49 protein-coding genes and 3 pseudogenes (1 of these 52 only partly in view) are annotated in these 56,469 nt (G+C 62.8%); 27 read left to right on the top strand and 25 right to left on the bottom strand.

Annotation, left to right across the window (positions count from 1 at the left end; translation table 11 throughout):
• Positions 1-179: 179 nt before the first annotated feature.
• The 4 genes from ACK4SV_RS08755 to ACK4SV_RS08770 form a co-directional block, all read right to left on the bottom strand.
• The gene (locus ACK4SV_RS08755) at positions 180-2,483 is read right to left on the bottom strand and encodes a protein kinase domain-containing protein (protein ID WP_409917442.1); all 2,304 of its coding nucleotides are present in this window, start codon (positions 2,481-2,483) and stop codon (positions 180-182) included.
• 98 nt (positions 2,484-2,581) lie between these two features.
• Entirely contained in the window at positions 2,582-3,898 is a 1,317-nt protein-coding gene (locus ACK4SV_RS08760) for a DUF1302 family protein (RefSeq protein ID WP_409917443.1), read from the bottom strand.
• A gap of 5 nt (positions 3,899-3,903) precedes the next feature.
• Entirely contained in the window at positions 3,904-4,695 is a 792-nt protein-coding gene (locus ACK4SV_RS08765) for an outer membrane lipoprotein-sorting protein (protein ID WP_409917444.1), read from the bottom strand.
• Entirely contained in the window at positions 4,688-7,036 is a 2,349-nt protein-coding gene (locus tag ACK4SV_RS08770; protein ID WP_409917445.1) for an efflux RND transporter permease subunit, read from the bottom strand. The genes ACK4SV_RS08765 and ACK4SV_RS08770 overlap by 8 nt, the downstream gene beginning before the upstream one ends.
• Positions 7,037-7,240: 204 nt before the next feature.
• Between ACK4SV_RS08770 and ACK4SV_RS08775 the strand changes: the two genes are divergently transcribed.
• From ACK4SV_RS08775 to ACK4SV_RS08790, 4 genes are all read left to right on the top strand, one after another.
• Complete coding sequence (locus ACK4SV_RS08775; protein WP_409917446.1) at positions 7,241-7,801, top strand: ECF-type sigma factor; 561 nt, start codon at positions 7,241-7,243, stop codon at positions 7,799-7,801.
• Positions 7,802-8,011: 210 nt separating this feature from the next.
• Complete coding sequence (locus ACK4SV_RS08780; protein ID WP_409917511.1) at positions 8,012-8,788, top strand: DUF3883 domain-containing protein; 777 nt, start codon at positions 8,012-8,014, stop codon at positions 8,786-8,788.
• A gap of 155 nt (positions 8,789-8,943) precedes the next feature.
• Positions 8,944-9,636 carry a hypothetical protein gene (locus ACK4SV_RS08785; protein ID WP_409917447.1) on the top strand — a complete coding sequence of 231 codons (693 nt, stop codon included), beginning with the start codon at positions 8,944-8,946 and terminating at the stop codon, positions 9,634-9,636.
• An 84-nt stretch (positions 9,637-9,720) separates the two neighbouring features.
• Positions 9,721-10,638, top strand: coding sequence for a hypothetical protein (locus ACK4SV_RS08790; RefSeq protein ID WP_409917448.1), 918 nt, complete (start codon positions 9,721-9,723; stop codon positions 10,636-10,638).
• On the opposite strand, the gene ACK4SV_RS08795 is transcribed toward ACK4SV_RS08790, so the two are convergent.
• Complete coding sequence (locus ACK4SV_RS08795; protein ID WP_409917449.1) at positions 10,635-12,053, bottom strand: S8 family serine peptidase; 1,419 nt, start codon at positions 12,051-12,053, stop codon at positions 10,635-10,637. The genes ACK4SV_RS08790 and ACK4SV_RS08795 overlap by 4 nt on opposite strands.
• Before the next feature lie 122 nt (positions 12,054-12,175).
• Here ACK4SV_RS08795 and ACK4SV_RS08800 point away from each other — a divergent pair, with 122 nt between their 5' ends.
• The 3 genes from ACK4SV_RS08800 to ACK4SV_RS08810 are packed head-to-tail and all read left to right on the top strand — an operon-like array spanning position 12,176 to position 13,974.
• Positions 12,176-12,673, top strand: a complete 498-nt coding sequence (locus tag ACK4SV_RS08800) for an RNA polymerase sigma factor (protein ID WP_409917450.1) — start codon at positions 12,176-12,178, stop codon at positions 12,671-12,673.
• Positions 12,674-12,683: 10 nt separating this feature from the next.
• On the top strand, positions 12,684-13,430 hold the full coding sequence (locus tag ACK4SV_RS08805) for a hypothetical protein (RefSeq protein WP_409917451.1): 747 nt from the start codon (positions 12,684-12,686) through the stop codon (positions 13,428-13,430).
• A gap of 34 nt (positions 13,431-13,464) precedes the next feature.
• A complete protein-coding gene (locus tag ACK4SV_RS08810; RefSeq protein ID WP_409917452.1) occupies positions 13,465-13,974 on the top strand; it encodes a CC0125/CC1285 family lipoprotein in 510 nt (169 codons plus the stop codon).
• Positions 13,975-14,109: 135 nt separating this feature from the next.
• Here ACK4SV_RS08810 and ACK4SV_RS08815 read toward each other — a convergent pair whose 3' ends face one another.
• Both ACK4SV_RS08815 and ACK4SV_RS08820 read right to left on the bottom strand, forming a co-directional pair.
• Positions 14,110-15,009, bottom strand: a complete 900-nt coding sequence (locus tag ACK4SV_RS08815) for an ROK family protein (RefSeq protein WP_409917453.1) — start codon at positions 15,007-15,009, stop codon at positions 14,110-14,112.
• Positions 15,010-15,130: 121 nt separating this feature from the next.
• Positions 15,131-16,213 (bottom strand): alpha/beta hydrolase, encoded by a 1,083-nt coding sequence (locus tag ACK4SV_RS08820; protein ID WP_409917454.1) that lies wholly within the window; start codon positions 16,211-16,213, stop codon positions 15,131-15,133.
• 458 nt (positions 16,214-16,671) lie between these two features.
• Between ACK4SV_RS08820 and ACK4SV_RS08825 the strand changes: the two genes are divergently transcribed.
• A complete protein-coding gene (locus tag ACK4SV_RS08825; RefSeq protein WP_409917455.1) occupies positions 16,672-17,676 on the top strand; it encodes a substrate-binding domain-containing protein in 1,005 nt (334 codons plus the stop codon).
• Positions 17,677-17,682: 6 nt separating this feature from the next.
• Here ACK4SV_RS08825 and ACK4SV_RS08830 read toward each other — a convergent pair whose 3' ends face one another.
• The 3 genes and pseudogenes from ACK4SV_RS08830 to ACK4SV_RS08840 all read right to left on the bottom strand — a co-directional run bounded on the left by ACK4SV_RS08830 (position 17,683) and on the right by ACK4SV_RS08840 (position 19,572).
• The gene (locus ACK4SV_RS08830; RefSeq protein WP_409917456.1) at positions 17,683-18,807 is read right to left on the bottom strand and encodes a hypothetical protein; all 1,125 of its coding nucleotides are present in this window, start codon (positions 18,805-18,807) and stop codon (positions 17,683-17,685) included.
• A gap of 10 nt (positions 18,808-18,817) precedes the next feature.
• Positions 18,818-19,096, bottom strand: a pseudogene (locus ACK4SV_RS08835) (MFS transporter); the annotation flags it as partial.
• Positions 19,093-19,572: an efflux RND transporter periplasmic adaptor subunit gene (locus ACK4SV_RS08840; RefSeq protein ID WP_409917457.1), complete on the bottom strand. Its 480-nt coding sequence runs from the start codon at positions 19,570-19,572 to the stop codon at positions 19,093-19,095. The gene ACK4SV_RS08840 and the pseudogene ACK4SV_RS08835, both read right to left, overlap by 4 nt.
• Before the next feature lie 134 nt (positions 19,573-19,706).
• Here ACK4SV_RS08840 and ACK4SV_RS08845 point away from each other — a divergent pair, with 134 nt between their 5' ends.
• Together ACK4SV_RS08845 and ACK4SV_RS08850 are read left to right on the top strand one after the other, a co-directional pair.
• Positions 19,707-20,285, top strand: coding sequence for a TetR family transcriptional regulator (locus tag ACK4SV_RS08845; protein WP_409917458.1), 579 nt, complete (start codon positions 19,707-19,709; stop codon positions 20,283-20,285).
• 169 nt (positions 20,286-20,454) lie between these two features.
• Positions 20,455-22,089 (top strand): tetratricopeptide repeat protein, encoded by a 1,635-nt coding sequence (locus ACK4SV_RS08850; protein ID WP_409917459.1) that lies wholly within the window; start codon positions 20,455-20,457, stop codon positions 22,087-22,089.
• Positions 22,090-22,095: 6 nt separating this feature from the next.
• On the opposite strand, the gene ACK4SV_RS08855 is transcribed toward ACK4SV_RS08850, so the two are convergent.
• The 9 genes and pseudogenes from ACK4SV_RS08855 to ACK4SV_RS08895 all read right to left on the bottom strand — a co-directional run bounded on the left by ACK4SV_RS08855 (position 22,096) and on the right by ACK4SV_RS08895 (position 29,443).
• Positions 22,096-23,178 carry a DUF3419 family protein gene (locus ACK4SV_RS08855; protein ID WP_409917460.1) on the bottom strand — a complete coding sequence of 361 codons (1,083 nt, stop codon included), beginning with the start codon at positions 23,176-23,178 and terminating at the stop codon, positions 22,096-22,098.
• A 4-nt stretch (positions 23,179-23,182) separates the two neighbouring features.
• Positions 23,183-23,815, bottom strand: a complete 633-nt coding sequence (locus ACK4SV_RS08860; RefSeq protein ID WP_409917461.1) for a hypothetical protein — start codon at positions 23,813-23,815, stop codon at positions 23,183-23,185.
• 218 nt (positions 23,816-24,033) lie between these two features.
• Positions 24,034-25,296, bottom strand: coding sequence for a F390 synthetase-related protein (locus ACK4SV_RS08865; RefSeq protein WP_409917462.1), 1,263 nt, complete (start codon positions 25,294-25,296; stop codon positions 24,034-24,036).
• The gene (locus tag ACK4SV_RS08870) at positions 25,296-26,072 is read right to left on the bottom strand and encodes an MBL fold metallo-hydrolase (RefSeq protein ID WP_409917463.1); all 777 of its coding nucleotides are present in this window, start codon (positions 26,070-26,072) and stop codon (positions 25,296-25,298) included. The genes ACK4SV_RS08865 and ACK4SV_RS08870 overlap by 1 nt, the downstream gene beginning before the upstream one ends.
• Positions 26,072-27,037 (bottom strand): NAD-dependent epimerase/dehydratase family protein, encoded by a 966-nt coding sequence (locus ACK4SV_RS08875; RefSeq protein ID WP_409917464.1) that lies wholly within the window; start codon positions 27,035-27,037, stop codon positions 26,072-26,074. The genes ACK4SV_RS08870 and ACK4SV_RS08875 overlap by 1 nt, the downstream gene beginning before the upstream one ends.
• Positions 27,038-27,041: 4 nt before the next feature.
• The gene (locus ACK4SV_RS08880; protein WP_409917465.1) at positions 27,042-28,112 is read right to left on the bottom strand and encodes a 3-oxoacyl-ACP synthase III family protein; all 1,071 of its coding nucleotides are present in this window, start codon (positions 28,110-28,112) and stop codon (positions 27,042-27,044) included.
• 109 nt (positions 28,113-28,221) lie between these two features.
• Positions 28,222-28,734: pseudogene (locus tag ACK4SV_RS08885) on the bottom strand (altronate dehydratase); the annotation flags it as partial.
• Positions 28,649-28,951, bottom strand: a complete 303-nt coding sequence (locus tag ACK4SV_RS08890; RefSeq protein WP_409917466.1) for a hypothetical protein — start codon at positions 28,949-28,951, stop codon at positions 28,649-28,651. The pseudogene ACK4SV_RS08885 and the gene ACK4SV_RS08890, both read right to left, overlap by 86 nt.
• 51 nt (positions 28,952-29,002) lie before the next feature.
• Positions 29,003-29,443: a hypothetical protein gene (locus tag ACK4SV_RS08895; RefSeq protein ID WP_409917467.1), complete on the bottom strand. Its 441-nt coding sequence runs from the start codon at positions 29,441-29,443 to the stop codon at positions 29,003-29,005.
• A gap of 24 nt (positions 29,444-29,467) precedes the next feature.
• Between ACK4SV_RS08895 and ACK4SV_RS08900 the strand changes: the two are divergent.
• Positions 29,468-29,956: pseudogene (locus ACK4SV_RS08900) on the top strand (enolase C-terminal domain-like protein); the annotation flags it as partial.
• Between the two features lie 118 nt (positions 29,957-30,074).
• On the opposite strand, the gene ACK4SV_RS08905 reads toward ACK4SV_RS08900, so the two are convergent.
• From ACK4SV_RS08905 to ACK4SV_RS08915, 3 genes are all read right to left on the bottom strand, one after another.
• On the bottom strand, positions 30,075-33,449 hold the full coding sequence (locus tag ACK4SV_RS08905) for a TonB-dependent receptor domain-containing protein (RefSeq protein WP_409917468.1): 3,375 nt from the start codon (positions 33,447-33,449) through the stop codon (positions 30,075-30,077).
• Between the two features lie 126 nt (positions 33,450-33,575).
• Positions 33,576-34,598, bottom strand: coding sequence for a FecR family protein (locus ACK4SV_RS08910; RefSeq protein ID WP_409917469.1), 1,023 nt, complete (start codon positions 34,596-34,598; stop codon positions 33,576-33,578).
• Positions 34,599-34,614: 16 nt separating this feature from the next.
• Positions 34,615-35,160 (bottom strand): RNA polymerase sigma factor, encoded by a 546-nt coding sequence (locus ACK4SV_RS08915; protein ID WP_409917470.1) that lies wholly within the window; start codon positions 35,158-35,160, stop codon positions 34,615-34,617.
• A gap of 162 nt (positions 35,161-35,322) precedes the next feature.
• Between ACK4SV_RS08915 and ACK4SV_RS08920 the strand changes: the two genes are divergently transcribed.
• Positions 35,323-37,107 carry an amidohydrolase family protein gene (locus tag ACK4SV_RS08920; protein ID WP_409917471.1) on the top strand — a complete coding sequence of 595 codons (1,785 nt, stop codon included), beginning with the start codon at positions 35,323-35,325 and terminating at the stop codon, positions 37,105-37,107.
• A gap of 98 nt (positions 37,108-37,205) precedes the next feature.
• On the opposite strand, the gene ACK4SV_RS08925 is transcribed toward ACK4SV_RS08920, so the two are convergent.
• A complete protein-coding gene (locus ACK4SV_RS08925) occupies positions 37,206-40,073 on the bottom strand; it encodes a M16 family metallopeptidase (RefSeq protein ID WP_409917472.1) in 2,868 nt (955 codons plus the stop codon).
• A gap of 149 nt (positions 40,074-40,222) precedes the next feature.
• Positions 40,223-41,404 (bottom strand): acyl-CoA dehydrogenase family protein, encoded by a 1,182-nt coding sequence (locus ACK4SV_RS08930; RefSeq protein WP_409917473.1) that lies wholly within the window; start codon positions 41,402-41,404, stop codon positions 40,223-40,225.
• A 269-nt stretch (positions 41,405-41,673) separates the two neighbouring features.
• Between ACK4SV_RS08930 and ACK4SV_RS08935 the strand changes: the two genes are divergently transcribed.
• The 5 genes from ACK4SV_RS08935 to ACK4SV_RS08955 all read left to right on the top strand — a co-directional run bounded on the left by ACK4SV_RS08935 (position 41,674) and on the right by ACK4SV_RS08955 (position 47,154).
• The gene (locus ACK4SV_RS08935) at positions 41,674-42,753 is read left to right on the top strand and encodes a hypothetical protein (protein WP_409917474.1); all 1,080 of its coding nucleotides are present in this window, start codon (positions 41,674-41,676) and stop codon (positions 42,751-42,753) included.
• A 16-nt stretch (positions 42,754-42,769) separates the two neighbouring features.
• Positions 42,770-43,300, top strand: a complete 531-nt coding sequence (gene rfbC, locus ACK4SV_RS08940) for a dTDP-4-dehydrorhamnose 3,5-epimerase (RefSeq protein ID WP_409917475.1) — start codon at positions 42,770-42,772, stop codon at positions 43,298-43,300.
• Positions 43,301-43,386: 86 nt separating this feature from the next.
• Positions 43,387-44,709, top strand: a complete 1,323-nt coding sequence (locus ACK4SV_RS08945) for an NAD(P)H-dependent oxidoreductase (RefSeq protein WP_409917476.1) — start codon at positions 43,387-43,389, stop codon at positions 44,707-44,709.
• Positions 44,706-45,815, top strand: coding sequence for an NAD-dependent epimerase/dehydratase family protein (locus tag ACK4SV_RS08950; RefSeq protein ID WP_409917477.1), 1,110 nt, complete (start codon positions 44,706-44,708; stop codon positions 45,813-45,815). Before ACK4SV_RS08945 ends, ACK4SV_RS08950 begins: the two co-directional genes overlap by 4 nt.
• Before the next feature lies 1 nt (position 45,816).
• A complete protein-coding gene (locus ACK4SV_RS08955) occupies positions 45,817-47,154 on the top strand; it encodes a UDP-glucose dehydrogenase family protein (protein ID WP_409917478.1) in 1,338 nt (445 codons plus the stop codon).
• Positions 47,155-47,187: 33 nt separating this feature from the next.
• On the opposite strand, the gene rfbF is transcribed toward ACK4SV_RS08955, so the two are convergent.
• Positions 47,188-47,961, bottom strand: coding sequence for a glucose-1-phosphate cytidylyltransferase (rfbF, locus tag ACK4SV_RS08960; RefSeq protein WP_409917479.1), 774 nt, complete (start codon positions 47,959-47,961; stop codon positions 47,188-47,190).
• 169 nt (positions 47,962-48,130) lie between these two features.
• On the opposite strand from rfbF, the gene ACK4SV_RS08965 reads away from it, so the two are divergent.
• From ACK4SV_RS08965 to ACK4SV_RS09010, 10 genes are all read left to right on the top strand, one after another.
• Positions 48,131-48,955, top strand: a complete 825-nt coding sequence (locus tag ACK4SV_RS08965; protein WP_409917480.1) for an FkbM family methyltransferase — start codon at positions 48,131-48,133, stop codon at positions 48,953-48,955.
• Between the two features lie 58 nt (positions 48,956-49,013).
• Positions 49,014-49,643 carry a phosphoribosylanthranilate isomerase gene (locus ACK4SV_RS08970; RefSeq protein ID WP_409917481.1) on the top strand — a complete coding sequence of 210 codons (630 nt, stop codon included), beginning with the start codon at positions 49,014-49,016 and terminating at the stop codon, positions 49,641-49,643.
• Positions 49,644-49,648: 5 nt separating this feature from the next.
• A complete protein-coding gene (trpB, locus tag ACK4SV_RS08975; RefSeq protein WP_409917482.1) occupies positions 49,649-50,860 on the top strand; it encodes a tryptophan synthase subunit beta in 1,212 nt (403 codons plus the stop codon).
• The gene (gene cutA / locus ACK4SV_RS08980; protein ID WP_409917483.1) at positions 50,857-51,177 is read left to right on the top strand and encodes a divalent-cation tolerance protein CutA; all 321 of its coding nucleotides are present in this window, start codon (positions 50,857-50,859) and stop codon (positions 51,175-51,177) included. The genes trpB and cutA overlap by 4 nt, the downstream gene beginning before the upstream one ends.
• A gap of 2 nt (positions 51,178-51,179) precedes the next feature.
• Positions 51,180-52,007: a tryptophan synthase subunit alpha gene (gene trpA / locus ACK4SV_RS08985; protein ID WP_409917484.1), complete on the top strand. Its 828-nt coding sequence runs from the start codon at positions 51,180-51,182 to the stop codon at positions 52,005-52,007.
• A gap of 30 nt (positions 52,008-52,037) precedes the next feature.
• A complete protein-coding gene (locus tag ACK4SV_RS08990) occupies positions 52,038-53,018 on the top strand; it encodes an acetyl-CoA carboxylase carboxyltransferase subunit beta (RefSeq protein WP_409917485.1) in 981 nt (326 codons plus the stop codon).
• Complete coding sequence (locus tag ACK4SV_RS08995; RefSeq protein WP_409917486.1) at positions 53,015-54,268, top strand: bifunctional folylpolyglutamate synthase/dihydrofolate synthase; 1,254 nt, start codon at positions 53,015-53,017, stop codon at positions 54,266-54,268. Before ACK4SV_RS08990 ends, ACK4SV_RS08995 begins: the two co-directional genes overlap by 4 nt.
• A gap of 150 nt (positions 54,269-54,418) precedes the next feature.
• On the top strand, positions 54,419-55,165 hold the full coding sequence (locus tag ACK4SV_RS09000) for an electron transfer flavoprotein subunit beta/FixA family protein (RefSeq protein ID WP_409917487.1): 747 nt from the start codon (positions 54,419-54,421) through the stop codon (positions 55,163-55,165).
• Complete coding sequence (locus ACK4SV_RS09005) at positions 55,165-56,094, top strand: electron transfer flavoprotein subunit alpha/FixB family protein (protein WP_409917488.1); 930 nt, start codon at positions 55,165-55,167, stop codon at positions 56,092-56,094. Before ACK4SV_RS09000 ends, ACK4SV_RS09005 begins: the two co-directional genes overlap by 1 nt.
• A 128-nt stretch (positions 56,095-56,222) precedes the next feature.
• A protein-coding gene (locus ACK4SV_RS09010) for a TMEM175 family protein (protein WP_409917489.1) crosses the window boundary here: on the top strand, positions 56,223-56,469 show its start. It continues 476 nt past the right edge of the window; only the first 247 of its 723 coding nucleotides appear in the window; it begins with the start codon at positions 56,223-56,225; its stop codon lies off the right edge, out of view.

Genomic DNA, 56,469 nt, shown 5'->3' on the forward strand with positions numbered 1-56,469 from the left:
CTTGGCGGCCTTGCTCCGGCTGTGTTCGCCGATAACACCAGGCGAGCCCGGCCCGCTTCGCCTGAGCTACGCAAGAGCTCCGCTCAGCGGGCCTTGACCACCCACCCCCAACCAGAAAGAAGGGCGAACAGAGTCCCCAGTCAAACGGCCCGGATCAGGGGGCTGAGTCAACACCACCCTTAGTCCGGTGGGAGCGCGCCAACATTTCGGAACCATGCAAGATAATGGCGCAGAACGGTTGAACGACTGGCCCTGTCCATGTCGAACCCATCTTCCGCGAAGATATATGAGGCGGATTCAGGACCTTCCAGTTTGAAGGCCTGGTAGGCCCTAGCAATGGTGAGCATCGGAGAAGGTGGTTCAATAGCGAGATCATCCAGCAGCCTCTTGCCCTCTTCATGGCGGCCAAGGTCCGTTAGGGTCATCGCAAGCCCTGCGAGGGTTCGCAGACGCTGCGCCGATTGCGGGCCGCCGAAGCGAAGGTGGAGGTCGGCGGCCTCACGCAGCAGGGCCTCAGCCGTTTCCAACTCACCTTGACGGCGCGCAATCAGGCCTTCGAGTTCGAGCGCCCTTGCGGTCTCTCGGCTCTCGCCTTTCTGCTCCGCCTGATACTGGCGTGTGATGCGGATCTGCTGCAGGGCAGCGTCAGCGTTTCCGCGGAAATAGAATTCAGATTCGGCGAGGTTCAGGCGGTTGGTGTCCTGCCCCTGCATCAGGAGTGTCGGGTTCTCGTCAATGATCCGCACAACGCGGCGAATGGTTTCGTTCGCACCCGGATCATCGCCATATGTATCAAGAAGCTGGTACATCTGATTGAGTGCGCTGATCTGGCGGGAAGGGGCGGGTTCGGTCTCGACGATCCGGTTCAGGGCCGCAATTGCCCGTTCGTGATCATCAGGGTCCAGAGAATACTTCGCGATCTGTGCGAGCACGGAAGCTGCCCCGGGTCTTTCCCGGCCATAGGTATCAGTCAGGGAGTAAGATGTCCGGAAGGCTGTTTCGGCGAGCCCCGGATCGCCTGTATTTGCGTAGGCGTGTCCGAGCAGGGACCAGCCGAACCTGCGCAGCCGCTCGCTGCCATATGCTTCGGTGAGCCACGGTTCGAGGATGGTGCGGGCTCGTAGATAGTCGTTGCGCGACAGGAAGTGGCGGCCGATCGAGAATGAGGCAAGGGCTGCCGCTTCCGGATCGTCCGTGCGCTTGAGCCTCAGCTCATCCAGAAACTCTTCCAGCAGCGTGCTGACATATTCGACATCCATTCCGCGTCCGCTAAGCCGAAGCAGGGCATCGGAATAGACGGCATTAATGCTGTTGATCGTTTCAAGTTCGGCCTGGTTCCACTGGGCGCGGTCGAGCGCTTCCAGAGCGCGTTGGGTCTCGGCCCGGGCATCGGCGGCAAATCTCAGGCTGAACCCAAGACCGGCAGCAAGGGCGAGGATCGCAATAGCTGCAAGGCTGTTTGCGACGGGGTAGCGCTTCAGGAATTTTCCGAGACGGTAGGCCGGGCCGCCTGCCCGCGCGTTGACGGCCTGTCCGGCGAGATATCGCCGCAGATCTGCACCAAGTGAGTCTGCTGACAGGTACCGTTGAGTTGGATCTGATCTTGTTGCGCGCAGGAGAATGGCGGTCAGGTCTTCCGAATTTGCGGTCCGCGGCGCGACCATCGGGGCTGCATCCGCAAGACGCTGTGCAGCCCGGCCTGTGAGCACTGTGTGCATGACCAGGCCCAGGGCGAAGACGTCGGTGGCGACAGACAGGGGGGCGCCGTTCAATTGTTCCGGCGCTGCGTAGGCGAGTGTTAGCGGTCCGCCGGATTCGCCTTCCTCGAGTGACGAGGCAATGCCGAAATCGATCAGACGCACCTGGCCGCGCTGGTCGACCAGGATGTTTGCAGGCTTCAGGTCGCGGTGCAGTATGAGCTGGGTGTGAGCGTGGTGAACTGCGTCGCAAACCTCAGCAAGAAGTCGTATCTTTTCCCGCACCGGCAGCGCGGATGTGTACTGATCAAAGGGTTGGCCATCGACGAAGTCCATGGCGATGTAAGCAAGGCCATCCTCTGTGAGACCGCCATCCAGAATCCGGGCAATGCCGGGATGGTCCATGCGGGCCAGGCGGCGGCGTTCATTGTCAAACCGGGCGGCGCGATCAGAGCCCCCAGGCTGCATGAGTTTCACGGCTGCGTTCTGTTCATAGAGGCCATCATCGCGCTTTGCGCGCCAGACTTCACCCATGCCGCCGCGCCCCAGCAATTCCGAGAGGCGCCAGGGGCCAATCAGCAAGCCGGGCCATCCGACAAGTTCTGCGGGGCCGGCTTCTTCATCCGCCGATGTCGCGAGGAAACTGTTGTCCAGACGGGTGAGGAGGCGGCGGACTTCGCCGGCATGATCGGTGGTAGTTTCGAGTGTCGACAGGAATGCGGCGCATGCCTCGGGAGACAGCTCCCGGGCGTGTTTCACGTCGTTCAGGATCCGGTCCCACTGCATGTTCTACGCGCCCCTCCCAAAGCCTGAAGAAAGCGAAACGCAGACATCCGCCTGCGTCAAGATTTGTTGGGGGTCAGAGAGGGGTGAATTGCCGGGCATCAGAAGGTTGACGATATCCGGGTCCAGATGCGGGACTGGTCCCGGTATTGGCCGAAGAGGCCTTCCCGGGTTCCCCAGACGAGGTCAGCGCCGGCAGACAGGGTGAGATGGTCCGACTGGCGCCATTCGACCCAGGGCCGGAACGTTCCATCGCCCTCGCTGAGGGTTCCGAGGATTTCCGATTTCAGCCAGAGGCGCTCATTCCGGAAACCGCGTTGAAGGCGGATGGTTGCGATGAGGTCGGTCTCTGGACGGTAGAGTTCGGCGCCGCCTGCGTTCACATGGTCAAGGCCGAGCTGGAGATTGAGGAATACGTCTCGCGGCAAGTTCCAGTCCAGTCCGAGGCCGGCGAGGATTCGGCGGCGCTCGACAATGCCAGGGGTTGGCCCGGTCGCGGCATTGACCGGCTGGTCCGGGATGTAGGCCGCCTCCAGCCGCCAGATGCGCGCGCCATCTGCGCGGTCGAGCGTTGCGCCGATCAGGGTGCGGCGCGGGTACTGCAGCTCGACCTCGGGACCTGCCGGCGATGGCTCGAACTGGAAGAGCGGATCAGGCTCTGGGCCGGAGATCAGGACCAGATTAGCCTCTGTGCCGGTGAAGCTGCGCGAGAGCCGAAGGCCCAAACTCGCATCGCGGACTTGGTTCGAGCGGCTGGAAACGCGGAGGGGAGGGGTTGCGCCGCCTGCCGGAATGCCGGCGCGGAGCCGGGGCGCAGCGGGGGAGAATGCATCGCTGGTCTGCGGGAGCTGATTGACCGTCGCATCCAGGGCCGCAGCCGCATCGACGTTGAGGCCGGCGGCTTTGCCCTGCCATCGTACACCCCAACGTGCGATCCTCCGGGGACGGAGCTCTCCGAAGACAGCCTCAGTCCGGTCGACGGGATCAAACCTGTCCGTCACCTGAAGACCATCGAGGATTCCCCAGGCAAGGGTCTGCTTGCCAATTGTCAGGTCGTGGTCCCCGGCGCTGAAGGTGACGTAGGCGCGGTCAAGCTCCAGCCTTGCATCCTCGCCAAGCTCAAGCGGACGAGACAGGCTGGAGAAGGTCGAAACGGTTCCGAGACCGGTTTCATCTGCGGCTGCGATGATGCGGCCGGATACTTCCCCGCGCCAGCCTCTGTCGCTGCGCAGGAGGAGGCGTGGCTCGACCGTAACCCGGGCGAGAGATGCGTCTGCGTCCTCCATCCGGATGGCAGCCTCGGCATTGATCCGGGTGCGCGGGGATATGGAGAGGTCGTCGGCGATAGCCATAGGTGCGGCCGAATGGGCGGCAATCACGCCGCACACGAGGCTCGCAATAGTCCTGGTGCTGTGCATCTTTGTCATCGGATAGTTGGTACGCCGCGCGCAAGCTGGGTCGAGGTCAGGAAGCGGTCATCGAGCGCGGGGATGTGGCGCATGTTTTCGAAATGCACTTTTGTCGTGTGCCCTGTCTGAAGATTGCGGACATGGAAGCGCATTGCCGTCCACGCCCCGCCAACCTGCTGCTGCTCAAGGATTTCCACTTCTTTCAGAGGAGCGCCCGCTGTATCCGCATAAAGGACTTTCACCGGAAAAAGCGTTTTTGGGTCGATCAGGGCAGAGAAGCGGCTGTAACCGAGCTCCTTGCCGATATCGGGTGTTCGGACTGTGCCGGAAAGCTGGAGGAGGCCAGTCGCGGTATCTGCTGCTCCGCCGGAAAAGTCCCAGTCGTCCAGGCTGAAGCGAAAATTGTCCTTGATGTCTCCATAGGTCAGGTCCGTGCCCATGAAGTAGCTGCCCCGTTCGGAAGAGGGCAGGCGGCGCACACGGTCTGTCGCCGGCAGGTACAGCCAGTTCTCGCCCGCGCTGCCGGACGGCTCGTGGCTCAGGAATGCGGTATCGGCGATGGCGGCGGGCGCCTTGAAGAAGATGCCGATCCGGGTGAGATCGTTCGTGTCCGAATGAATCATCAGGGCCCGGCGATTTCTGACGGCACCGTTTGAAGTGGTCAGCTCAAAGACCATATCGCCGACCCTGCCTTCATTGGCTGGACGCTCCGCGATGGCGCGGGCCAAGCTGAAAGCGGCATCCTGAGCCTGTGCGATGGGTGCGGACAGCATGAGCGCGATGGACAGAGCGAGGGGCTTAAGCATTTTGCAGTCTCCTTACAAACCGGAAGCGCGTCAGGGCAAAAGCGCTGGGGATAATCAGCAGGGCGCCAGCCAGCGAACCGACGGCGCCGAGCGCCACGAGGCAGCCGAACCAGCGCAGCGGCGGGGCGGAACTTAGGCAGATGACGGCGAGGGCTGCCGATAGTGCGACTGCGGAGTAAAAGCAGGCGCGCCCGACGAGGCGGTAGTCAATCTGAAGGGCCTCCTTCAGGCTGTACCCTGCGGCGAGCTTGCTGCGCAGGTGCGTGATCAGGTGGATCCCGAAATCAATGCCCAGGCCGGTCGAGATCGCCGCTGTCATGGATGTGGCGGGGGCAATGTCGATCCCCAGTAAACCCATTGCAGCGTATACGGACAGGACGCCGACCGCGACAGGCAGCATCGCAAGCAGGGCGAAGACGATGCTGCGCAACATTACAACCGCGCACAGGAGAATGAGGCCGAGGGCGAGGCCGAGCCCGCGGAAATGGTTGTCAGCCAGCTGGCTCATCCAGCCGTCATTGACGGCCACCCGGCCGCTCACGACGGCCTGAAGGCCGTTCTTCTCTGACCATTCCGCGAGCCGGGCCTCGAGGCTTTCCACGACCGGCTTTGTCAGCTGGTAGCTGTCTGTCGAGAGGCGGGCGCGGACGAGCGCGTGAGTATGCAGGTAATTCAGGGTTTCGCGGAAGTCGTCCGGAGGCGCAGTAGATTCATAGAGGAACATGTACTGGGCGGGCGCAGTCTCGCGGACCGGCAGATTGCCAGGCTCGCTGCCTGTCAGGGCCGTGTGCATCACAGAGATGTATTCATCGATGCCTGTAACGCTTGCAACAAAGGGCAGCCCGGCCATGTCGTTTCGGAGCGCCCTTATGGCGCCGAGCGCTGCAGGCGTCATCAGCCCGCCTTCTGCTTCGGTCGAAACGACCACGTCGAGGAAGTTGATTCCGCCAAGGCGCTCATTCAGCAGGGTGTCAGCTTTGACAATCGCATCGCCCGGCGCGAAGTAGCGCTTGCGCTCATAGTCGAACTCGGCCCTCAGGGCAAAAGTCACAAGGCCTGCCACAAGCAGGACGGTCAGGCTCAACGAGGTCAGCGGGTGCCGCAGGGCGCGCTGCGAAATCGCCCCGATCATGCGCTCGACTTTGTCCGTACTGCGATGGTCGGCGGCCAGGAAGCCAGCCTGGCGACCGGGCCGGAGGTTCGACAGGACGAGGATGGAGGGCAGGCCAGTCAAGCTAAGCAGCCAGGCGGCGAGTACACCGACGGCGCCGAAGAGTCCGAACTCACTTATGGGCTGCATGGCTGCGCCAAATGACAGACCGACAAAGCCGGCGACGGTCGTCAGGCTTGTCAGAGTGACCGGGACCCATGTCCGCTGCAGGGCCATGGCGGTGGCCGTCCGGGCGTCCAGATGGGGCAGAAGCTGTCGGAGCCGGAGATAGATCGTTGACACATGAAGGCTGTCGGCAACCGCAATGGCCATGATTATGACGGGCAGGGCCGTGGTGATCAGATAATACTTGGCGCCAACCCAGCCGAGGAGCCCGATCGCGATGCCTGCGGAACCGGCGATCACGAGCAGCGGGCCAGCAAGGGCTGTGATGCGTCTCAGCGTCAGAAAGACAATCAAAAGGACGACAACCACTGCAGCCGGAATGAAGATCCGCGTGTCGCTATCGACGGTATCGGCCAGGCGCGCATTCATGGCCGCCACGCCCGCGACATGTATTTCGATGCCGGGATTGGCGCCGGCCTCCGCCGCGATCAGGGCCTTCACCTCGACAAGCACCGGGTAGGCATTGTTGGGGTCCTCGACAGGCACAATGATCGTTGCGAGACTAGCATCCCCGGATATCAAACTGCCCGTGAGCATGGGCATGTATTGGGCGCGCTGACGGGCGATCCCGGCGGATTGCGGCGTGAGCGCGTATTCCGGCAGGATCCAGTCTACCGCGAGGTCGTAATCTTCGCCCCAGATGGCTCTGATGGAGGCAAGGCTGCGCACTTCGTTTCTCAAAACGCCAGGTATTTCCCGGACGGCTTCGTCCAGACGCCGCAGAGTGGTGAGTGCGTCCGGATTGAAGAGGTCGCCGCCAGCTGTTGAGGCGATGCCGATGATGATCGGATCTTCCAGCCCAAAGATTTGCTTGGCTTCGTCGCGGGCGATGGCAAATCTGTGATCCTCAGGCACAAACGCATCGACCGAGGGATCCTTGACTACGCCGGGCAGACCTGCGGTAAAGCTGAGGATTACGGCCAGGCAAAGCGCCAGGATCAGCCGGGGCCGCCTGAGCAGCACCAGCCAAGGATCAAGGCCACGGTTTTCGGATGCGTCCTGCATCGGTTTTCCCCTCTGTTTCAGACACCAGGCCCCCACCCAGCGCTGCGGTTTCAGAGGGGAGTACGCAAGATGCGGCCGGAACCGGACACGACCGGGAAAAAAACTTGCAGGCGCTCGGGCACGGCTTCATCTCTCCGGGCGGCCGCCAGCAGCAGTCGAAAAGACTTTTGAAAGAAAAATTCAGAGGTATGGATAAAGCAGGGTATGGAAGACTACGCGAATAATGGTGCCGGTGAAAAATATGCCCTGATTGATCAGAGGCTGGCAGACCTTTATTTTGCTGAATGCTATGAGGCGCTGCTGCAGATCGCCCGCCAGAGGCGCCGGCGCTCACGAATGCACGACACTTTTGGCACGGTAGACATCCTTCACGAAACTTACCTTCGAATGACCGGAAAGCCGGCCTGGCAATCCAGGCAGCACTTCCTCAGCACCGCCGCGCTCGCGATGCGGCAGGTCATCATCGACCACGCCCGGCGGAAGGCTGCTGCGAAGCGGTCCTCGGGCCTGCCGGACCTCTCGCTCGACAACGACCAGCGGGTCTTTCCAGAGTTCAATGAGACGCCTGAGCAGATCGTCGTCATCGGCGACATTCTGGAACAGCTCGGCGAGGCAAATCCGAGGTGGCTCAGGATTCTCGACTGCCGTTACTTCGCGGGCATGACGGAGGCGGAAACGGCAGAGACACTCGGGGTTTCAGAGCGCACGGTCCGGCGTGACTGGGTGATGGTTCGTGGCTGGCTGGCCGACCGGATGGCACCCTGAGGAGGCCGCAGGATAGTGGGGGTCAGCCAAGTCAGGAGACCAGTTCGAGTTCGTCTGACAACACCGCCAGCCATTCTGCGCGTTTGTCCGGCAGGTATTTGCGATTTGAAACTGCGTGACTTGGGGCCGGGTGGCCGGTAGCTTGGTTGGGTGTCGAGTGATCCTTGGTCTGATGCTGAGAATGACCTGATCGTCGCGGATTACTTCGCGATGCTGGCGCATGATTTCGCCGGACGGAGATACAACAAGGCTGCGCATCGGCGGGCCCTGTTGGCCAAGCTTGCGGGGCGCTCGGAAGGGGCGGTGGAGTTCAAGCATCAGAACATCAGTGCCGTCCTGAAGGCGCTCGGCGAAGATTGGATTCCCGGATACAAGCCTGCCTTCAATTTCCAGATGTCGCTGGCTGATGCGGTTGCGCGCTGGCTTGCCCTGAATGAAGCTTGGATGACGCGAAGTTCCAAGCAGTGGCTTTCTGAAGGCGTCCATGAGCCGGCGCCAATCTGGATCGGCCCGGCGCCGACCCTCTCGAACCAGCCGCCCCCGGACGAACTCGAACAGATGCTGGGCGTTGCCCGCAAGTTTGATGTTGCGGGGCGCGATGAGCGCAACCGGGCCCTCGGGCGGGCAGGGGAGGAACTCGCGGTTGAGCATGAACGCTCGTCCCTGCGGTCTGCCGGGCGTGGCGATCTGGCAGACCGGGTGCGCTGGGTGTCGGATGAGGACGGGGATGGCGCGGGATATGATATTGCGAGTTTTACGCCGGATGGGGCGCCGCGCCTGATCGAGGTGAAGACGACAAATGGCTGGGAGCGGACGCCCTTCCATATTACGCGGAACGAGCTCGCGGTAGCCGAGGCGCGCAGGGCGGAATGGTGCCTTCTGAGGCTCTGGAACTTCTCCCGCCAGCCCAGAGCCTTTGAGCTCTACCCGCCCCTGGACGCGCACGTCTCACTGACAGCTATGACGTTTCAGGCGAGCTTTCATTGAGGGGGAAGGGGCGGGTCTCTTGCTGCGCCGCAGCTCCTTGCCTGCCAATTCCGGCGACCTGTTCGTTTTTGTCTGACGGGGCGCATGCAGCGTTCCGGGAATAAAATCTTCCCCCATCCGTCTCTCCTGCACAACGTCAAGCAAAGGAGAGACGTATGTTCGATCAGACAGGTAAAGTTTCGGTCGCTGCTCTTGTTGCAGCGATGATGCTGGCAGTACCTGCGGTGGCGCAGGCGCGTATCGGCCTCGAAGTCAGTGCGGAGGCTTCTGCGGACGCCTCGGCAAACTCGCAGGCCGCCGAGGAAACCGGCGCGAACGCCCGGGCCAATGCAGGCGTGAATGCGTCGGCCAGAGCGTCTGCCGACACCGAAACCGGCGGCGATGAAGACGGGATTCCCGATGCCGGTCCCCGCGAGGTCTCCGGCGCTGCGGAAGGCGGGATCGAGACCGCTCTGGATGCGATCTCCACTGCCGGCGATACGGCCAGTTCGGCAGCCGGGACGGGCCTTGCCACTGCTGCTGACGCGGCAGCAGAGGGACGCGCGACGGCTGTCTCCGCCGTGTCGACTGCCCGCGGGGCTGCGGATCTGGCAGCGGAAGCGGGCGCGGATGCTGCAGACCTTGGCGCATCGGTTGCCGGCTCGGCAGTGGGTGAGGCTATGGCCACAGGCCGCGGCGCTGTCGGCCAGGAGGTCTCCGCAGCGGTGACCGAAACCATTCGCGGCGACATCTCCAAGGAGATCAATGCCGCCGTTGCCGGTGAGGTCGCCGCGAACGTTGCGGGCGAGATCCGGAACACGGTTCGCAACGATATCGCCAAGGACATCCGCGGCAGACTGTTCAACTGAGCCGCAGCGGGCCTGGCCGATCCCCCCTCCCGGTCAGGCCCGCATCCTTCCGTATACAGTCAATTCCATTCTCAGGACGATTCCATGGCCTCCCAATCACATTCCTGCAAAACCCTCGCAACGCTGACCGGCCTGCTTCTGGTGGGCGCAGGCGCGCAGGCGCAGGACGCGAAGTTTTCCGCGGAGCTCTCCGCCGGGGTTATCGCCGACTCCGAAGTCGGCCTTGCCGATCTCGACCAGGCCACCAGCGAAGGCGACATTGCGAGCCTTCTGGGGCTCAAGCTCGACGCGGAAGTGACGCCGGTTTCGCGGTTGACGCTTCGGGCCGGATATGAGCTCAGCGATACGCGCTATCAGGACTTCGACGCATTCAATCTTCAGATACACCGGGTGTCGGCCGAAGCTGAATATGAGTTTGGCGCGACGCGCGCCGGGCTTCTCTACAACCATGTCGATGCGCGTCTTGCCGGTGATGGCTACCTGACGTTCCAGCAGGCCTCGCCCTATGTGATGCACATGTTCGGCGACCAGTTCTTGCTGCGAGGCGCGTATGCCCGCAGTGAGCGGGACTTTGACACGGAGCCCGGCCGAAACAGCTCGAGCAACGAATTTCTTGTTGACGGCTTTTTCCTGCTGGACGGGTCGCAGCGGTATCTGGTGCTCGGCGGGAAGGCTGGCGAGACGCAAGCCGAGAACGATGCCTTCAGCTATGATAATGCCGGAATAAAGGCGCGCTATGTCCACCGGGCGAATGCGCTTGGGCGGGAAATGCAGTTCCGTCTGGGGACGGAGTTCGAGCGCCGGAGTTTCTCCGGAATCACGCCTGAAATCGATTCGCGCCGTGAGGACGATATCTTCGGGGCGAGTGGCGGCGTGATGATCCCGATTGCCGGACCGCTGAGCGTTGATGCGGGCTATGAGTATCGCGGCCGGAGTTCAAACCTTCCGGCTGCGGATTACCAGGCGCATATCGCGACAGTGCAGCTGAAACTGAACTTCTAGCGAGGCGTTGCCGGGACAAGGATGCCATATCCATGGATCCGGTCCCGGCCATTCGTGCTTGCGGGCCTTGCAGACGCGCGGATCAGGTTGAGGGGCTCATCCGGCCCACCTGCTGCGATCTGCCGGGCGATCCAGGCGCTGACGACCGGGGCAGCAAAGGACGTGCCCGAATCGCGGATTAGTGTCCCGCCTGGGCGGGCAACCTCGACATTGACGCCAAGCGCTGCGACGGCAACCTGGTCGCCGCGATTGGCCCAGCGATAGATGCGGCCGTCGCTGTCGACCGCGGTGACGCCAATCACACCGGGATAGGCCGCCGGATAGAGCGGACGGGCCGCCGGGCCATCATTGCCAACAGCCGAAACGATTACGATGCCGGCGGCGAGACTGCGCTCGATCATCACTTCGAGCGCCCGATTGGGGGGGCCTGCCAGGCTGAAATTGATGACGGAAACATTCTCCGTGATCATCCAGTCGATGGCGCGAACGAGACTGGCGGAGGTTGCGCCGGTCGTGCCGTCTTCGGCGAGAAAGAAGACCGAGGCCGCGCGCAGGGCAGGCGAGTTCGGGGCGGCCTGCAACTCGCGGGCAAGGATGGAGGCAACTGCGGTGCCGTGCCCCTGCGGGCGCAAGGCGCCCATCGTCACAAAATCCTCCTCGGCAAGCGGAAGCCGGGACAGGGCTGGGTGGGTCTCGTCAATATCGGTATCGATAAGGCCAAGCCGCGCAAAACCGATGGCGAAGACCGTTGGGTCCGACTGCGGCGGCTGGCGGGGCGGAGACGCTGTTCCAGGTGGCGCTGCGGAGGCATACACATGGTTACGGTCTGCAATCTCGGCGCCGAGTTCGCGCAGCAGCGCCTCAATGCGCCGCGCGCCGGGATCATCGGAGCTGAGTGAAACCACCAGCAGCCGCTCGTCACTGGAAGCCAGGGGGGAGTTTTCGAGGATGCGGACACCGGCCGCTTCCAATCGCGCTGCATCGCCCGGGCCTGCAATCAGGATCCACTCATCCCGCACGACAGGCCAAGCGCCGGAGGTATCAATGTCGATACTGCGCCCCGGGATGGCCCGCACGATGCCGGGCGCGAGGGCGCCGGGCACCGGCAGCGCTCCGAGGGCAGTATCGACCGCGCCAATGGCTGCGGAGGGCAGATTGGCGAGCGGGTTTGCAAGGCGCGACGGCAGGTCCGGCAGGGGCGGAAGCTCAGGGGCGCGCAGTGCGTCGACCCTTCGCCCGACATTGTCTTCAACCCGGCGTTCCACCCCGTCGATGATCCGGTTGTCGAGCGCCCGGTCCACACGCCGGCCTATGTCGGCGGGAAGACCCTGCGGGAATGCGGATATTCCGCCCATTCCGGCCAGGAGGATTGCGGCGGCAATTTTCCGGTGGGTAGAAAAATTTCGCTGCGTCATCAGGCATCCCAATACAGTGACAATCACTTCAATAACGCTTCAGGCCGAAGAATATTTCCAAATCCCGGGAATAAAACCCGGACCAAGCCGTTCATGCTGCAAAAGGACAGGAACCGCACTGCATGGCCAGGAACCGAGACGAAATCAGCCTTGCGATCATTGCCGCTGCGCCGCATGCGCGCCGGTTTGCCTATTCGCTCTGCCGGAACGCGGCAGAAGCGGACGACCTGGTCCAGTCAGCGATCGAAAGGGTCCTTTCACGCGGCGTGCCGGACGGAACGGACATGAAGCGCTGGATGTTCAAGATTTGCCGCAACCTCTGGATCGACGGCCTGCGCGCGAAATCGGTCCGGACGGACGCTGCGCCAGAAATCGGTCTTGCGGCGCCGGAACCGGTATCTGCGGAGACCGAGGCCGCCGACCGGATCATGCTGCAACGCACGGAGGCGGCGATCGACGCCCTGCCGCCAGCCTATCGGGAAGTGCTGGCGCTCGTCGCAGTGGGTGGCAGCTCCTACAAGGAAGCGTCCGAAACGCTTGAGGTTCCGGTTGGCACGGTGATGAGCCGCCTTGCCCGCGCCCGCGCCATGCTCGCCGATGCAACCGGATATGCCGCATAAGGATCATGCCATGACCACGATGGACGAAAAGCTGAGCGCGTATCTGGACGATATGCTGGACGAGGATGAACGGACGGGCCTCGAGGCCTTGCTGGCGGCCGACCCGGCACTGGCCGACCGGCTGGAAGCGCTTGCGCTTGCCAACTCCGCCTTTGTGGCGCGCGCCGCGGACATCCGGCATATCGAGATGAGCGATGGGCTGAAGCGTCAGCTGGCATCGCTTGAAGCAGCCGCTTCAGCCGGCGATGACCGCGAGGTGCCATTCCGTGGACGGCGCAGCATGGCCGGCGTCTTGGCAGACAATCGTGCGGTGGCCGCCTGCGCCGCGCTCGCGGTTGGCCTCCTGGCCTGGCAAGCCCTTCAGCCCGCCGCTGCACCCGGCAGCAGTTTCGGGGCAGGGGGCATGGTGTTTGCCGGTTCCGGGCTTGACCGCATGCTGGAAACCTCTGCTAGCGGCGCTGCGGAAAGCGGCGTGCGATTTTCCTTTGCCGCCGCCGATGGCAGCTATTGCCGCGTTGCCGATCTCAGCGAGGGTGGAGCCGCCTCGCGGCTGGTCGCCTGCCGGGAAGATGATGGCTGGCGGGTCGTAGTGGCCGCCTATACCGGCGTTCCGGAAAGTGCGCAGGCGGATGTTTATCGCACTGCCAGTAGCGAGGCTGCGAGGAGCGTCGAGGTGGTGCTTGATACACTCATGGCGGATGCGCCGCTGGACCTTGACGAAGAAGCAGACCTGATCCGGCGCCGCTGGCAGAAGTAGTCAATTTCAAAACAGTCCGTAAAAGGAGGATGTCATGAAGTATGCAAGCCTGATCCTGAGCGCTGCTTTGCTCACTGCGACCGCGTGTGCCAGCTCGGGCCCCTACAGAGCGGCGCAGAGCTCCGCCAGCTTCGGCTATTCCCACCAGGTGATCGAGCCGGACCGGTACCGCGTCCAGTTCCGAGCCTCGGGACGGGATGTCGCACAGGCGCAGGACTATGCCCTGCTGCGTGCAGCGGAGCTGACATTGGAGAAGGGTTATTCGACTTTCGAGGTCGTCTCACGCTCGGCCGATTCGCTGCGCGAAAAGTCTGAAGCGGCCGATTACTCGCCGGGTCCGGACTATGTCGTTACCCGCAGCTGCGGCCTCCTCGGCTGCACATCGAGGGCGCAGCCCGTCGGACCGGTGCGGCCGAGGGAGCCGCTACCGGCGCAGCGGAACGAGACGATGGTGACGCTGGAAGTGCAGATGTCGAACAAGGACACGGCTGTCAACCCATCGCTTTACAGCGCCTCGCAGGTCGTCGCAAACCTCAGAGAATGATACGCCCTCGCTACCCAAAATGCCAGGCGTCCGCGAAATCCGGAGGCGCGTTCGAGTCTGTCGGGCGCCGCCGCCTCGAGCCCCTGCGGCCGGGGTTGTCAGAGAGGCGGTGGCAGGGCAGTCCGGGGGCAGGCTTCAGCCGCCGAGGGCGCGCAGGGCGAGGGCGACGGCGCCGAGCGGGCCGGCCTTGTCGCCGAGGGCGGCGGGGCGAATGATCTCGCCGGCTGTGGCCGGGCTGATGAAGGGCAGGTAGCTTTCAAGCTGGCGGACCACCTCCTGGCGGACCACGGCCAGCAACAGGGCGCCGCGCGCATTGCTGACGCTGCCGCCGAAAAGGATGCGCTGCGGGGCGGTCGTCAGCAGCAGGGTACACACAAGCTGTGCCAGGTCGCTCGCCACATAGGCCCAGTGGGGGTGATCATCCGAAACAGTTTCGGCTGGCGCGCCGAAACGGGCGGCAAGCGCCGGGCCGGCAACGAGCCCCTCGATACAGTCGCCATGGAACGGGCAGCCGCCGGCAAAGCTGTCGCCCGGCGCGCGCCGCAGCCGCAGATGGCCGATCTCCGGATGCATCGCTCCGTGTACGGGCTGTCCGTTGATCAGCAATCCGCCGCCGAGGCCGGTGCCGATGGTGATGTAGCAGACGCTGCTGCAGCCAGCTCCGGCGCCCCAGAGATATTCGGCAAGCGCCGCGCCATTGACGTCCGTGTCGATCTGATGCGGGCAGGAGAAGGGTGCGGTGAGCTGTTTCAGTATCTCCGCACCCGACCAGCCGGCCTTGGGCGTGCGCAGCATCCTGCCATAGTCTTCGGCATCTTCGCGCAGTTGCAACGGGCCGAATGAGGCAATGCCGAGCGCCGCGAAAGGGGTTTCTGCATTCCAGGCCTTCAGCTGCTCTGCGAGGCGCCCGAGGGTTTCCTCCGGCGATCTGGTTGGAACACTGACTTGCCTGAGAATCTGGTTTCCATCCGCCAGGAGGGTAATGGATTTGGTGCCTCCAAGCTCAACTCCGGCGACAAGATTGGTCGATGTCATCGCGGTCAGGGCTCCTGTTCTGGGCGGTATGATGTTAGGTGAAACCAGGGTCAGAAAGAAGGCGCGGCGAACGATCGCCGCGCCTCAAGTTCAAGGACAGGCCAGTGGTATCCCGGGCGGTCTATCGCCCGAGATGCGTCTCGAAAAAATCCACCATAACATTGTAGGCTTCCCGAGATTCAGGGACGTCCGGATTGGAATAGAAACCGTGGAACATTCCTTCCCAGACATGCAGGTCTGCTTTAACGCCCAGCCGCACGAGGCGGCTATGGGTGAGCACGGCAGAGCTGAGTTCAAAGCTGCGCGTGCCCGTGATGAATTGTGTCGGCGGGAATTTCGCCAACACCTCATCGGACTCGGCCGGGGCAACCAGCGGATCATAAGGGTCCACTTCAGACAGGTAGGGCATACCCGAGCGCGCCGGCGCGTCTGAGACAGGCGCCGCGCGCGGCGGCGCGATGAAGCGCCCTTCGCCAATGGCCGTCGCGGTGTAATTTGCGTCGCCGCCGAAGCCGCGGACAGGCGCAGCCGAGCCGGCGCAATAAATGCCTGCGGCGCCGGGCGCCGGCAGCCCATGTTTCTGGAACCAGGCGAGCGACATGCCGGTGAGCATTCCGCCTGCGGAGCAGCCGAAGATTCCGATATTGTCCGGCGGGTATGTTTTCAGGAGTTCTTCATAGACCTTCGCGACATCTTCGCTGGCAGCCGGGAACTTGTATTCAGGTGCCTGCCGATAGTTCACAGCGACCACGCGGAAACCGCCCAGGGCTGCGACGGGAATCGATTCCACTTCCGCGCAGGCCGGCCAGCAGGTCATGAAGCCGCCGCCATGCAGATTGATCAGCACACGGTTGGTATTTGCCTCCGGAACGCCGCCGGCCGGGGTGTAGTCATACACCTCCACACCGCCGATGACGGTATCGGTGCGCGCGACCGGGAAGAGTTCCTTCTGGCGTTCGATACGCGATTTCAGGAACATCGGGCCGCCAAGGCCTTCAACTTCGCGCAGCAGCTCAGGCGTCTGCATCGTGCGCAGGTGTTCGGCGAGATAGGCCGGGCCCTCCGGGCTCAGGAATTCCGAAACAGGCACAGCCATAGCCGGGACATGGACGGTCCCGTCTGCATCGACGCGAATCGTGTTGGTTGCCTGAGGGGGAGGGGCGCTCGCGCAGGCGGCGAGGGCGATCAGTGCTGCGGCGAGCATCCCGCGCGCGCGTGAAAGATGAGGCGTTCGCCCTCGCATCCGAGATGATCGCGCATTGCCCTCCCGTGCGGCGAAAATGGATAATCAGACATCGGTCCTGCAGATAAGGCGCGAGATTCGGCCTGCTTTTCTGGTGCCTGTCCGAACGATTTGTTTCATTCGAAGCCGAATGTGCCGACCGCGTTCAGCAGGCCGCCACCGCAGCTTTCTACACCTTGCCGCCGAGAAAAGCAAACGATTTCATCGCAGAGGGGATTGATGGAATTCAGGCTTTTGACTCAGTTGCCGGGGTATAATCGGCCGGATCGAGCTTGGCGGGATCAGCAATCCTGCCTAAATTCTTCGACAACAGGGCCTTACACCACGGACACATGGCCCCAGCGCGACCTAGCCTGCGACCAGAGCGCAGGCGATGTCACCCGGGCGTCCCGGGCTGGAAGTCCTGATGGGAACGTTCGATGACGAAAAAAGTAACCATGCTGGAACTGGCAAAGATCGCGCGGGTCGATATCTCGACCGTCTCACGCGCGCTCAATGACAGTCCTGTGGTGAAAGAGAGCACGCGCCGGCGGATCCAGCGGATCGCCAGCGAGATCGGCTATGTCGTCAACGCCCCGGCCAGCAGCCTTCGCCGAAAATCCGCACGCGCCATCGGCATGGTCATTCCGCTGAACCCGGATGCAGACCAGACGATGTCGGACCCGTTCTATCTGGAAATGGTCGGGGCGGTGTCCCAGGCTGCAGCGGAGATCGACTACGACCTCGTCGTCACAGTGCCGCGGGAAACAAGCCAGTTGGCCGAACGTCGGCTGCTCAATACCGGCCGCGCAGACGGCATCATCGTCATCGGCCAGGCCGACCGTGCCGCGCAGTTGAACGAGCTGAGCACGCTGCATTCGAATTTCGTCGTCTGGGGCGCGCGCATGAAGGGCGCCAAATACACGACCGTGGGCAGTGACAATGCCAAGGGCGGATACCTGGCCGCATCACACCTGCTGGCGCGGGGCGCACGCCGCATCCTGTTCCTCGGCGACCCCGGCCTGCCGGAAGTAAAGCTGCGCCATGAAGGCTTCCTAAAGGCACACAGAGAAGCAGGCGTTTCGCACGATGCTTCCTACCTCCTGCGGATGAATTTTGGCGGCCACACGACCTATGATCAGGTCATCGATTTCCTCCGGGCCGGGAGCAAGATCGACGGCATTTTTGCCAGCTCTGACCTTCTGGCCAACTCCGCGATGCACGCGCTGGTCGCCGAAGGGCTCAGTGTTCCGGGCGATGTGCGGGTTGTCGGCTATGACAATATCGGCCAGTCCGCGATGATGACGCCGCCGCTGACAACGGTAACGCAGAACATTGCCGAAGGCGGCCGGCTGCTGGTGAAGCTGTTGCTGGCCAAGCTGGACGGCGAGAAAGTCTCGTCCAGATTTACCGAGACAGAGCTGATCGTGCGCAACTCGGCCTGACGCGGCTCAGGCCGGGCGGTTTCTCAGTCCGGCCAACGGCTCGGCGCCTTCCCGCGGAAGGTCAATCACGTGCCTCGGCGCGAAGGTCAGCTGCTTGTCTGCCGGCGCGTATTCCGTATACGGCCCGATGAGGGTGAACTGCCCTGCGCTGAAATTGGCCGAGAGAATGCTGGCGCCAAAGAGAAAACCCGTCCCGGGGATTCGGGAAGCGCCGCCAGCGAAGGCTCCGGTCCATGGGCCGCGCATCGAGGACGATTTGTAGAGACGCAGCTCCTTGGTGACTTCATCTGCAGGCTGTTCTTCGCTCAGCCGGTCGCAGGCGGAAATCAGGAGATACCATGTCTTCTGCGCCGCATCGAAATAGAGCTTGGGCACTTCGGCCTGGGTGAATGCGGTATCATCGGGCAGCGTCATCGGCGGATGCAGCGTCTCCACGACATAGTCCTCGCCGTCACGCACCACCGTGGCATGAGCCACGGCGCTGCGTGCCGGCGCCATCTTGGCAGACCAGAACACTTCCAGCGTTCCGGCCGAACCGGCTACAATGAACGGGTCGCGCCAGGCGAGGATCGGCCCGCCCTCTTCGCCTTCAGCCGCGCCGAGCGTGTCAGCCGCAGGCAGGTAATAGCCCGCTTCCCGGATCGCGTCATAGTCGCGGATGGGGCAGGAGAGGGCCGCAGCCGGGAGCGTGTCGAGCCTGAATCCATCATGGGACTGGCCAAGGCAGATCGTTTGCAGGAACGGCCGTTCCGGCGTCAGGGCGCGCAGGCCGGTGAAGCCGCACAGCCACTCACCCTCCGTGCGCGCGAGCATGCACCCGCTCCACACATTGCGCTCAAATGCTCCGTCTCCGGAGGTCTGCGGCGTCAGGAAGGCCCCTTCATCCTGCCAGCTTGTTCCGCCATCACGCGATGTGAAATGGCGGATGTGGAAGGGGTAGTTGTTCCGTTCTGCCTGCGAGATAGACTGGCCGTCTGCGTCTGTGCGGCTCAGCGCGAGGCAGTAGAGATGCATGCGCCCGTCGAGGACCGCAGTCCAGGAATCCCAGAGCCACAGCTCTGGGTGCGCGATGCCGTTTTCAAAACGCAGGCGCGAAGGGGCTGGAACCGGAACCGGCTTTTGTGCGGACATTATAAGGCTTTCAGTATTCGCTGGAGTCGGCTTGCGCGAGCGCTGCCCCGGCGGGGTCTGCCAGCAGGTTGTAAATGGCGAAGACGAAGAGCAGGCCGGCAAACACTGTCGCCAGCGCGAAGCCGATGGCCATGTCGCCGCCGCCGAACGCATCGCTGACATAGCCCATGAGCAGCGGCGCAAACGCAGCCGAGACCGCCGTGAAGAACAGGATGAGGCCGGCTGCTGCGCCATGCTGGGCTTTGGGAAGGCAGCTTATGCCCTTCGAATTGAAGGTCGGGTAGATCACTCTGTGGCGGCAACAATGGCTTCGGCGCTTGCCGCGCGGGTGCGATTCTGTTCCAGTTCCTCCAGTGAGACAGCGCCGGATGCGCGCAGCGTCTCGGACCGTTCAAGATCAGAGCGTGCCTGCACGAGTTCCGCTTTGGCCTGGGAAAGCTGCGCTTCATTCCGTGCGAGCGCGGCCCGGAACGGGCGGTCATCAAGGGAGAAGAGTAGCTCGCCTGACTTCACCCGTGCGCCGTCTTCAAAATGAACCGCTTTGACATAGCCGCTGACCCGTGCCCGGACATCCACCCGTTCGACAGACTCAAATCGCCCGGAATAGCCGTTCCAGTCAGTTAGGTTCGCCGAGATCGGCACCGCAATTTCGACTTCCGGAAGCGGCGACCCCCGGGGGGCTTCCTGCGCCTGAGGCGCGCCGCAGGCCGCGAGAATGAGGGCTGCGCTGAAAATAGGAACCGAAGCAGAAGTGCGCGCGCGCATGCATTAATCCTTTGTTTACAGGGCGATGTGACGCAGACTGGCCATAAGTCATCAGCCGTTGACAGCATATGACGCCGGGAGAAGCGTTAGTCAACACTTGATGACAAATAAATTTCTGCGAGGTATGTACCTGCATGAAACAGTCACAAACGATCCGCCGGCGTGATGCCGCAGCAACACGCGCCGCCATTCTCAATTCGGCGCGGCGCCTGTTCGCGACCGACAGTTATGAGAATGTCGGTATACGGGAGATCGCCTCTCAGGCCGGCGCGGATGCTGCGCTTGTCTCGCGCTACTTTGGCAGCAAGGAGGAGTTGTTCACCGAGGTGCTGAGCAGCGGGAAGCGCGGGCTCGACTTTATCGGTGGAGAGTTGACAGGATTGCCCGAGCGGGTCGCCGACCTGCTGCTCGATCCGCCCGAGAAGAATGAAGAAAACCCCATGGAGGAAATCCTGATCCTCCTTCACTCGGCAACTTCGCCAGTTGCAGCGCCGCTTGTGCAGGCCTCTATCCATGAGCGTTTTAACGGTCCGTTTGCGGACATTATTGGCGGTGAGAATGCGATGATCCGGTCACAGCTGTTCGGTGCGCTGCTGATGGGCATCTCCATCACCCGCCGTATCAGCGGCAATAACGTGATGTCACCAGGGGAGCGTGCGTGCATGCATCGCCGCATCAGTGAACTCATTGCGACGGCCATCCGGCCCTTCTGAGGGCGCTGTCGGCGCAGTCGGATGAACAGTCTTTGAAGCTGAAGGACCACCCGAAAGACTTGGCCGCCCAGCCAAGCCGCAGCGCAAGACACGCAAAGATGCTTCCGAGGCAGCGATAGGTTCTTTCGATTCCCTTTCGGACCGTGGAGTCAACCGGCGTTGCAGGCAGATGGCAGCCTCACCGCTCAAAATTCAGGCGGAACCGCCGGCCTCCGAGCTTGAGAAAATTTGGAAGATCTCGCCTCGTTGCGCGGGGGCAATAAACAGATTATCCAGCCGTCTTGGCTTGGGGAAAGAGATGATGTCCGATACTCTGCAAACGTCTCAGAATGAGGGAACAGGGGAGCCGGCCTTGCGCCGAGAGGTGCTTCGACTGCTGAAGGAACAGCAGCATGAGCCCGCCCTGGAGGTCATCAATACGGCCCCGCCGGAGTTCGTTGAGACCCCGGCCTGGAGAGTGATGCAGGCCCGCGCGCTGCTGATAGCAAACAATATCGCAGGCACGAGGCAAGCACTTGCTGGAATCACCGGCGAGGACGCGGATGCTCCAAATGTCCTGCAGCTGCGGCTCGCCGTTGCGAAAGCGCGGGGCGACCACAACGAGGCCATTTCCTGCCTGCGCCAGCTGCACGAGGCGAAACCGGACGAACTCTGGTTCCTGATCAGCCTCGCTCAAAACCTGCTTCGTCACGAGGACGCGGCAGAAGCCGAGATGTTTGCCCGCAAAGCGATTGATCTTGACCCGGCAAGTGCCAAAGCCCACCGGATTCTCTACTTTGCCCTCTGCAAGACGGCTCGTGCAGAGAGTGTTGCTGATGCGATCCGCGCCGCGATCGCGTCTCCGGCAGCATACCCTCACTATACCGGCCTCAGGATGTCGCTCCTCGCACTTGAGCCATCTGAGGCTGAGAAGCTGATCGCTGAAATCACGGCGCGCTGGCCCGAAGCGGCGGCGGACCTGACTGTCGCGCCCTTCCAGTTCAGGCCGGTTGTCGATCTTATCCTGGCAGATGACCGCCCCGCTGCGTTCGCCCTTCTGGAAAAGATGGGCGATGCCGAGACCGATCCGAGGGTGCGCGACGCGCTCGGCGTGATTTCGGCATTTCCGGACCCGAAGGATTTCAAGCGGGCGCTGATTGCGGATACGGGAGAGGAAGTGGTCACATCTGCGCCCTCCTCTAATGGCGTGACGGTGTTGTTCTTCACCGGACTGGGCGACCGGGTGGACCTTGATCTCGACGCGATGGACGCGTTCTGTGCTGCATCGGGCGCGGCTGCCGTTTACTTGCGCGATTTCACGCGGATGGCCTTCCTCGGTGGGATCAGGTCACTGGGCCACGGGCGCTCGGCGACGGTGAAAGCACTGCGTCAGAAGCTGGCAGATCTCGGGACCCGCGAACTCGTCGTGATCGGCGTTTCCGCAGGAACATTTTCGTCCGTGACCTACGGCGTTGAGCTGGGCGCTTCGCGGATCGCCGGGCTTGGCGCGCAGACGTCGATCCATCATTTCCTGAAGGCAGGCGGTGACCCGCGTGCGCGGCTGATGATTGAGCGGATCAAGGACCAGTTCGATCCAGCGATGCTTGATCTCAAAATTCTGTGGGGCGGACTTTCGAAGCCACCCCGTCTCGACCTCTATTTCGGAGAGCTCCACGCGAATGACGCTGCGCATGCAAACCATATGGCAGGGCTCGAAAATGTATTCCTGCACCCGCTGGCCGGGCTCAAGCAGCACAATCTGATCATCCCTCTGATGAAGACCGGAGCATTGCGCGATTACGTCCAGTCGTCCGTATCCGGTTGAAAGCCGTTATGCCGGAAGGAGCGCTCCGCAACGGATATCATAGATGATCGCGCGGTCTGTGCGGGTAAGTGCATTTCCGAGGGCTGTGTTTTCGCTCAATCTCGCGGCCACTAGGGTGCCTGGCCTGACGGGGTTCATGAAGATGCGTTCGCAAAAGCGTGCGCCGGGCCGCGCTGCGGAGAGAATGCCTGCCCAGCAATCATCATAGGCCGCGCCGGAACAGTATGATCCGAAGTCGGACAAGGAGAAGGCGTCAAAGGCCTCCGGATGCCGCGCGCCAAGACCAGACAGGCCCTCATCGCTGATATGGATCCTGTCCAACCGCTCTCGTACGAGCGGGAGATTTTCTCTTCGCAGGTGAATCGGCAGAGTATCCTGCGCAGATAGCCGGCCCCGGAATATAAGGTGCGCAAAGTCGGAGTCGCGGAAGAAGAAGTTTTCAGCGGCACGCCGGAAGAGGCCGGTGAGCCGGGCGGTGCTGGCGGCAGGGGCCGGCAGGAAAGCCCCGCCGGGCTCGCCAATGATCCGCGTCCAGAACCAGGGCCGTGCGAGCAATTGGATGCTCGCTTGCCAGAGACGATCGTCGAAGTGGTCGCGCCAGATGGTAGCCTGCTCCTCCAGCGTCGCGGCTTCAAAGAGCTGCCTGATAAAACGTCCACGGACCAATCCGGTCCCGAGCGCGCCAAGGCGGAGCACCCGCTCCCACCTTCCGGTATGCCAGATACCTGCGGCGATCACCCGCTGGCGGGCGCTCCAGAAGGCCTTCGACGCTGGCGGCAACCTTTGCTCGACCCGTGCCTGAAGCCGGAGGCGGCTGCGTGACGGGGATAATCCGAGCCAGGCATACAATTCTTCGTCATTCAGCGTCTCGATCGCAGCGATCTTGAGGCGCAGGAGTTCATTCTGCGCGGAATTGAAGTCTATGGAGAAGACCGTAGACGGATTACCTAGCAACAGGTCAAGCGGTCTTGTTCCGCTGGCTGTCAGGCACAGAACCCGGTCTTCAGGCTGTATCGCGAGCGCGGAGAGTTCTGTTGCGCCGTCTTCGTTCGATGAGGTGAAATTCAAGGTCTGTGCAAAATTTGCCATTCCGCTACACCCGCAAAACCAAAGGGGAGGGTGGGGGAAGGGGTTTCCGGCAATCGAGGATCGCGTCGATGCCCGGGCGGAGGATGTCAGCTGGCGTGTAGAGAAGAGGTGCGCTGCCATGCGCCGCGAGGTTCATGTTGATCATTTCGAGAATGGCGCGGTCTTGCGCAAAGATCCGTAGAAAGAAGAGCTTCAAAGCGGAAAGCTTGATGGCTGCGGCAATTCCCTTACCGGCGACAGCAAAGGTGGCGGCGATATATGTTCGGTGTGCGTCGCGCGGGGTGAGCCGGAACCGGGCCGAAAAGGCGGGACCAGAGCTGCCGGAATAGGTCACTTCTGCGATGCCGGGTGCGCGGAACCGGTCCTCGATCATGAAACCGCCCACGCCGATCATGCGGGCGGCCCATCCGCCCGGCGCCGCGCTCGTGGGATACCTCGCTGCAATCCAGTCCGGGCCCGCTTCTGCAAGGATGCGCACGGGCTGCCGGTGGGAGGCTTGTCGCAAATAGCCCGCATGAACCACGCTGGTGTGGGTCGTATCCAGAATGTTTTCGGCAATGTCCCCGGGCCGAGCAGCGACTTCGCCGTCCGTGTGCCAGCAGGTGGACGAACCATTCAGAAGGGCGGGTTCGGGCACAAAGGGTCCAGTATCCTGCGAGGTCGCTGCAAACAGGAAGCCATCAGCTGCTGCTGAAGGCCAGAGGGAGCGGTCACTCGCCCGCAGGAGTGTTGGCGTGCCTGCGGGTGTGCACTGAACAAGTAACTCCTGGCCCGCCAGCGTGATCATTCCTGGCTGTTTGCCAGGAGCGGTCAGCCTGCAGATCGGATACCATCCGGGCGATATGCAGAGGGGTGTCATCGCGTGGGTGACCAGGCTCGGTGAATGCGACGCAGTTTTGAGCCGGGCAGGAGCGTAAGCCGCTCTGTCGCAGCGGTAATGCTGGCTTTTGCGCCGAGTCGGTTCAGAAGGGTTTGTACGGATGCCTCTGCCGCTGGGAGCAGGTCCGCAAAGCCTGGCGGCAAGGCAAGGCGCAACGCTGTCTCGCCCTCTTGAACCAGACGGAAATCACTGATCCGGCGATCAGCACTGACAATTGCATTGCGCAGGATATCCGGCGTGATGGTTATTGGTTGCCCCGAAAGCCCCGGCAACACGAAACAATCATCAAGGCGTCCAGCAATGGCGCTGACAGCCTGCAGGGGTGATCCGCAGGTACAGGGGGCGGCAGAGAGCTGCAACAGATCGTTCATCCGGTAACGGACCATCATCTGCGTTCGCCGTGTGAAGTCCGTTATCAGGGGTTTGGAAAGGCCGCCTTCGTCTTCCCATTCAAAGGCCACGCAGTCCTCGCAAAGATGCAGTGTCCCGTGTGCGCAGGCGACACCGAACAAGCCTTCTGTTGCCATATAGATCTCGCGAACCGTCAATCCGAACCGGGCTTCGATTTCCTTTCGGTCGTGCATCTCGAGCACTTCGGCGCCCGAGAATATAGCATCGGGCCTCAGCGCCGCGTCTGCACGGGCAAGAGCGAGCAGGGCATGTGGCGGTGCGACGATGACGTCCGGTGCGAACTTGGCGACCGCAGGGATCAGGGTATCCAGCCCGTCCTTGAGGTCGAAGAATTTCAGCGCGAGGCGGCCGGTTTCGTTGGCGGCCTCATAGAGGCGGCTCGAGGTGGGCAGCATGACGGCGACCCGGTAGGCGCGGCGGATTGCATCGGGCAAGGCCTTTGCGAGCAATGTGCCGAGCCAGAGATAGCGTTCCGCTTCGCTGATTACATAGAGGCCGCGATTGCCGCTTGTGCCAGTGCTGGCGCCGACAGAGTGGCGCCCGATGCGGCCAGTGGTCTCAAACGCTGCCCATGCCTGATCCGAGGTTATGCCAGGGGCATTGTATCGGTGAAAACCGGACATAAGGACGGACTTGTCCATGACCGGGAACTCTGTGAGAGGGCGGCCCTTCATGCCTGTGAAGGCGGCGGCCCGGGGAGCGACATTATCCAGGAAGTGCCGAAGACGCCGGGCTTGCAAGTCCCGGACCGCTTCAGCCGAGGAAAGGCGCCTAGCCCGCGCCTGCGCGCGCCAGAATGCGTAGAGGGTCAAAGCGGCGGCTTTCATCAGGCCGGCTCCGGATCATGGCAGAGGACAATCCTGCCGCCTGCGGCCGCAAAGGCCCGAAGGCGCCCGGATGTCTGTTCGGCCGCAGACGGATCATCCAGAATCCAGCGAGCAGGCGGGCCTGGTGCGCGCGCCTCGCGGATCGAGGTCCACAGCCAGTCTGCATCCCCGGCATAAAGCAGGGGCGGATCCTGGCGCGCAAAGAGATAGCCCGTATGGCCGCGCATATGGCCGGGCAGCGGGATGGCGAGGACTTCCCCGTCGCCGAAGACATCCTGCGCGGGACCGAGGCCGAAAGGCGCCGCCACGGTTAGGACCGAGGATAGCGGAACAAGGCGGGTCTCAAAATCCTCGGGCAGAAGTTCACCAAAGACCCCGTGGCGCAGCCGGGAAAAGGCGCCAGTCTTCAGGACGTGTGCTGTGCCTGCGGCGTCTGCATAGATGGACGCGTCCGGGTAGTCGCGAAGCGCCGATACATGATCCGCATGCAGATGGGTCAGCAGGATCGCGCGAATGTCGGGAGATGCTTGCGGCAACGCGCTCTCTGTAAGGGCGGGCCGGAGGATCGCGGCATAGAGCGACAGGGGCAGGGACCTTGGCCCCTTCGTCACGCGGGCAGAGTAGCCGGTATCGATCAGGCACGGGCCAGCGACCGGATGGCGGAATCGCGCATAGCGCACAGCGAGGCGGATCCATCGCCAGCTGCCGCCGCGCAGGACAAGCCGCTCTGGTACATACACACCGGCGCTGTCCGGGAAGGAAAGGTCTTCAATCATCACGTCTTTCCAAAGGTGCGGCGCAGGCCTTCATCGAAGGCGATCTGCGGGCGCCAGCCGAGCGCGTGCCGAGCAGCCGTGATGTCGAGCGTCTGGGTGTAGGCAAACAGCCCTGCACTATAGGCTGTCAGGCGCGGTTCGGGCCGGCGCGGGTGCAGGCGTGCGGCCGCTTCCAGTCCGCGTGCGGCGGCGATCAGCAGGCGCCGGGGCATGGGCCGCCAGCGGATGGTGCAACCTGCCTCCCTGGCGGCCAGGTCTGCAATCTGCCGCACACGGATCGCCTCTCCGCTGGAGACGTTGTAGACCTTTTGCGGCAGATTTCCCGGAGCCCTCAGGGCTGCAAGGATCGCGGCGACGGCATCGTCCACATGGGTCAGGTCCGTCTCTGCGGCGCCGTCATTGATGAGTGGCAGCGGACCCTGCCTTGCCGCCTTGAGCAGCCGCGGCAGCAGCGCTGTGTCCCCGGCGCCATAGAGCCCCCGGGGGCGCAGGATCACGGCATCGAGCCGGGTTTCTGAAAGCACCAGTTCCTCGGCAATGCGCTTGGTCTGCGCATACATGTTGACCGGAGTGGGCAGGGGGTGATCCTCGGGGACGAGGCGCTGGTCGCAGAACCGGAAATACACGCTTGGCGTTGAGATGTGAACGAAGCGCTTTGCCCCCGCATCGACTGCATACTCGAGAGCGGCCCGCGTGCCTGCGATGTTCGCGGAGGCGAAATCCTGCGGCCGTCCCCACGCGGAGGATAGCGCGGCACAATGCACGGCTGCGTGAACAGGAGACCCGTCCGCCGGAGGGCCCTTTGAGAGATCATGCGCCAATGTGCGCGCGCCCATTTCTGCCAACGCAGCGAGTTTCTGCCGGTTCCGGCCTATGGCGACGACATCTGCATCCCCCGCCAGCAGCGCCCGGACGAGCGCCCCGCCGAGAAAGCCGGTGGCCCCGGTAACAGCAAAGGTGCTCATTCGTTCAGGTCTCGAGCAGCGCGGCGCCGAGCGAGACGCCAGCGGAGGTTCCGATCAGCAGGATACGCTGTTTCGCGCTGATCCGGCCCTCCTGGCGCGCCAGTTCCAGCGCGATGGGGAGCGACGCTGCGACCTGATTTCCGATCAGGCGGACCCGGTCGAACACAAGGCCGGGCTTGAATCCTCCTCGGCGTATGATGTGCGCGAGGGCGTGCGGGCTCGCCTGATGCGGGATGACGAGATCGATGTCCTGCCTGCGAAGGCCGACTGTATCGAGAAACCGATCGAGGAATCCGGGCAGCGCCGCAGCCGTCAAGCGATAGAGCGCGCGCCCGTCCATCTGAAACCACGCGCTGCGCCCGAAGGTGTCCGGATCGGCGTGGTAATCGAGTCGGGTGCCGCCGGCGGGCAGCTGGCAGGCTTCATAGCCCTGCGCAAAAGTCTCCATCCGGAAATGTGTCAGCCGCCCGAGCGGGCCGGCCTTGCGGGCACCTGGCGCGCTCAAGATGATCGCTGCGGCCCCGTCGCTGAACAGGCCGGCGGTTTCCGGCGCGTCCCTCCAAGGCAGGGCGCGCGAGGCAATTTCCGAAGTGACGACAAGGACATGCCGCGCCCGGCCCGCCGCGATATGCAGGGCTGCGACATCCGCTGCAACGAGTGCGCTGAGGCAGGTGGCGTTCACATCATAGGCCGGAAAGGTCAGCGCATCGGCGGCGAGTTCGCGCTTGATCAGCGGCGCTGTCGCCGGAATGGGCTGGCGGCCCACCGAGGCGCCGAACAGCAAAAGATCAATATCTTCAATGACCAGACCGGCATCGGCGAGTGCCCGGCGCGCCGCCGCAGCGCCGAGCGCTTCCTGCGTCTCGCCGGGGGCGGCCACATAGCGGCGCGCGACCCCGCAGCGGGCTTCCAGCCAGCCGGGAGGGCGGCCAATACGGTGGTCGATCTCCTCCGACGCGACCTCGGATTGCGGAAGGGCGATCCCGAGCCCTGACAGGCAGGGCGCAACAGGGAGGGGCGTGCTGGCAAGCCTCGGCATATCACACAGGGACAATTCGTGAGTGAGCATTTGCATACTATATCAGCGTCCGGCAGGGCGCGCAAGCTGGCAGTTTACCGGCGTTTTGCGTCTGCCGCATCCTCTGAGTTCTTTTCGTCAAGGCTGAGGTGGCGCCGGCGCGCGCTTACATCCAGGCGCCAAGTTGCCAGGGAACGAATTCGTGATCGCCTAGCCCATTTAGCTCCGACGCAGTCCGGCCTCCGGATGCTGCCTCGATCATTTGCGCAAAGATAAGGTCACCGAGGTCCGATACCGGTGTGCCGCTGAGAATTGGTGAGCAATCGATGTCGATATCCCCTGCCATCCGGCGGGCGAGGTCGCCGTTCGAGGCGGGCTTCAGGCACGGGGCGGGCTTTGAGCCAAAGACTGATCCGCGTCCGGTTGTGAAGGCAATCAGGTTTGCCCCGCTTGCGATCTGCCCGGTCGCTGAGCAGGGATCGTAGCCCGGGCTGTCCATGAATACGAAGCCGGGTTGCGAAATCTGCTCGGCATACCGACAGACGCCCCTCAGCGGGCTCGTGCCGGACTTGGCGACGGCTCCGAGGGATTTTTCAACAACCGTGGTCAGGCCGCCTGCGATATTTCCAGGCGAGGGATTGTTGTTGAGGTCTGCGCCGTTCCGGGCCGTCTTCCCGCGGGGCGCCGCTGCCCGGATCAATCTTGTAGCCCTTTTCGGTGATGGTCAGGGTCACGATCTTCACGCCCGGGTTTGTCATCGCGGCGACCAGTGCCTTCGGACTTTCCGGGGCGAGCAAAACCTTGCGGATGATACCGATGATGCGGGACTCGCTCTGATCGCTGGAGCGTGTCTGCAGGGTGTAGAGGCCGCCCTGCGGCATGAGCTGATCGCGCACGGCGGGAGACCGGAGGCTTGCGCCCGCAATTCCCCTACGCATATCTCTGAGTCAGGCAAGTGTATCGAAGCAGGCGGCCTCGTGCGCGCGGTGAAATGCGCCGGTGCCGAGGTGGACGATGCCTGTTGTCAACTGATCGCGATCATAACGCGGGTAGGAAAAGTTCCTGGCTCCGGAAAGAACAGCTGGGGAGACGCGAGGGGGGCATGAGAAAAGCCCCGGCAGCCAGAGCGAGATGGACGGGAAGAGTGTGAGCAGGATGAGCACGGCAATGAGTGTGCCGTAAAATGGCCAGATCGACTTCACCGCATCTTCGACGCGAATGCCCCCGACGGCAGCGCTATGGACAGGAGCGATCCGACAGGCGGTGTCAGCAGGCCGATGCCGAGGTTCAGCATCAGCGCCCCCGGCGACGAAGCCCGGAATGATTCCAGCGAGGAACAGGCTGCCGATTGAAACGCTTGCGGGGCTGGCCGCTGCATCGAGGATCATGTTGTGGCTGGGTGGGATCAGAATGCCGAGAACCAGGAAGCCTTTCGCCTGATCCGCCAGCACACGGTTACGCCGCTCGCGGTCGGCGAAGTCTTCAACACGATCCATGACTGCCGCGAGCTGATCCAGCACCAGCTGATCGACTATATCCGCGCGACGCTGGTTCACGCTGGCGGCATCACGCATGTGAGGCGGATTGCCGATCTTGCCGCGCTCCACCAGGTCCGCACGGGCTTCCATGGCGCGACCGATCTTTCGCCGGTCTGCTTGGGCGCTGCGCTGCATTTCGATACCTGGGTCCCGAATTTCGGCATCCAGGAATACATGCGCCACACGCCGGAGACCGACGAAGTCTTCCCGCACGACTACAGCTTCAATGATGGATACCTGCATTGCGGCGAAACGCCCGGCCAAGGCGTTGAAATCGATGAAGCGGCTGCCGCGCGCTTCCCCTACGATCCCAAGCAGCTGCCTGTGGCCCGCCTCAAGGATGGCACCCTGTGGAACTGGTAATGCCAGCCCTCAGCGGGATGTTTCCCATTTTTGAAGGCGGCTATTGTCCGCCCGAGACAGACTGTTCAGACCGGCCCGAAGCCATATGCAGGCTCCGGGCGCGGTCTGGTTCGCTTCCTCAGAACGCCTTCCGGACGCTGGCATACCAGTACCGGCCATAAGGCTGGTAGAGGGCGCCATTGAAGCCGGTGGAGCTTGAATCCTGGGGCGGCAGCTTGTTGCCAATATTGCGTACGCCAAGGCGGACGCGGGTGTTGGCGGCAAGGCCGTCCTCGAAGGCATACTGGCCGTAGAGGTTAAAGGTCTGCTGGTCTGCGACTTCCCAGTTCTCGCCGGCATTGACGATGGTGGTGTCAATGAAGCTGCCGGTATACTGGGTGTAGGCGCCCACCGTGATGGCATCGGTGGGCTGCCAGGTCATCGACGCATTCCACTTCCATTTCGGGGACCCGTTCTGGCGCAGAAGGTCGCCGCCGCCCGGAATGATCGTGCCCTCGTTGATCTGTCCGGCGTCGCGGGCATCGATCAGAGCCTGAATATCGGGGGAGGGCGCCCGCTCATATTTGATCAGATGCGCGACATTGACGTCGAAATTGAAGCGCCCGATCGGGGTCTCGCGCAGCGCCAGCGCGGCAGACAGGTCAAGTCCGCGCACGGTCTGCGGTTGAAGGTTCCGGTAGGCGTCATTGACGAACAGGACCCGGCCGACCGGGTCGAGACCTGTGCCGGCAAAGGCGGCGATCTCGTCCAGTGTCGGCGCGGCGCGCACCACATCGGGATTGCTCGAGCCTTGCGTGCGCAGCAGGTAGTCGAGGATCAGCGCATTGCCCTCGCCATAGATTCCGATCAGGCCTTCCTGCTCGACGTTCCAATAGTCCGCCGTGAAGGTGAGGACGCCGAAGTTTTCCGGCAGGAAGCGCGGCTGGATGACCGTGCCGACAGTCCATGTGTCGGCGGTTTCGGCCTCCAGGTCCGGATTGCCGGCGCGGCGGCCTGTCGTTGCGAAACCAAAGCCGGTGCAGGCGTTGAAACTGCTGATCCGTCCGGCGCGCAGCTCTGCTTCGCAGCGCACCCAGTCCGTGCGGGTGTTGGAGCGCGAGACGACCGTTGCGTTCACCTGTTCAAGGTTTGGCGCGCGGAAGGACTGCGCCCATGAGCCGCGGAAGCGCAGCCCATCGACCACGGTCCAGGACGCAGCGACTTTCGGCTTCGCGATATCTCCGAAGTCGGAGTAATTTTCATACCGACCCGCGACCTGCATCTCGACGCTTTCAACCAGCGGAATGCCCATATCCGGCGAGATGACGGGGATTGCGAATTCGATGAAGGCAGCTCCCACCGTCCGTGAACCCCGCGTATCCGGCGTATCACTCGTGCCAATCAGATCGCTTGGCGAGACATTGCCTGTGATCGGGTTCCTGTAAGTGAAGGTTCCGTCGACATGGACATCACGTTCATCGAACTGCGTGTCCCGGCGCAGCTCGAGCCCGGTTGCCATGCCGACATTGCCGCCAGGCAGGCTGAACATATCCGGCCGGGACAGTTTGAGATCCCACATGCCGAGCTTGGTGCGCGAATAGCGCTCGGTCCGGATCGTTGCATAATTGATGGCCGCAGCGTTCGAGAGGTTTCCATCCCGCCCGCCGGGGCTTGCGGGATCGCCGCCATTGAACGGATTGTAGGCGTCCGGCGTGGACCAGGAGAGGGCTTCCTGCAGGCGGCTTGCGCTGACGCCGTCCTGCTGGTCGCGGACGCTCGCCCGGGACAAGGTGATGGCGCTTTCCCAGTCAAATCCGCGCCATTCGCCGCGCAGGCCGCCAAGCAGGCGGAACTGGTGGTTCTCGACATCGACGGCAGACAGGCCGAAATCATCAAACCGGTAGCTGGTGATGGTGACGTTTGCGCCATTCGGCGAAATGTTGAGACCGGAGAGGCGGTTCGGGTTGGGCGTGCCGTCTGCGAAGGTGACCGGGCCAAAGGGGTTCCAGTAATTGCTTGCCGGAACGGTGATTTGCGCTGCCGCCAGCATGGTCGAGGACTGCTGGACGGCGCTGGTCTCTGCATAATAGTAGCCGAGCTCGCCGAACATGGTCACGCCGTTGTCGAGTTCGTACCGCGCGGTCGAGAAAAGGTTGATCCGCTCAAGATCGGGGATCAGCGAGGTGCCGACAGAATTGAAATCGTAGCGTGTGTTGCGGTCAGCCCCTGTCGTGGCGCGCGCGCCCTGCCGCAGGCAGACGCCGTCGCCGATCGGTGCGCGGCAGTTTCCGTTGGCGGACGGGATGATCGAAAACGCGCCGGCTGCTGTCGTCAGCGCGACACCATTCCGCGTGATCGTGCCTGTTCCGAGTGCGCTGAAATTGCCCCAGGGGCTGATGACGCTCGTGCGGTCAAGCGTGCCGACGCCGGCAAAGTCAGTTCCTTCAAAGAAATTCGTCCGGTTGGCGGTCGCGGTCCAATTCTGGTCTGTAGTCTTCAATTCCGTGCGGTCGGTATAGCCGAGGAAGAAGGAGACATTGCCCCGGTCGCCGGCGAAGTCTGTCCCGAAGGTTCCGTTGATATCGACCTGCTGAAGATCTGTGCCTTCTGCGCCGCCATACTGGATGGTGATGTCTCCGCCCCGCGAGACTTCCCGGAGCACCGTATTCACGACGCCTGCGACCGCATCAGCGCCATAGATCGCGGCTGCGCCATCACGGAGGACTTCGATCCGCCGGACGCCCGCCGTGGGGATCGCGTTGGTGTTGTAGGTGAGAACAGGAACGAGGTTCTCGTTTGCACGGCTGGTCGGGTGCTGAACCATCCGGCGTCCGTTCAGGAGGACGAGGGTATTGCCGACACCGAGGTTGCGCAGGTTCACCGAGCCGACATCGCCGCGGGCGGCGTTGCTGGATTGCGGTAGATAGGTTGCGTTGAAGGTCACATCCCCCATCTGCGGGATGGCCCGGAACAGGTCGTCCCCCGAGACGGCGGCGATCGCGGCGATCTGGTCTTCCCCGATGACCGTCACGGGCAGGGCGGCTGTGGTGACGGCGCCCTGGATGTGCGATCCGACCACGACAATCGTCTGTTCCCGCCGCTCCGCCTGCTCTGCAGCTGCTGTTCGCAGGAGCGGATCGGCGCCGAGGCTGCCTTCGGTGATGATTTCCGGATCTGCGCCTGCAGGTTCGGTCGATGCGGCATCGATCAGGAACACTTCAGACGGGGTGACCCGGTAGCTCAGCCCGGCATTTGTGAGCAGATGCGAGAGGGCATCCTCCGGCTCGAAGCGGCCGCTCAGGCCGGCGCTCTGCTTGCCGCTGACCAGATCGGATGCGACGAGGATTTCCCGCGAACTCTGGCGGGAGAATTCATTGAGGGCTTGAGAGAGGGCGCCGGGCGGAACGGAAAACTCCACAGGCTCGGCGAAGGCCGCGCCCGTCATGATTGCAGTCATCGCAGCGCCGCCCATGGCCGTGCGCTTCAGCCTGTGCCGTTGTGTCGGAGACGTCATCTTGTCCTCATTCGCTTCATCTCAGCCCTGGCTGGCAGGAGACGGTTCGAAGACTCCTCAGCCCTTACACTGGATGACGCAGGGACGTGCCTATTCCGCCACGCGTTGTGTCAACTTCGTAACAAATCAGGACGGGTGTGATATTTTCAACACGATTGTGTCACCGTCCCGCTCGGCTTCCAGCGGGAAATAGGCTTCGAGGGCTTCGGCAAAGCGGGCCTGCTGGCCACTGCGGAACATGCCGGTGACGCGAAGCTGCGTCAGCGCTTCTTCCTCTGCGATGATCTGGACGGTCGAATAGCGGTTCATTTCAGCCAGCGCTTCGGCCAGGGGCGTATCGTCGAATGTGACGAATCCCTTGCTCCAGCTGGTCGCCTTGCTGGTATCAACCTGGCTCACCTCCGGCGCCGCCGCGGCCAGCAACGCGACATAGCGCTCACCTGATGTAAGGTGGACGACAGCATCTCCTGCGCGGGGTTCTGGGTCCGCTTTTCCTGCGATCGCGACCTTGCCATCAACCAGGACGACCTCGACCGCTGTCTTGCTCAGCCGCACATCGAAAACTGTGCCAAGCGCGATAACGCGCTGACCCCCGGCGACCACCGAAAAGGGGCGCGCCTCATCATGCGCCACCTCGAACAGGGCCTGGCCCTTGTGGAGCGTGATGAGCCGCTCGCCGGCGGTGTACCCAACCTCGATCCGGCTGTCTGTGTTCAGGGTGACCACTGAGCCATCCTCAAGCGTGATGCTGGCGCGCTGGCCAATCGCGGTTTCATGGGCGCTCGGCGGCACTTCGGCAGCAATGAGGGGAGGCTGTTCTGCCGGTCCCCGCGTCAGGATCACGCCCATCGGGAACGCAACTGCGGCGACAACGAGGGCTGCGACGAGCGCCATGCTGCGTCCGGAGACGGATCCGTTTTGCCGCAAGGCAGCTGCCCGCAATGCGCTCAGATCCGGGCGGTTCGCAACTTGCCTGAGGGCAGTAATCGATTGCCGCAACTGCTCGAACGCTTCCTCATGCGCCGGGTCCGCAGCCAGCCAGCGAAGGAATTCGTCGCGGTCCGCCTCGGTACATTGCGGATTGCGCAGCCGGGCGTCCCAGCGGGCTGCAGCCGTCTGCACGTCCTTGTCCCGGGCAGGCGTTGTCATTTTCATCCTGTGTCCGTCAGGGCCGCTTTCGAAGGTCAAGGCGGCGCAAAAGGTGTGCGTTCGCCCGCGACATGTACTTCTCGACGGTGCTTACCGCCACTCCGAGTTTCCGCGCAATCTCTGCGTGGCGGTATTCCTCGAAATGGTAAAGAACGAATGCCGCCCGGACAGGTTCTGGCAAATCGTGCAACGCGTTGATCAGCAAATCCAGTGTCTCCTTACCAATAAGGACGCGCTCTGGATCAAAATCCGCCTCACCGTGACGGTCGTCATCAAAAGTTTCCGATTGCCCGCCGCCGCGCGCCTCAGCGCGGCGCAGACTGTCCACCAGCACGTTGCGCGCCGTCCGGAACAGGTAGGCCTCACTCGACTGAATGCCCGCGAGGTCCCCCTGACGGGCCATCCGCGCAAACACTTCCTGCACAAGGTCGTCGGCCTCCATGAAGCCGGGCGCGCGGCGCTGGAAATAGGTTCTCAGCGCTCGGCCATAGGTTCTGACCCAGTCATCCAGTTTCGGCGCCGGCATGGCAGTGGACTGGCTGGGATGGGGCCGCTGAGGCATGGTGGTGTCACCTTTCTGTCATCGACTAAAGCCGCAGCAGGGCCTGACCTCAATAGGGAATATACTCACCCCGGGGGAGCGGGTTTGTTGCTCCGGTGCGTCTAAACAATCAAACCGGCCGCTATCGACAAGCGGATTCGTCTGGATACATCGGAGTCACGCATGAACCGCCTTTTGATTGTTCTCGTCATGGGGCTGATTGCCTTGCTGCTCCTGCCAATTGCCGCAGCAAGGCCGGCGCCCGTGACAGCGATCACGAATGTAGAGGTGTTCGACGCAACTGGCGCACCGCCCTGGCGCGGCACTGTTCTCATCCGGGAAGGCCGGATTATTGACGCTGGCCCGAGGGTTCGCGCGCCGCACGGTGCGGCGGTGATCGACGGGGCAGGCCGGGCGCTGTTGCCGGGCCTGTACGATGTGCACACGCATTGGACGCCGCGCGGCACACCGTCCGCGCTTCCCGAGATCGCGGCGCTCTATCTGGCGGCAGGCGTGACGACGGTGCTCGATTTCCATCAGCCACCCGAAGCCTATCTGCCCCGCCGCGAATGGCTGGGCCAGATTCCCTCACCTCATGTGAAGCTAATCGCCCGGATGAGCACGCCCGGCGGGCATGGCGCAGACTGGGGCGACCAGTCGACCACGCTCTGGGCGTCCACGCCGGAATCGGCCCGCCTCGCCGTGCAATCGCTGCTGCCCTATGCGCCTGACTATATCAAAGTGTTCGCGGACGGCTGGCGCTATGAGCGCGCGCCCGAAGAAACCAGCATGAATGAAGAAACGCTGACCGCCCTGGCGGAGGAGGCGCACTCACATGGCATTCGCCTGCTGACCCATACGGTGACAGCATCGCGCGGCGCGATTGCGGCCCGGGCCGGCATCGACATCATCGCCCATAGCCTGCAGGACCGCTACCTGACAGAGGCAGAGATTGCCGAGATCGCCGCCTCCGGCCTTGCCTATGCGCCCACGCTCGCAATCTATGAACCACGCCGGCCGGGCGCGCCGGAGCTGGACCTTGAGAACGCAGCCGTGCGGTTCCGTGTCTGGAAATATGAGGTCGCCGAGGAAAACCTGCGCCGCCTTGTGGCTGCGGGTGTTCCTGTTGCCCTCGGAACGGACGCGGGGATCGGCGGGCTCAGGCACGGCGAGGCAACCCTGCGGGAGCTGGAACTGCTGGTTGCTGCCGGCCTGTCGCCGACTGACGCACTTCTTGCCGGCACGTCCGCTAGCGCGGACGCACTCGGCCTTGGCGATGACAGGGGCCGCATCCTGCCAGGTCAGCGAGCAGACCTTGTGCTGGTCGATGGCAAGCCCTGGCAATCGATCAGTGACATCCGGAAGACCATGCTGGTCCTGGTGGATGGCAAGGTGGTCCATGATGCCGCAAACCCGCCCGCGCCCTTGCCGCCGACCCTCCCGCCGCGTCCGGCTGCGCCGCTGATCGATGATTTCGAGCGTGCTGACAGGCGTACCGCCATCGACACCTTGCCGGTGACCGATCTTGATTTTGGCATGGAGCGGTCGGTGATCACGCATCTCCGCCGCCCCCGCGAAGGGGGAGGGCATGTCCTCTCCGTCAGTGCACAGATGGCGCGGCGGGACAATGCAATGGTCGCGGTCCTGCTTCCACTGAGCCGGGGATCGGTCATTCCGGCTGATGTGAGCGCCTTTGACGGGATCCGGTTCGAGTTTCACGGCGAAGGCGCCTACACCCTCCGTGTGCTGACGCTGAACGGTCTTTGGGAGGCTGCTTTCGAAGCGGAAGGCGGTTGGCAGACGGTGATGCTGCCATTCAGCGCGCTTCAGCCGGCTGCAAATTTTGGCGCATCCGGCGAATGGAGCGGGCTCGATGTACTGCAGGTGGGTATCGAAGTCCGCCGTCCCGGTGGTGAGACGGCCTGGTTCGATCTCGACAATCTCGGTTTCTATGCCGCCGGAGACTGACATTTCCCGGGCGCACGGGGCTGAAAGCAACGCAGGGCGAATGCGCTCCGGAACTGACGTCCGGACAATGCCAGGAGCTCCTTGCACAGCTATCTGCGTCAGCGGGTCAGGCTATCGACGGCGTCGTTTATGAGAACCGGTTCTCCGAGGCCGAGGGCAGATAGGCGTGCCACCTGCGTTCCGGCGTCGCCGACGATGACGTAATGCATCGCATCGGGCCGGATCAGCCGGCCGGCCAGGTCCTGCACGTCGCTGACCGTCAGGGCGTCTACGGCTTCGATCTGCCGGCTGACATAGTCATAGGGCAGGCTGTAGTCGGCGATATCCGACAAGGCGTTCAGCTTGGCGCCGAGCGATTCAAAACGGCGAGCCTGGCTCTTGATGAAGAAGCTCTTCGTCACGTCGAGGTCTTCCTCGGTGAAGGTCGCGGCGTAATCGGACATGATCTCGCGGACGAGTTCCGTCGCTTCCAGCGTCACATTTGACCGCACGCCGCTCGACACGATGAACGTCCCGGTCCGTGCTGTAGCGCTGAAGGTGGAGCCGATGCCATAAGTGTAACCCTTGCCCTCCCGGAGTTCCTGAGTCAGGCGGGAAGCAAAGCCGCCGCCGCCGAGCCGGTAGTTCATCACGCCTGCGAGGTCGAAGTCCGGATCTGTGCGGAGCAGAGACGGGCCGCCAAAACGCAGGACGGACTGTGATGATCCGGGTACATCATAGAAGTGAAGGCGGGCAGATTCGGGTGCCGTAACCGGCGGCTCCTCAGGCAGCACAACCTCCGAGCGTTGCCAGCGCGCCGAGAGTCCGCTGAGCGCGGCCATGACATCCGTCTGGCTTGCATCACCGACTATCCGGAAGCTCGCGAGGTGCGGAGAGAGATTGGACGCGTGCCAGGCCTTGAGATCTTCGAGCGTGATGGCCGACAGTGATGAGTTGCTGCCGAGGACGCTGCGCGCCCGCATGCTGCCCTCGCCGAAATTCACGAGGTTGAATGCCCGGACGGCGATGGTGTTCGGATCGCTCTTTGACCGCTCGATACCGTCGCGCGTTCGGGCGAGGGCGAGGGCAAACTCGGCTTCGTCCCATCGCGGCTCCATCAGGGCTTCTTCGACAAGGGCGAGGGTTGGGCCGAGATTGCGGGCGAGCGTTGAGCCGATGATCTGGAAAGTTTCTCCAGTGACGGCTGCGGAGACATTCGCCCCGAGCAGGGCAAAGGCCTTGTCGAGCTCCGCCGGAGTGCGGCTCGCGGTGCCTTTCAGAAGGACTTCTGCCAGCAGGTTCGCGGTTCCGGCGGTTTCGGGCGTGTCCAGCAGGTGGCCGCCCTGCATCACGAGTGAGAAGCGGATGAGGGGCAACTCGTCATCCGTGATCCCGAAGACCTCGATTCCGTTGGCTGTCGCAGTTTGCCAGACGGCCGGCGGGGTCAGCTGCGGCGCTGGCCCGTAGGGCGGCTCGACGCTGCGATCGATCAGCGAGGGCGTGCGCTCATATTCGGCAGAGCTGGTCAGGTCGAACTCTGCTTCAGCGCCTTCAACAATCGGCTCAATGACGACTTCAGCGCGGACCGAGCCCGTGAGCGCCAGCTCCGGTGCGCCGCGGGGCACGAAGCTGGTGGCGACATGCGGGCGGCCCTTGATGTAAGTCTCGTAGACGCGGCGGACGTCTTCAGCCGTGACGGCCTGGATGCGGGCGAGGTCTTCATCGATGAAGCCGGGGTCGCCGGCAAACATGCTGTAGCGGGCAAGCTGCGCGCCTTTGCCGAGGACGCTGCCGAGGCCGTTATAGAAGGCGACTTCCTGCTGGATCTTCACCCGTTGCAGGTCCTCGTCCGAGATCGGGCGGGATTCAAAGCGGGCGAAGCCTTCTTCGAGCGCGGCGGCAACATCATCGAGCGGCGTGCCGCTGAAGGCGCTGACCTGCAGGATCCACTCGCCGGCAAGTTCGCTGGTGTAGGGAAAGACAGAGACGGTGGCTGCGACCTTTGCCTCATCGATCAGCACTTCATTTAGCGGGGCTTCCTTGCCGTCCGTCAGCAGCTCGCCGAGCACGGCTAGGGCGTAGCTGTCGGGATGGAACATCTCGACAGTCGGCCAGTTGAGGGTCAGCTGGGGCAGGCGGGCGAAGTTGTCTTCATGGTAGAGGCGGACGGTTTCCTGCAGATCGGCGGGCATCGGCTCAAGGCGCTCGATCTCCGGGCCGCGCGGGATTTCGGCAAAGTAACGCTCGACCCACGCGCGGGCCTGGTCGGGATCAAAGTCGCCCGCGACCACCAGCGTCACATTGTTGGGCGTGTACCACGCATTGTAGAATTCCTTGACGTCGTCGAGCGTCGCAGCCTGCAAATCCTCCAGCGAGCCGATCACTTGCCAGCTATAGGGGTGGCCCTCAGGATAGAGCGCCTGATGCATCACATAGAAGGTGTGGCCATAAGGGCGGTTGTCGACACCCTGGCGCTTCTCGTTCTTGACGACCTGCTTTTCCTTTTCGAGCACCGGCTCGGTCACCGTGTTGATGAACCAGCCGAGCTTGTCGGCCTCCGCCCAGAGCATTTTCTCCAGCGCGTCATTCGGCACTGTTTGCAGGTAGTCGGTCCGGTCGCGGTTGGTTGAGCCATTGGCGCCTGAGCCGCCGATGCGCGCGGAGAGCTGGTCAAGCCCGCCGGGGCCGAGATTCTCCGATTCGAGGAAGAGGAGGTGTTCGAAGAGGTGGGCAAATCCTGTGCGGCCGGGCTTTTCGCGGGCTGAGCCGACATGCGCTGTGAGCGAAACGGCGACGACGGGGTCCGAGCGGTCAATGTGGAAAATGACGGTAAGGCCGTTGTCGAGGGTGAAGGCTTCATAGGGCAGGAGAGATGAGGTGGAGTCTGCCGTGCGGGCAGCCTCCTCGCCGGGCGTGACGGGCCCCAACGCGGTGCAGGCTGAAACCATGAATGCCAGGGCTGCAAACACAAACCGGGGAAATGGCATCAAAGACTCCTGGAGCAACATGCGTGTCAGCCCGGCAAGCCGGAACAAACCTCGTAAGTGACCCGGGAAGCCCTCGCAAGGTGGTTCATGAGCAGCGGGCTGGCCCGTTGGTGTGTCGTCAAATGGCGAGGCAGGAGATGGTAATGGGCCTAAAGCCCAAGCACCATCTTAGCGATGATGTTCCGCTGCACTTCGTTTGATCCGCCATAGATAGAGCCGGCCCGGTTGTTGAGATACCGCGCTGTTGCCGTCACGAGGCTTTTTGGGCCGATCACCTCGCCATTGGAGCAGGGGCGCCACGCATCGGGCTGAAAAGGCGCTGCATAACTGCCCAGCGCGTCGATGCCGAGTGTGTCAATCGCCTGCATCAGTTCGGTCCGCTGGATTTTGAGCATCGAAGCTGCCGGCCCCGGCGGCTGGCCGCTTGAAAGGTCTGCCAGCACCCGCTGTTCTGTCATCTTGGTTGCTTCAACCCGGATCGCAACATCGCCGAGCCTGCGGATCAGGCCCGGCTCAGCATCGCCGTTTGACATGACCTGCGCGTGATAGCGCTTCAAAAGCGCTTCCAGCCCGGCTGAAGAGCCTGATCCGCGCTCGAATTCGAGCAGGTATTTGGCGACGGACCAGCCATCATTCTCCTTACCGAGCCGGCCGCTCTTGGGCACGCGGACATCATCAAAGAAGACCTGGTTCAGCTCATGCTCGCCGGCCAATGTGATGATCGGGTCGACCTTGATGCCCGGTGTATCCATGTCGAGCAGCAGGAAAGTGATACCGCTCTGGGGCTTGGCGGCGGGGTCGGTCCGCACGAGGCAGAACATCTTGTTGGCGTGATGGGCGTGGGTGGTCCAGATCTTCGTGCCATTCAGGATGTAATCATCACCGTCGCTCTCCGCTCGCAGCTGAAGAGAGGCGAGGTCAGAGCCTGCGCCTGGCTCGGAGTACCCTTGGCACCAGTAGTCTTCCCCGGACAGGATGCGCGGAAGGTAGTAGGCTTTCTGCTCGGGGGTCCCGTATCCGATGATGCAGGGGCCGACCATGCCGAGCCCCATCGGGGCGAGGCCGGGCGCACCGGCGCGGGCACACTCCGAGGCGAAGATGTAGCGTTTCATCTCGTCCCAGCCGGTGCCGCCATAGGCCTTCGGCCAGTGCGGCGCGACCCACCCACGGGCATGAAGAATGCGCTGCCAGGGCAGGGAGTATTCAGGCTCGATGAAGACGCTGGTGGCCAACCTCCCGGCCGCTGAGAGTTCGGGTGTCAGCTTGTCTGCAAGAAAAGCGCGGACTTCATCCCGGAACTCGATGTCCGCCGGTGTCAATTCGAGGTCCATTCTGCGTGTTTCCTGTCTCTGGACCTGCCCCGTGCCGGCGGGTCTGCCTCTTGCCGCTGCAGGCTGGCAGAAACTGGCGGGGACGCCAACCTCGGAACGTCTGTAGGCAGGTGTGCAGAGAACCAAAAACAGGGCAGGTTCCCTGCAAGTTTCACACAAACCGGTGAACCCGCTGTTCATGACCCTTGGCGTATCATACGGTCATTGCGGGCGGGACGATTGTGGAAGAGCCGAACTCCTCTAGGATTTCCGGAGAACCGGGGGCTGATATGCTTGGCCGGCCAGAAATCCTGTCGCTCTTTCCAGCGATGCCGGTGGAAGCGGACTGGGTGCAGCATGTGCTCAGCCCTCTGCGGATCCGCCTCCTGCCCAAGGGTGCTGAGATCCCGGTGTATCCTGGCGCGATATATCTTTTCGCGAGTGTGCTCCGGATGAACCTCGATCCGGCATTTCTTGCCCGGGTCCGGCAGGCTGGCGGGTGCGGCCTGATCCATATTGGCGACGAGTATTATCGCGGGGACTTTGCGGCCTATGCCGCGTTCGATTTTGTCTTCCGGATGATGCCGTTTGAGGGCGTGGAAAGTCCGGGAGTTTTTCCCCTACCACTGGGTGTCACAAGCGATTTCGGGCCGGAATGCCGGACACCGCCGGGTGCCCGGGAGCTCAGCTGGATGTTTGCAGGGGACTGGAAGGCAGACCGGCACGTGATGGCCCGCGCCTTTCGGGATGTTCCGGGCGGCCTGCTGTCGCTGCCGAAATCCTACAAGGGTGAGGCTGGCATCAGCCGGGCCGAATACAAGGCCGCGATGTCAAACGCCGTATTCGCTCCATGCCCGTCCGGCAATGTCTGTATCGAAACCTTCCGGCCTTACGAGGCGCTGCATCTCGGCGCTATTCCGCTGATCCCGAAGCGCAGGCTTTCCGATCCCTACGGTCTCTTGCTGGGACCTCATCCCTTGCCCTCATTCGAGGATTGGCGCGGCGCGGCAAAGTTCGTGGCAGAGATGTGGGCGACACCGGCCGCGCTCGACCGGCTGCAGGCCGAATGCCTCGAATGGTGGGACGCTTTCAGGCCCGAGCTCAGCAGGCGCGCCGCGGCGTTCATCGACGAAGGCCGGAAAGGCGCATTCCGCGAAATCCTGGCGTCACAGTTTGGAAAGGGAGTCGGCCGGGCCGCCCGTTTGAAGGGTCTTCTGGTGCAACAGAACGCCGATCAGACTTTTGCCCGGGCCGGTTTCCACCTGCGCCGCCTCGCACACAAGGTAACAACCGGCAAAACGCTCTCGGGACGCTGGTCGATTTCCGAGCCGGAAGCGAACTCGTCGTCCGGGCCGGGCAAACAGGACTGATGCGGAGCCAACAGGAATGATTATCCGGCCAGTCGGGATTGATGGCGCAGCCGAAATAGATTTGCAGCGCCGGGGGGATGCGCGCGGCTTCTTTGCCCGTACCTTCTGCGCGGACACGTTTGCGGCGCATGGGCTGCCGACCGGCTTCGTTCAGGCGAACATGTCGTGGTCCGAGCGTGCGGGTACGCTGCGGGGCCTGCATTTCCAGCGTGCGCCGGATGAAGAGGACAAGCTGATAAGGTGCGTGCGCGGGGCTGTGTTTGACGTCGTTGCTGATCTGAGGCCGGAGTCCCCCACATATCTCAAATGGGTCGGGATCGAACTGGCGGCCGAAAACCGCAAGCAGGTGCTGATCCCGAAAGGGTGCGCGCATGGGTTCCAGACGCTGATGGATGATACGGAAGTCGCTTACATGGTCAGCGCGCCTTATGCGCCGCAATCAGAAAGCGGGGTCCGGTGGGACGATCCTGCGCTGGCGATTTCCTGGCCCCTCCCCCCGACAGAGCTTTCGGACAAGGACCGCAGCTGGCCATTTCTGAATGTATGACACAGGCAGAGCGGCGGGCATGGTGCTTGCGATGAATTCTCTCCGGAACTCGGAAAGTCCCAAGATAGGGCAAGGGCAGGTTTGAAATGATCCTTCTAGATACAGCGCTCGACGCCCGCGCCGCAGCCGGCCAGCCGGTGCAGGTTGCGATGTTTGGCGCCGGCTATATGGGCCGGGGCGTATCCAGCCAGATCCTGCGGCATGTGCCGGGCCTTCGCCTCGCTGTGATCTGCAACCGGTCTCTGGAAAAGGCCGCAGGCTGCTACACGGCGACTGGCATCAACCCGTCTGCGATCCGCGAAGTGCACACGCCCGCTGAGCTGGATGATGCGATCTCAGCCGGCATGTATGCCGTCACCACCGACCCTGCGGTTGCGGCGGCGGCAAGCCTTATTGATGTGACCCTCGAGGCGACCGGCCATGTGGCCTATGGCGCGCGCGTGACACTGCTCTCGATCGAGCATCGCAAGCCGATGGTTTCAATGAACGCAGAGCTGGACGCGACCTGCGGCGCCATCCTGAAACACATGGCCGATGAAGCCGGGATCATCCTGGCGGGCGCGGACGGCGACCAGCCGGTCGTGCAGATGAACCTCGTGCGGTATGTGCGCGGGCTGGGGCTGAAGCCGCTCATCTGCGGCAATATCAAGGGCCTTCAGGATCGCTACCGGACGCCCGCGACGCAGGCCGCATTTGCAAAGCAATGGGGCCAGACGCCGGAGATGGTGACGAGTTTTGCCGACGGCACCAAGATTTCCTTCGAGCAGGCTATGACTGCAAATTCGACCGGCATGACGATCGCCCGGCGAGGGATGATCGGGCTGGAGCACCGCGGCCATGTTGATGAGCTTGTAACGGCTTATGACCTTGATGAGGTGCGCGCGCTGGGCGGTATTGTTGACTATGTTGTCGGCAGCCAGCCGAACCCGGGCATTTTCGTTTTCGCCGAGGCCGGCGATGACACCCAGAAAATCTACCTCGATTACGGCAAGCTGGGGCAGGGGCCAGTCTACAGCTTCTATACGGCCTGGCACCTGACAGCGCTTGAGGTACACAACTCCATCGGGCGCGTCAGCCTGTTCGGCGACATTCCGATTGCCCCCATCGGTGCGCCACGGGTCGAGGTTGTGGCCACTGCGAAGCGCGACCTGAAAGCCGGTGAAACGCTCGACGGCATCGGCGGGTTCATGACCTATGGGGTCTGCGAAACAGCCGAGATCATGAAGGCAGAAAATCTTGTGCCCATGGGCATCGCCGAAGGCTGCGTGCTGACGCGGGATGTTCCAAAGGACGCTGTGCTGACAACCGCAGATATTTCCGTGCCGAAGGATAGCGTGGTCCATGACCTGCGCGCGCGGCAGGACGCACATTTCAAGACACTTCAAGCTCAGAACGAGGCCGTTGCATGAAGACCGGGCAGGATGTTGTAAACGCAGACCTTGCGGAGATCGCTTCGACGCTCGCCGAAGAGTTCGGCGAGATGGCCGGTAAACGGCTTCTGATCATCGGCGGGGCGGGCTTCCTGGGCTATTACCTCGTCCAGTCGGTTCTTCATTATAATGACGTTTCGGGCCGGGCGCCGGTTCAGGTGACGGTTCTGGACAATTACATGCGCGGCGTGCCGGACTGGCTCTCGGCGCTGGATGGCCGGCCAGACCTGACCATCGGTCGGCATGATGTACTTGATCCGCTGCCAGCAAACATGCCGCCGCAGGACTTTCTGATCCACGCGGCCTCGATTGCATCGCCGATTTTCTATCGTCAGTATCCGATCGAAACCATGGATGCGAATGTGAACGGTCTGCGCAATCTTCTGGAGCAGGCGCGCGCCTGGGCCGCCGCCGGACATCCGATGACGGGCTTCCTCTTCTACTCCACCAGCGAAATCTATGGTGATCCGACGGCGGACAATATCCCGACGCCGGAGACCTATCGCGGCAATGTTTCCTGCACCGGGCCCCGCGCCTGCTATGACGAGTCCAAGCGCTATGGCGAGACGCTTTGCGTCAACTTCGCGAAGGTGCATGGCGTGCCAGTGCGGATCGCGCGGCCCTTCAACAACTATGGCCCGGGCCTGAAGATCACCGATGGCCGTGTCCTGCCGGATTTTGCGCGGGATATTTTCGCTGGCCGGGACATCGTCATGCTTTCGGACGGCTCGCCGACGCGCACCTTCTGCTACATCGCAGACGCTGTTGCAGGCTACTACAAGATCCTCGTCCGGGGACGGGACGGCGAAGCCTATAACATCGGGACCGAGACGCCCGAGATCAGCATGGCAGAGCTTGCGCGCCGGGTGACGGCAATCGCGGCAGACCTGTTCGGCTATCAGGGCAAGGTCGTTCTCGGTAAATCCGACGACAGTGAATACCTGACGGACAACCCCAACCGCCGCTGCCCGGTGATCGAAAAGGCCCGGACGGAACTTGGATATGAGCCGGTAGTCGGACCTGATGAGGGTCTGCGCCGGGCGCTCATCTGGTATTCCACGAACCAAGAGGCGGAGGTGGCCTGACATGCGCATTGCTGTGGTTGGAACAGGTTATGTCGGTCTCGTCTCCGGGGCGTGCCTTGCTTCGAAGGGGCATAATGTCACCTGCGTAGATGTGGACCCTGAGAAGGTCGCCAAGATCAATTCGAAGGTTCCGCCGATCTTCGAGATTGGCCTGCAAGATATGATGAACGAGGTGATCCCGTCGCGTCTTCGGGCAACGGGCGACCTGGCAGGCGCGGTGCGCGGCGCGGATCTCACCCTGATTGCGGTGGGCACGCCGTTCGATGGCGACCTGATTGACCTCAAATATATCCGCGAAGCCGCCCGCCAGATCGGCGAAGCGCTGCGCACGCATGACGCCTATCACGTCGTCGTCGTGAAGAGCACGGTCGTGCCGGGCACGACGGAAGATGTCGTGCTGCCAATCCTGGAGGCGGCATCCGGCAAGAAGGCCGGGGCGGATTTTGGCGTCGGCATGAACCCGGAATTCCTGAAGGAGGGCGAGGCAATCGCCGACTTCATGTCGCCCGACCGGATCGTGCTGGGCGGCATCGATGCGCGTACACGCAAGGTGATGGCTGGCCTCTACGAAGTCTTTCCGGACGCTGATGTTGTCGAGACAACGCCGCGCACGGCGGAAATGATCAAATATGTCGCCAACTCCCTGCTTGCGACGCTGATCTCCTTCTCCAACGAAATGGGGAACCTTTCCGCCAAACTTGGCGTGGACGCGGTTGAGGTGATGCGCGGGGTGCATCTGGACAAGCGGTTCATGCCGATCCTGGCTGATGGCACGCGGGTAACACCGGGAATGATCTCCTATCTTGCGGCTGGCTGCGGCTTTGGCGGCAGCTGCTTCCCGAAAGATGTCAAAGCCCTGATCGCGCATGGCCGGGAGCGCGGCGCTGCGATGGACCTTCTCGACTCGGTTATTCGTGTGAACGCCAACCAGCCCCAGAAGATGCTCGACATGCTTACAAAACATGCCGGCGCGCTCGGCGGGCTCAATGTGGCTGTGTTGGGCATGGCATTCAAGCCGGGCACGGACGACATCCGAGAAAGCCCGTCGCTTCCCGTGACGCAGGCGCTGATTGATGCCGGTGCGAACGTAACCGCGTTCGATCCGATTGCGCGCCACGAGGCAGAAAAGGTGTTCCCGTCGGGCGTGCGTTTTGAAGACAAGCTCGAAGATGCCGTCTCCGGCTCGCAGGCGATCCTTCTGATGACGGGCTGGCCTGAGTTCAGATCGTTGCCGGGACTTCTGGCTGAGCGCGGAGACACCCCTGTCGTGATTGACGGCCGGCGGCTGCTGCCGAAGGGCAGCGTCACGCGCTATGACGGGATTGGCCTGCCGGGATAGCGTACTATCCCGGCGGTCTTGGTGGTTCTGCGCTCAGACCGGTTTCAGCCAGGGCGCGCCGGCCGCGTAGGCGGCTTCCAGCACTTGCTTGTCGCGCACGGTATCCATTGCCTGCCAGAAGCCGAGGTGGCGGAAGGCGGACAATGCATTCTTCTCGACAAGCCGGGCCATCGGCTCCTGTTCCCAGACGGTGCTGTCATCGTCGATCAGGTCGAACACGTCCGGTTCGCAGACGAAGAATCCGCCATTGATAAGCCCGACATCCACAGAGTCCTTTTCGCGGAATGCCTGCACGCGGTCGGTTTCTGTGCTAAGGCCGAGGACGCCGAAGCGGCCGGGCGGGGCGACCGCTGTGACAGTGGCGAGGGCGCCGCTCGCCTTGTGCGCAGCGATCAGGGCGGTGATGTCCACATCCGAGAGCCCGTCGCCATAGGTCAGGCAGAACGTCTCATTGCCGATCACATGCCGGGCGCGCTTCAGGCGCCCGCCGGTCATCGTGTTGAGGCCGGTATCAAGCACTGTAACTTTCCAGGGCAGGCCATGGGCTTCGTGCCAGACGATCTGCCCGTTTGAAAGGTCGATCGTGAAGTCGCTGCCGCGCCAGTGATAGTTCAGGAAATAATCCTTGATCGTGCCGACCTTGTAGCCGCCAAGGACTACGAACTCGGTGATGCCGTGGGCGGCATAGGATTCCATGATGTGGTGAAGGATCGGTCGGTCGCCGATCTCAACCATGGGTTTGGGTCGAAGCGCTGTCTCTTCGGACAGGCGTGTTCCATAGCCACCAGCAAAAATGACCGCTTTCAAGATGTCCTCCGGCGCCGCAGGGCAGGGCAAAGCGCGGCGATCCAGCGTAATCGAGCAAAAACCGGGCCATCTGCAAAGGGCGGATGGCCCGGTTGATGCGGCAAGGGTCTATCTTTTTGGCAGATTCCGGACAAAAAGCGTGGTCATCAGAATTCAGGAACGGGGCCTCATGACACCGACAGAACGGATCCGGAACTACTTCACGACCTGGCGCATGTACCAGCGCAATCTGGCGGGCCGGAAGTTTGAGCCTGAGGCGCCGTACATGAAGTTCATGTGCAAGCCGGGCGACACCTGCCTGCATTTCGGGGCGAGTGACGGGCGCCACTCGTACCTTTTGTCAGACATTGTCGGGCCGGAAGGCCGGGTGCTGGCATTCGAGCCGTCGAAATACTCGTTCGAAATCATGACCCGCCTGTTCCGTTGGCACAAGCTGACGAACGTGTCGGCGCACAATTATGCCATCGGCGACAAGGATGGCGAGACGATGCTGAATGTGCCCCGGAAGGGCAGCGGCCATCTTGGCCGCGCCTATGCCGTGATCGGGGATACAGCGCGCGGCTCCGAGGAGATTCTCGCGACGAAGAACGATACCGAGTTCGTGCGCCAGAAGACCGACGTTATCTCGCTGGATTCCATCGTCACGAAATTCGGTCTCGACCGGGTGGACTTTGTGCGATGTGACATCGAAGGCGCCGAATGCCTGATGATCGAGGGTGGCCGCAAGACAATCGACCAGTTCCTGCCGGCCTTCCTGATCGAGATCCATCCCTTCTCCCTGCAGAGGAATTTTGGCCGCGACCCCCAGGCAGTGCTCGATTTCTTCCTCGGCCTTGGCTACGAGGCGTGGCGGCTTGACGATGATGACGAGGAACTGATCCCGGTCCGCACCCTCGATGAAAAGCGGCGTTGGCGGGATTACTTCCTCGTGCACCCTTCCCGGATGCACGCGCTGCCGGAAGGCCCGTTCTCGAAGCGGCCACTGGCAAGTTGACAGCCGGATGAGGCGGGCCGGGCTTCCTTCGGCCCGCGCGAGCTTTTAGGACGCTGACATGGCGGAAGTGAAGATCTGCGGGATCCGCGATGCGGATATGGTGTCGTTCGCGGCACGCGAAGGCGCAGGCTGGATCGGTATCAACTTTATCGAGATCAGCCCGCGCTTCGTGCCATTCGAGGCTGCAGGCGAACTGATCGCGGCAATGGGACCCGCGCAGGCGGTTGCATTGCTCGCTGACCCCGCGGATGAGGCCGTCCGGGCTGCTGCCGCGCTCGGTTTTCCCGTGATCCAGCTGCACGGGCAGGAGACGCCGGAGCGTGTCTCGGCAATACGCGAGATGAGTGGGCTTGAGGTGTGGAAGGCTGTCGGCGTGCGCACGCGGGCCCATCTTGCCGGCGCAGAGGCTTTTAAGGCAGCAGACCGTCTGCTGATAGATGCGCGGGCGCCGGAGGGCTCCGCTCAGGCAGGGGGGCATGGCAATGCGTTTGACTGGGCCATCCTGGAGGGCTGGACTGCGCCGAAGCCGTGGCTGCTTGCGGGCGGGTTGACCCCGGAAAACGTCGCCCGCGCGATCCTGGATACGGGTGCGGCTGCGGTGGATGTGTCCTCTGGCGTCGAGCGGGAGCGGGGGGTAAAGGACAAGGAACGTGTCCGCGCCTTCATCCGCGCGGCAAAGGGGCTGTGACTTCGATGGATATTCGCAATACCTGGGACCAGTGGCCGGACGCGAACGGCCGGTTTGGCGAGTTTGGCGGCCGGTATGTCGCCGAAACGCTGATGCCCCTGATCCTTGAGCTTGAGGCCGAGTACCGAAAGGCGAAGCAGGACCCGGCTTTTGCAGCCGAGATGGACGACCTCTGGACCCATTATGTGGGCCGGCCCTCGCCGCTGTATTTTGCGGAGCGCCTGACCGAGCACTTCGGCGGCGCGAAAATCTACTTCAAACGCGACGAGCTGAACCACACCGGCGCCCACAAGATCAACAACTGCCTCGGCCAGGTCCTGCTGGCCCGGCGCATGGGCAAGACGCGGATCATTGCGGAGACCGGCGCAGGCCAGCACGGCGTTGCGACTGCGACGATCTGCGCGCGTTTCGGCCTGCCCTGCGTCGTGTTCATGGGCGAGACCGATGTCGAGCGCCAGAAGCCGAACGTTTTCCGGATGCGCCTGCTGGGCGCCGAGATCGTTCCGGTCTCCTCGGGCACCGGCACCTTGAAGGATGCCATGAACGAGGCCCTGCGCGATTGGGTGACCAATGTCGACTCGACCTTCTACTGCATCGGCACAGCCGCCGGCCCCCATCCGTATCCGGAGATTGTACGCGACTTCCAGTCGGTGATCGGGCGCGAGGCGCGCGCGCAGATACTGGAGCGGGAAGGGCGCCTTCCGGATGCGGTTGTCGCCTGTATCGGCGGCGGCTCGAACGCCATCGGCCTGTTCCATCCCTTCATCGAGGATGAAAGCGTGCGCCTGATCGGCGTGGAAGCGGCCGGCCACGGCATCGAGACGGGCGAACATGCTGCCGCGCTCAATGGCGGCAAGCCGGGCATCCTGCACGGCAACCGCACCTATCTCCTGCAGACGGATGATGGCCAGATCATCGACGCACATTCCATTTCGGCTGGCCTCGATTATCCGGGCATTGGGCCAGAACATGCTTTCCTGCGCGATGCGGGGCGAGCAGAATACTTGGCCTGCACGGATGATGAAGCACTGGCGGCGTTCCAGCTCTGCACAAGGCTTGAGGGCATCATTCCGGCGCTCGAGCCTGCCCATGCGCTGGCGCGTATCGGCGAGATTGCGCAGGATCTCGGCAAGGACGGGCTTGTGATCCTCAACATGTGCGGGCGCGGGGACAAAGATGTGTTTTCTGTCGCCAAGGCGCTGGGAGTCGAGATGTGACCAAGCTCATCCTGATACGGATCACCTGTCCCTCGCGCCGGGTGGCTGAGGAGATCGCTGATGCCGCCCTGGAGGCGCGCCTTGCGGCTTGCGCCAACCTTGAAGGCCCGGTCTCGTCCACCTATCGCTGGAAGGGTGTGATTGAGCAGTCCTTCGAGTTCCTGCTGTGGCTGAAGGCGCCTGAGGCAAACTGGACGAAGCTGGATCAGATGATCCTGCGGCTTCATCCCTATGATGTGCCGGCCATTGTTGCGACACCGCTGACCCATGTGAATGCCGCCTACGGCGCATGGGTGGCTGAGAACACGGAAATCTGAAAATGGGCCGGGAACGGATAGGGGCCGCCTTTGCGAAGGCGAAGAATGATGGGCGCGCAGTGTTCGTCGCCTATCTGATGGCGGGTGATCCGGACCTGGAGGCGAGCTATCAGGCGCTCTGCGCGCTGCGTGACAATGGCGCCGACATTCTGGAACTCGGCGCGCCGTTCACCGATCCGATGGCCGACGGGCCGACCATCCAGCGCGCTGCGCTGCGCTCCCTTGCCAACAAGACCAGCCTTACGGATGTCCTGCGCCTGGCTGCCCGGTTCCGGAAAGACGACCCGGTAACGCCTCTGGTCCTGATGGGCTATGCCAATCCTGTGCACAGCATGGGATATGAGACGTTTGCCGATGCGGCTGCCCTTGCAGGGATCGACGGGACGATCATCGTGGACCTGCCGCCCGAGGAAGACGGCCCCCTGAGGGAGGCCTATGCCGGCAGCAACCTGGCCGTGATCCGGCTGGCAACGCCCACCACGGACGAAGCCCGCGCCCGGAAAGTGGCGGAAGGGGCCTCGGGATTCATCTATTTTGTCGCGGTTACCGGCGTTACCGGGGCTGGCAGCGCCGATCCGGCCGCCATCGCGGGCAAGGTTGCGATGGTTAAAGCTGTGTCAGGCTTGCCGGTCTGTGTCGGTTTCGGTGTAAAAAATGGTGCACAGGCCGCTGAAATGGCTAAAATCGCTGACGGGGTGGTGGTTGGTTCGGCTTTTGTGGAAATGGCGCAGGATGCGCACGCAAACGGCAAACATGAGACGGCTGCCCAGGCGATGGGCCGCCTTGCGCTTGAACTGCGCAAAGCGCTCGAAACGGTGCGCAGCGGCTGATAGCGGCCACACGTCAGGAGGCGTCGTCAGATGAACTGGATCAACAAGGTCACCCCGCCGGGCCTGAAGACCATGCTGTCCAAGAAGGACACGCCGGACGACCTTTGGGTAAAATGCCCCGCTTCCGGCGAGTTGATCTATCGCAGCGATCTTGAGGCGAGCTGGAATGTAACCCCTGCGGGTGCGCACATGCGGATTTCTCCGCGTATGCGTTTCCGCCTCCTGTTCGATGATGAGCGTTGGGAGCCTGTTTCGCTGCCGCCGGTGCCGATGGATCCGCTGAAGTTCAAGGACGACAAGCCTTATCCGGCGCGCCTGCGGGCAGCGAAGACCAAGGTGCAGAACCGCGACCTGAAAGAAACCGAAGAGGGCGGCGCGCCGCTTCTGCAGGAAGACTGCATGGTCGCGGCCTATGGCAAGATCGGCGGCGTTCCGGCGGTTGTCCTTGTGCAGGATTTTGATTTCATGGGCGGCTCGCTCGGCATGGCCGCCGGAGAAGCCTTCATTACGGCGGCGCAGCTCGCACTGGCGCGCAAGTCAGCCTTTGTTGTCTGTACCGCTTCCGGGGGCGCGCGGATGCAGGAAGGCACGCTCAGCCTGATGCAGATGCCGCGCACGACGCTGGCCATCAATGATCTCGCTGACGCGAAACTGCCCTACATTGTGGTGCTGACTGACCCGACATCTGGCGGCGTTTCGGCATCCTATGCGATGCTGGGCGACGTGCACATTGCCGAACCGGGCGCGATGATAGCCTTCTCCGGCCCGCGCGTGATCGAGCAGACCATCCGTGAAAGCCTGCCCAAGGGCTTCCAGCGGGCGGAATTCCTGCGTGAAAAAGGCCAGGTCGATATCGTGGTCGACCGCCGGAAGCTGAAGGCGACGCTGGCCCGGGTGCTGTCGCACCTCTTGCCCCTGTCCCGGCGCCGGGATGACCGGTCTTCCCTGCAGCTGACACCGCCTCGCACCCATGCGGAGAAACCCGCTGAGCCGAAGGGCAGGGCCGATTGAGCGCACCTTCGCCGGCCCTTGAGGCAGCGCTGAAGCGGCTGGAAGGGCGATATCCGAAAGTCATCGAGCTGTCGCTCGGGCGGATTGAGCGCGCGCTCGAACGCCTTGGCAGGCCGCAGGACCGGCTGCCGCCTGTCATCCATGTTGCCGGCACGAATGGCAAAGGCTCCACCTGCGCGTTCATGCGCGCAATGGCCGAAGCAGCAGGGCTGAAGGCGCATGTGTTCACGAGCCCGCATCTGGTTCGATTCAATGAGCGCATCCGGCTTGCCGGAAAGCTCGTGGAGGTTGCCCCTTTGGTCGCATGGCTGGAGCGGACCCTGGAGGCCGTTGAAGGCGATGAGATCACGCATTTCGAGGCGACGACGGCCGCTGCCCTGCTTGCCTTCTCGGAAGTGCCGGCAGATGTGCTGATCCTCGAGGTTGGCCTTGGCGGACGCTATGATGCCACGAATGTGATCGCGTCTCCGGCGCTGTCTGTCATTACGCCGGTGGATTATGATCATGCCCAGTTCCTCGGGACGGATCTTGCCGGGATCGCGGCAGAAAAGGCCGGCATCATCAAGCCCGGCCGCCCCGTGCTGACGGCCATTCAGGACCCGGTCGCCGATGCTGTGATTGCGGCCAAAGCCTCCGAAAACGGGTCGCTTCTTTACCGTCTCAAACCGCATTTCATCGCGGCCATGCCGGAGGATATTCCCCTCCCGGGGGCGCATCAGCGGGCGAATGCTGCGCTTGCTGCCATGGCGATGCAGCTTTTCGGCAATTCCACGCGCATCAGTCAGGCCGCCATCTTCGAGGGTGCCCGCAAGGCCACCTGGCCTGCACGGATGCAGCGGCTGAAGGATGGGCCGGTCACACAGCTGGCGGGCGGATTGCCGGTCTGGCTTGATGGCGGACACAATCCCCATGCTGCGCGCGCGATTGCGGCGCATCTCGAAGGCCTTGGCGGGCGCACGGCGCTGGTCACCGCGATGCTGGCGAGCAAGGATTCTGCCGGTTTCTTCGCGCCGTTTTCTGGCATGAAGCCGGATGTCTTCACCTGCCCGAACGCGCCGGGCCATCAGGCGGCTGAACCGGTCGAACTGGCCGGAAGGGCAGCAGAAGCAGGCCTCGCAGTCACCGCAATGAACAGCTTTTCCGATGCTATCCGCGCGGCGGCTGCGAGCAGGCCGGACCGCATCCTGATATGCGGCTCCCTCTATCTGGCAGGAGAGGTGCTGGCCATGAACCATGAGGCGCCGGAATAAGAACGAAGGAGCGCATCTTGGAATGTGCATTCTAAACGCCGCGCCAAATTGACCCTGACGTAAGCGTCAAGCCTTGCGTCTGCTGCGCTGCAAAGCTAGGGACAGGGCAGGTTTAACTGCCAGAACGATAAACACTCAGGGAGCGCCCGCATGAAGGTCCTCGTGCCCGTCAAGCGCGTGATCGATTACAATGTGAAGGTCCGCGTCAAATCGGACCAGACCGGCGTCGATCTCGCCAACGTCAAGATGTCGATGAACCCCTTCGACGAGATTTCGGTCGAAGAGGCTGTCCGGATGAAGGAAGCCGGGGTCGCGACCGAGATCGTGGCGGTCTCCATCGGGCCGCAGCAGGCTCAGGAAACGATCCGCACTGCCCTCGCCATGGGCGCTGACCGCGGCATCCTGATCAAGACGGATGCGACCGTCGAACCGCTCGCGGTCGCAAAGCTCCTCGCAAAGGTCGTCGAGGAAGAAAAGCCCGACCTCGTGATCCTCGGCAAACAGGCCATTGATGACGATTCCAACCAGACCGGCCAGATGCTGGCCGCGCTGCTGGACTGGCCGCAGGGCACCTTCGCCTACAAGATCGAAAAGTCCGGCGACAAGCTGAACGTCACCCGCGAAGTCGATGGCGGCCTCCAGACCGTCGCGCTCTCGCTGCCGGCGATTGTGACCGTGGACCTCCGCCTCAACGAGCCGCGCTATGCGTCCCTGCCGAACATCATGAAGGCGAAGAAGAAAGAGATCGCGGAAAAGTCTCCCGAGACTTACGGCGTCGACATCACCCCGCGCCTCACTGTCGTGAAGGTCACCGAACCGGCTGTGCGCAGCGCCGGCATCAAGGTTGAAGACGTCGCGACGCTTGTGTCCAAACTCAAAACTGCGGGAGCTGTCTGATGGCTGTCCTCGTCATTGCAGAACATCACCACGGCGCACTGTCTGACGCGACCCACAAGGTCGTCACCGCTGCATCGAAATTCGGCGGCGATGTCGATGTGCTCGTCGCGGGCGAGAATGCTGGCCCGGTTGCGCCGGAGGCGGCCAAGATCTCCGGGGTCCGCAAAGTGCTGAAAGCCGAAGGCGAGAGCCTGCGCAAGCAGACCGCCGAAGCCATGGAAGCGCTCGTTGTGCCGCTGATGGCGGGCTATGACGCAGTGTTCATCCCGGCGACGACGACCGGCAAGAACATTGCCCCGCGCATCGCAGCCAAGCTCGATGTGATGCAGCTCTCGGAGATTGTCGAAGTGGTGGACGCCTCGACCTTCGTGCGCCCGATCTATGCCGGCAACGCGATCATGACAGTGAAGTCGTCGGATGCGAAAAAGGTCATCACCGTCCGCGGCACGGCGTTTCCAGCGGCTGGCACGGATGGCTCGGCCTCGGTTGAGGATGTGGCGGCTCCGGCGGCGCAGACGAAGTCAGAGTTCGTCTCGGAAGAGATGGTCAAGTCCGACCGTCCGGAGCTGGCCGGTGCAAAGCGGGTCGTTTCCGGTGGCCGTGCGCTGGGCTCGTCCGAGAAGTTCCAGGAGCTGATCTTCCCGCTCGCCGACAAGCTGGGCGCAGCCGTGGGCGCTTCGCGCGCCGCTGTGGATGCAGGTTATGCCCCGAACGACTATCAGGTCGGCCAGACCGGCAAGATCGTGGCGCCTGAGCTTTACATCGCTGTCGGCATCTCCGGTGCGATCCAGCACCTTGCCGGCATGAAAGACTCCAAGATCATCGTCGCGATCAACAAGGACGAGGAAGCCCCGATCTTCCAGGTGGCTGATTACGGCCTCGTGGCGGACCTGTTCAATGCTGTGCCGGAGCTGACCGGCGCGCTCTGAGCGGCTTTTGGCGCTCATTTTTTGAAGCCCCGGTCCCGCAAGGTGCCGGGGCTTTTCATTGGGGTCTGCGCAGTTGATCGCGGAGGTGAATTGACCGCATATTGCTGTGGTCAAGGCAGGGGAAGTTCATGATCCGTGACGCCGCTATCCGGGAACTCGATCATGATCCCCGTTTCCGGTGGCGCGGCGGGGCAGTCACCCGGATTGAGAACCTGTCGGACATTGTATTCGCGCTGGCATTCGGGATGCTGGTGTCGTCCGCCAGCGGGCCCCAGACGTTCAACGAGCTCACGCAGCACCTCCTGACAATCATACCCGTCGCCGCCGGGTTCATCCTGCTCGTCGCAATCTGGAATGCCCACTTCACCTATTTCC

It is taken from the genome of Hyphomonas sp. (assembly GCF_046313735.1).
Taxonomy (GTDB): Bacteria; Pseudomonadota; Alphaproteobacteria; order Caulobacterales; family Hyphomonadaceae; genus Hyphomonas.

Bases quoted from the DNA above. Each gene is read 5' to 3' on its own strand.
- ACK4SV_RS08760 (WP_409917443.1), bottom strand. From the start codon at position 3,898: ATGCACAGCACCAGGACTATTGCGAGCCTCGTGTGCGGCGTGATTGCC.
- ACK4SV_RS08865 (WP_409917462.1), bottom strand. From the start codon at position 25,296: ATGAAAGCCGCCGCTTTGACCCTCTACGCATTCTGGCGCGCGCAGGCG.
- ACK4SV_RS09000 (WP_409917487.1), top strand. From the start codon at position 54,419: ATGAAGGTCCTCGTGCCCGTCAAGCGCGTGATCGATTACAATGTGAAG.
- ACK4SV_RS08840 (WP_409917457.1), bottom strand. From the start codon at position 19,572: ATGCGCGCGCGCACTTCTGCTTCGGTTCCTATTTTCAGCGCAGCCCTC.
- ACK4SV_RS08935 (WP_409917474.1), top strand. From the start codon at position 41,674: ATGCTTGGCCGGCCAGAAATCCTGTCGCTCTTTCCAGCGATGCCGGTG.
- ACK4SV_RS08775 (WP_409917446.1), top strand. From the start codon at position 7,241: ATGGAAGACTACGCGAATAATGGTGCCGGTGAAAAATATGCCCTGATT.
- ACK4SV_RS08795 (WP_409917449.1), bottom strand. From the start codon at position 12,053: ATGACGCAGCGAAATTTTTCTACCCACCGGAAAATTGCCGCCGCAATC.
- ACK4SV_RS08810 (WP_409917452.1), top strand. From the start codon at position 13,465: ATGAAGTATGCAAGCCTGATCCTGAGCGCTGCTTTGCTCACTGCGACC.
- rfbC (WP_409917475.1), top strand. From the start codon at position 42,770: ATGATTATCCGGCCAGTCGGGATTGATGGCGCAGCCGAAATAGATTTG.
- ACK4SV_RS08830 (WP_409917456.1), bottom strand. From the start codon at position 18,807: ATGTCCGCACAAAAGCCGGTTCCGGTTCCAGCCCCTTCGCGCCTGCGT.
- ACK4SV_RS08965 (WP_409917480.1), top strand. From the start codon at position 48,131: ATGACACCGACAGAACGGATCCGGAACTACTTCACGACCTGGCGCATG.
- ACK4SV_RS09005 (WP_409917488.1), top strand. From the start codon at position 55,165: ATGGCTGTCCTCGTCATTGCAGAACATCACCACGGCGCACTGTCTGAC.
- ACK4SV_RS08880 (WP_409917465.1), bottom strand. From the start codon at position 28,112: ATGCAAATGCTCACTCACGAATTGTCCCTGTGTGATATGCCGAGGCTT.
- ACK4SV_RS08950 (WP_409917477.1), top strand. From the start codon at position 44,706: ATGAAGACCGGGCAGGATGTTGTAAACGCAGACCTTGCGGAGATCGCT.
- ACK4SV_RS08790 (WP_409917448.1), top strand. From the start codon at position 9,721: ATGGCCTCCCAATCACATTCCTGCAAAACCCTCGCAACGCTGACCGGC.
- ACK4SV_RS08850 (WP_409917459.1), top strand. From the start codon at position 20,455: ATGGCAGCCTCACCGCTCAAAATTCAGGCGGAACCGCCGGCCTCCGAG.
- ACK4SV_RS08955 (WP_409917478.1), top strand. From the start codon at position 45,817: ATGCGCATTGCTGTGGTTGGAACAGGTTATGTCGGTCTCGTCTCCGGG.
- ACK4SV_RS08855 (WP_409917460.1), bottom strand. From the start codon at position 23,178: ATGGCAAATTTTGCACAGACCTTGAATTTCACCTCATCGAACGAAGAC.
- ACK4SV_RS08755 (WP_409917442.1), bottom strand. From the start codon at position 2,483: ATGCAGTGGGACCGGATCCTGAACGACGTGAAACACGCCCGGGAGCTG.
- ACK4SV_RS08765 (WP_409917444.1), bottom strand. From the start codon at position 4,695: ATGCTTAAGCCCCTCGCTCTGTCCATCGCGCTCATGCTGTCCGCACCC.
- ACK4SV_RS08785 (WP_409917447.1), top strand. From the start codon at position 8,944: ATGTTCGATCAGACAGGTAAAGTTTCGGTCGCTGCTCTTGTTGCAGCG.
- ACK4SV_RS08970 (WP_409917481.1), top strand. From the start codon at position 49,014: ATGGCGGAAGTGAAGATCTGCGGGATCCGCGATGCGGATATGGTGTCG.
- ACK4SV_RS08930 (WP_409917473.1), bottom strand. From the start codon at position 41,404: ATGGACCTCGAATTGACACCGGCGGACATCGAGTTCCGGGATGAAGTC.
- ACK4SV_RS08895 (WP_409917467.1), bottom strand. From the start codon at position 29,443: ATGATCCTCGATGCAGCGGCCAGCCCCGCAAGCGTTTCAATCGGCAGC.
- ACK4SV_RS08805 (WP_409917451.1), top strand. From the start codon at position 12,684: ATGACCACGATGGACGAAAAGCTGAGCGCGTATCTGGACGATATGCTG.
- trpB (WP_409917482.1), top strand. From the start codon at position 49,649: ATGGATATTCGCAATACCTGGGACCAGTGGCCGGACGCGAACGGCCGG.
- ACK4SV_RS08820 (WP_409917454.1), bottom strand. From the start codon at position 16,213: ATGCTCGCCGCAGCACTGATCGCCCTCGCCGCCTGCGCGAGCGCCCCT.
- ACK4SV_RS08925 (WP_409917472.1), bottom strand. From the start codon at position 40,073: ATGCCATTTCCCCGGTTTGTGTTTGCAGCCCTGGCATTCATGGTTTCA.
- ACK4SV_RS08825 (WP_409917455.1), top strand. From the start codon at position 16,672: ATGACGAAAAAAGTAACCATGCTGGAACTGGCAAAGATCGCGCGGGTC.
- ACK4SV_RS08920 (WP_409917471.1), top strand. From the start codon at position 35,323: ATGAACCGCCTTTTGATTGTTCTCGTCATGGGGCTGATTGCCTTGCTG.
- ACK4SV_RS08780 (WP_409917511.1), top strand. From the start codon at position 8,012: ATGCTGGCGCATGATTTCGCCGGACGGAGATACAACAAGGCTGCGCAT.
- ACK4SV_RS08875 (WP_409917464.1), bottom strand. From the start codon at position 27,037: ATGAGCACCTTTGCTGTTACCGGGGCCACCGGCTTTCTCGGCGGGGCG.
- ACK4SV_RS08815 (WP_409917453.1), bottom strand. From the start codon at position 15,009: ATGACATCGACCAATCTTGTCGCCGGAGTTGAGCTTGGAGGCACCAAA.
- ACK4SV_RS08910 (WP_409917469.1), bottom strand. From the start codon at position 34,598: ATGACAACGCCTGCCCGGGACAAGGACGTGCAGACGGCTGCAGCCCGC.
- ACK4SV_RS08845 (WP_409917458.1), top strand. From the start codon at position 19,707: ATGAAACAGTCACAAACGATCCGCCGGCGTGATGCCGCAGCAACACGC.
- ACK4SV_RS08905 (WP_409917468.1), bottom strand. From the start codon at position 33,449: ATGACGTCTCCGACACAACGGCACAGGCTGAAGCGCACGGCCATGGGC.
- ACK4SV_RS08800 (WP_409917450.1), top strand. From the start codon at position 12,176: ATGGCCAGGAACCGAGACGAAATCAGCCTTGCGATCATTGCCGCTGCG.
- ACK4SV_RS08870 (WP_409917463.1), bottom strand. From the start codon at position 26,072: ATGATTGAAGACCTTTCCTTCCCGGACAGCGCCGGTGTGTATGTACCA.
- ACK4SV_RS08990 (WP_409917485.1), top strand. From the start codon at position 52,038: ATGAACTGGATCAACAAGGTCACCCCGCCGGGCCTGAAGACCATGCTG.
- ACK4SV_RS08945 (WP_409917476.1), top strand. From the start codon at position 43,387: ATGATCCTTCTAGATACAGCGCTCGACGCCCGCGCCGCAGCCGGCCAG.
- ACK4SV_RS08915 (WP_409917470.1), bottom strand. From the start codon at position 35,160: ATGCCTCAGCGGCCCCATCCCAGCCAGTCCACTGCCATGCCGGCGCCG.
- ACK4SV_RS08770 (WP_409917445.1), bottom strand. From the start codon at position 7,036: ATGCAGGACGCATCCGAAAACCGTGGCCTTGATCCTTGGCTGGTGCTG.
- trpA (WP_409917484.1), top strand. From the start codon at position 51,180: ATGGGCCGGGAACGGATAGGGGCCGCCTTTGCGAAGGCGAAGAATGAT.